Raw genomic sequence first — 57,671 nt, 5'->3', positions numbered from 1 at the left:
GAAGCCCTTGTTCGCACCCTCGGTCCCGGCAATCGACTGGAACACCAGATCCACGGGGGCACCCGCCTCGATCAACCCGATCGTCGTCGTCACATGCGAGAGCACACACGACTGCACCGGGATCTCGTATCGCTGCCGGATGTCGTCGAGCAGATGCAGCAGTTCCGAGGTCGCATGTGGCGAGTCGGTCGCCGGGTTGATCCCGATCACCGCATCACCGCAACCGAGCAACAATCCATCGAGTGTCGCGGCAGCGATCCCGGTCGGGTCATCGGTCGGATGGTTCGGTTGCAGCCGGGTGGTGAGTGTCCCCGGTAGCCCGATCGTCGTCCGAAACGCCGACACCACGCTCACCGCCCGCGACACCGCGATCAGATCCTGATTACGCATCAGCTTGCAGACCGCGGCCACCATCTCGGGCGTCAAGCCACGCGAGACCGCCGCGAATGTCGCCGCAGCGACGTCCGCCGGGCCTGACGCCACCTCGAGAAGCCAGTCCCGCAAACCACCGACCGTCATCGACTTGACCGGCGAAAAGGCGTGCGTGTCATGGGTGTCCATGATCAGCCGGGTGATCTCGTCGGTCTCGTACGGAACCACTGCTTCATTCAAGAACACCGTCAGCGGCACATCCGCCAGCGCCCACTGCGCCGCGGCTCGCTCGGTGTCGGACTCGGCCGCGCAGCCTGCCAACTCATCTCCACTGCGGGCGGGTGTCGCTTTCGCCATCAGCTCGACGAGCCCGTCGAAGACGTAGGTGGTTCCGGCCAGGGTGTGCTGGTAACGACTCATGGTCGGTTCATCCCACATCGCTTTCGGCTGCGGCGAGCATCGCGAACTCTTCGTCCGGCGAGTTCGCGACCAGGTGCTTACGACTGTAGAGGCCGAAGTACGCCATGAAGGCCACAAACGCGACCAGACACCAGAGAGCTGCAGTGGTGTCGACGAGGAAGGTGGCGATGACCGAGATGATCGCGATGACCAGGGCGAAACCGGTGGTCGCGATGCCGCCCGGCGTCCGGTACGGGCGATGCATGTCGGGTTCGCGAACCCGCAGCACGATGTGGCTGACCATCATGAGCACATAGCTCAATGCCGCGCCGAAGACCGCCATGTTCAGCAGGATTGCGCCTTCGCCGGTGAACGTCAGCGCGAACCCGATGATGCCCGGGATGATCAAGGCCCAGGTCGGCGCCTTGCGGCTGTTGGTCACCGACAGCGCACGCGGCAGGTACCCGGCCCGCGACAGCGCGAACAGTTGGCGCGAGTACGCGTACATGATGGAGAAGAAGCTCGCGATCAATCCGGCCAGGCCGACGTAGTTGACGACGGTGGCTGCCGTGCCGTCGATGGCGTCTACCAGCGGGTTCACCGATTCGCCGACGCCCTGCGCACCGAGTGCGCCGGTCGCCATGAACAGCACCAGCGCACCGGTGAGCAACAGGACGCCCATGGCCGCGATGATGCCGCGCGGCACGTTCTTCTCTGGATTTTCTGCTTCCTCGGCCGCCAGCGGTACACCCTCGATGGCGAGGAAGAACCAGATGGCGAACGGGATGGCCGACCAGACGCCGAGGTAGCCGAACGGCAGGAAGTCCGACGAACCCGCAGCATCAGGATCGGGTGCGATATCGGTGAGCAACGAGGCGTCGAAATGGCTGATCGCCGCGATGCCGAAGATCACCAGACCGACGAGGGCGATGGCGGTGATGACGAACATGGCCTTCAGCGCTTCGCCGGCGCCGACGAGGTGGATGCCGATGAAGATGATGTAGACGGCGAGGTACACCCACCAGCCATCGGATATCCCGAACAGATCGAGCGATTCGACATAGCCGCCGATGAAGGTCGCGATGGCGGCCGGGGCGATCGCGTACTCGATGAGAATGGCCGTTCCGGTGGCAAAACCACCCCACGGACCGAGTGCTCGTCGGGCGAACGTGTAACCGCCGCCCGCGGCCGGCAGGGCCGACGACATCTCCGCCATACCCAGGACCATCGCCAGATACATCGCCGCGATGATGATCGCGGCGATGAGCAGACCACCGAAGCCACCTTCGAGCAGTCCCGCGTTCCAGCCTGCGTAATCGCCCGAGATCACATAACTCACACCGAGTCCGGCGAGCAACACCCAGCCGGCGGTGCCTTTGCGGAGTTGTCGTTTCTCCAAGTACTCGCTGGAGGCAGCGGTTTCAGTCATACGCAACGATAGCCAGCAACTGAAACCGTCGTGTTATATCGACTTTTCCTACGTGTTTCGTACTTTTTGTTCGACAATCCACCCGTATTCGCGCCAAACACCCGAATTCTCGACGGATGGCGCAAACGTTGGTGGGTCAGGTCGGGGCCGGTACCGCCATCGAGTGAGGGAACTCCACGGATCGGTCCTGGAACGACAGGATGCTCGGGTTCTGGACCACACCCTCCCGGATCTCGATCGCTCGCAAGATCGTCGGCGTCTGATCCCACTGGTCCGGACCGCCCAGAACCGACGGCAGATGCGGCAGCAGGGCCTCGCTGATCTCCCACGTCGCCGAGTCCCACAGGTACGAGGGACTGTGATCGACCGCGTAGTAGAGCACACCCTTGCCCACGGTGAACGCCGGCTCTTCGAACGTCGTCGGCAGGGCCCAGCTGAAGCCCATGCCTTCGTCGCACGAGACATCGATGATCAGGGTTCCCGCTGGGAACGCCGGCAGGTCCGTCTCGTCGAGGAATGTCAGGGGCGTATCGGTGTTCTGCAGAACGCAGTTCACGATGATGTCGTTACCCGCCAGGAACTCGGCGACCGGGAGTCGCCCCGACGGTGTCTCGGCCCACATGCTGTGCGGGTCACGCGGATCGCCGTACTCGAGTTGCACGATCTGCGTCGAGTGGATGGGTGAACCGACCGCTGCCACGTCGCGGTTCGTCAGCACGTGCACATCGTCTACCCCGTGTGCGTTGAGCGCGGTCACCGCGCCGCGCGCGGTGGCACCGAATCCGATGACGGTGGCCCGCAACCGGCGGCCGTAATCTCCGGTCTTGCCTGCCAACTCGAGGGCGTGCAGCACCGAACAGTATCCGGCGAGCTCATTGTTCTTGTGGAACACGTGGAGCGCGAATCCGCCCTCGTCGGTCCAGTGGTTCATGGCCTCGAAGGCGATGAGAGTCTGGCGCCGGTCGATGGCGATCTGGGTCAGCTCTGTGTCCTGAACGCAGTGCGGCCAGCCCCAAATGGTCTGGCCCACGCGCATTTCGAGGAGGTCTTCGGCCTGCACCTTCGGCAGCAGGATCACGTCGCACTCGGCGATGAGCTCCTCGCGCGTGCCGATACCGGCCACGAGTGGCCGCAGATCGTCGTCGGTGACGCCGAAATGCTCGCCGTAGCCGTGCTCGAGGCGGATCAAAGAGCGCAGTGCGGGCTTGATCTTCTCGAAGTGCCGCGGATGGATGGGCAGGCGCCGTTCGTTCTCCTTCGCGGAGTGAGCCAGTATTCCGATCGAAAGGGTGGGGATTTCAGCAACTTTCGGCAATTCAGCGCTTTTTGTTGCCGGTGAAGATGGTCTCGCCCGGGGCGGCGTCTGCCTTCCCCTTCTTGATCGCACGCTTTTCCTTCAGGGACTTGCCGGATTTCTTGGTCATACCTTGACGTGGCGACTTGTCGGCCATGTGGCGATCCCTTATTTGAGAACCTGATAGGTTCCGATCTCCCCAGGGTACGCCCCTGGCACCTGCCGCCTCCGGGCGCGGCCCACCGGTGCAGGGCCGTGTGGAAAACTCGGGGACATGCTTCGCATCGCCACCTGGAACGTCAACTCCATCCGCGCCCGTAGCGAGAGGGTCGTCGATTGGCTCGAGAGGGCAAACATCGACGTCCTCGCCATGCAGGAAACCAAGTGCAAGAACGAGCAGTTCCCCGAGATGGGGTTCGCCGCCGCCGGCTACGAGCTCGCCACGGTCGGTTTCAGCCAATGGAACGGCGTCGCCATCGCATCCCGCGTCGGCCTCGAGGACGTCGAGTCCAGCTTCGAGAACCAGCCCGGTTTCAGCAAGGACGCCGAGGCGGACCCCGCAATCGAGGCCCGCGCGATCGGTGCCACCTGCGGCGGAGTGCGGGTCTGGAGCCTGTATGTCCCGAATGGCCGCACGCTCACCGACCCCCACTACACTTACAAGCTCGAATGGCTTGCTGCACTGCGTGATACCTCCGCGAAGTGGCTCGCCGACGACCCCACCGCGCAGATCGTCCTCAGCGGCGACTGGAACATCGCTCCCACCGACGACGACGTGTGGGATCCGGCCCTGTTCGCCGACAAGACACACACGTCCGAGCCCGAGCGCGCGGCGTTCAGCGCGATGACCGAGGTGGGCTTCACGGACGTCGTACGGCCCTTCACTCCCGGACCCGGGGTGTACACCTACTGGGACTACACGCAGCTGCGTTTTCCTCGCAAAGAAGGCATGCGCATCGACTTCAGCCTGTGTTCACCGGCGCTCGCGGCCCGCGTCAGCGGCGCCGAGATCGACCGACAGGAACGAAAAGGCAAGGGCGCCAGCGATCACGCGCCGGTCATCATCGACGTGGCGTAGAGCTGGGCTGCTGGGTCTAGGCGTTCTCGGGCCGCTCGGCCAGTTCGTCGGCCACTTTGCGCAGGGTGCGTCCCAGCACTTCGCGTTCGGCCTCGTCGAGACCCTCGAGCGCGGTCTCCAGTGCTTGCACCCGGCGGGACCTGCTGCCCTTGATCAGGTCGGCACCTGCCTCGGTCACCGCCAGGAGACTGGCCCGGCCGTCGTCCGGGTCCGCGGTCCGCGCGATGAGCCCGTCCCGTTCGAGTCCTGTCACGATGCGCGACATCGTCGGCACTGTCACGTTTTCGCGTTCGGCGAGTTCCGACAACCGGATCGGCCGGCCGGCGTCGATCAGGACCCACAGCGCCGACAGCGAGCTGAGCGGCTGGGAGTTCTGGCCGGTCCGCGACCGCAGCGATCGAACGACACGCGCCAGGTCGCGGTACACCGAAGCGGCCGAAGCACCCTGCAGATCCATCACCGTTTTCCCGTCAGTTGCGCAGCCGCGACGGCGCCGTCCTCATCGGTCCGCGCCTGCGACAAGTCGTCGTCCACATAGGTTACCGGCGCCACCGCCGAGGCGACCGCCGCGATCACCATCATCACCGCGGCCGCGACGAACACCACGACCAGGCCGTCGTGGAACGGCTCGGAGATCAGATTCGGGAAGAAGCTCTGGCCGGTGAGGGTGTCGGCGTCGACCGCGGGTGTGGACAATTCGCCGCTGTCGGCGAGCAGTTCTTCGATCGGGTTGTATCCGAGGAACGCCGCGAACAGGCTCCCGACAGGTGGCAGGTCCGCGGCCTGGCCGGCGGCCCCGGCCGAGACGCCGTGCGTCATCAGCCCGTCACGCAGCGCGGACGGCAGATGCTGGGCGAGCCCCACCACCATCAGAGAGAAGAAGACACCGATCGACAACGCGTTGCCCGAGTTCATGAAGGTCGCTCGCACGCCCGATGCGGCCCCGCGCTGCCGGGCCGGGACACTCGACATGATCACTGCGGTGTTCGGGGACGCGAACAGCCCGGACCCGACGCCGTTGAGGAAGATGAGCAGGGCGAACAGCCAGTAGTCGAAATCGACCGGGATCTCCAGCAGCGCAATGAACGTCGCCGCCACGACCAACGATCCGCCGGCGGAGAACCATCGGGCGCCGTATCGGTCGGACAACCACCCCGCGACCGGACCACTCACCAGAAAGCCGACCGTCAAGGGCAGCAGGTAGATCGCCGACCACAACGGTGTCGACTCGAAATCGTAGCCGCGCAACGGGAGCCAGATGCCCTGCAACCAGATGATCAGCATGAACTGCAGTCCACCGCGACCGATCGCGTTCATGAAACCCGCGAGATTGCCCAGGCCGAAGGCCGGGACCTTGAACAGCTTGACGTCGAAGATCGGGTCGGTGACCCTCGTCTCGACCACGCAGAAGGCGACGAGAAGGAGCACTCCGACAGCGACACCACCGAGTATCCACGGGCTCGTCCATCCGGTGGCCTTCTCTCCGTAGGGCTGGATGCCGTACGTGATGGCGGTCAGCAGCACGGTCAGTCCGATTCCGAAGAGGATCGTGCCCGGCCAGTCCAGTTTCCCCGCGTTGCGGCTTCCCACCTCACGCAGCGACCGGATACTCCACAGCGTTCCGGCGATACCCAGCGGAACGCTCACCCAGAAGACCGCGCGCCAGTGCCACTCCGAGAGCAGCCCACCGACGATCAGCCCGATGAACGATCCGGCGACGGCGGCAACCATGTTGATTCCCAACGCCATTCCCCGCTGCCGCGAGGGAAATGCATCGGTGACGATGGCTGCCGAGGTCGCCATCAGCATCGCACCGCCCACACCCTGGATCACCCGGAAGGCTATGAGCCAGATGGCTCCGAGGTCGCCGACGAAGGGGTCGATGGACAGCAGCACCGCACAGACACTGAAGACGACGAACCCGAGGTTGTAGATCTTGACGCGGCCGTACATGTCGCCGAGGCGGCCGAAGGTGACGACCAGCACCGCCGATGCGAGCAGGAACCCCATCAACAGCCAGAGCAGATAGCTGACGTTGGCGGGTTCGAGGGGGTTCAGACCGATCCCGCGGAAGATGGCAGGCAGAGAGATGATGACGATCGAACTGTTGACCGTCACCAGCAACATCCCGAGCGTGGTGTTGGTCAGTGCCACCCACTTGTAGCCGGGGTGCTCGCTGCTCATCCGACCTGTGGTGATGTCTGCCGTCATGAAGGCGCCCCCGGGCACTGGTGGTTAGTTGTACGACTACAACTAAATTACGGCCCAGGCACTGCTCACGCAAGCCGGCGAGAACCTACCGGAGGATCTGCCACATCCTCCGACTGTGGCCACATCCTCCGGCTGCAACGGGAGGGCCTGGCAAAGTCCGGAGGTCAGTGGGTGTGCAACCAGAGGATCACGACGAGCCCGATGGTGACGACAAAGGCGGCGATGATCGCCGATACACCGACGGCGACCAGCACCGTTGCAGAGTTGATGCCGGCGGACGCGGCGTCCTCGTCCTGCGGTTCGCCCGATTCCCAGGGAGCGATCTCCTGGGTGACATCGTCTTCGTCCGACTGCTGCATCGGGCAATTAGAGCATGTCGCGTCCCTCGGAGTGAGTGAACCCTAACTCAGGCCTCTCCGATGATTCTCGAGCCGTAGAGCTTAGGCTAAGCTCACCGTCATGAGCAGGGGACTACAAGGGCTGGTACTCAAGGCACTCGGCGCTGATGACTACGAACTGACCGTGACCGGCAAGCAGCAGGTCACGGACAGTTACGTCCGGATCAGCTTCAAGGCCGGTGGTCTGCTCGGTCACCACGATCGCCACCCGACCCAGTGGATCCGGTTGTGGATACCGAACGGCGACAAGCAACAGCAGCGCGGATACACCCTGGTCGACCCAGACGAAGCCGCCGACACCTTCGACATCGAGTTCGCGCTCCACGACGGGCCGGCCGCGAATTGGGCAGTGGCCGCAGAGGTCGGCGAGACCATCGGCGCCACTGTCATGGGCTCGAAGTTCGCGATCCCCGACCCAGCGCCGTCGGAGTATCTGATCTTCGGTGATCCTGCCGCCGTACCCGCGATCAACTCCCTGCTCGACGCGATCGGCGACGTCCCCGCCCGGGTGTGGCTGGAGTGGCAGCACGAATCGGACAAGAACCTGCCTCTGAAAGCGACGTCCGCGACCACCGTGGAGTGGGTCGAGCGCGGCACCAAAGGACAGGCCCTCCGCGACACTGCCGCACGACTGTCGGTCACCCCCGACGCGTTCGGATGGGTGGCCTGCGAGTTCTACACCACCAGGGACATCACCAAGTCGCTCAAGAGCAAATTGCCCAAGACATCGGTCAAGTCCCAGGCCTACTGGAAATGATCAAGAGAGATGAATCCATGCGAGCCCGCTCGAACCGCCTGACCGCCCTGCTCGCACTCTTTGCGGCACTGACTCTCACCGTCACCGCCTGCAGTTCACCGGAGGAGGACTCCGGCAACGGGGCACCCATCCAGGTGAACACTCCGATGGGCCCGGTCACGATCAACGGCGTCCCCAAGAACATCGTCACCATCGGCACCCAATGGACCGACGTGGCACTGGCTTTCGGCGTCACCCCTGTCGCGTACCTCGACAACGTCGAACTGCTGACCAAGGCCCCGACGCCCTGGGTCGGTGACCGGCTCGAATCCTCGGAGGCCATCGACCCCTCCCGCGACGTCGCCAGCCAGGTCGCGGCCGTCGATCCCGACCTCATCGTCTCGACGGATTTCGGCGACCAGACAGAGACATTCGCCAAGCTGAGCAAGCTGGCCCCCACAATCCCTTCCATCACCGGCAAGCAGGTGGACCCGTGGGAAGAGATGGTCGTCTTCATGGGCACCGTGCTCCGGGAGCCCGAGAAGGCGCAGCAGATCATCGATGGCGTCAACAGCAAGATCGACGGGATCAAACAAGCCAATCCGGGATTGGCCGGCAAGAGCTTCGCGCTTGCCTGGATCCTCACCAACGATCAGATCCAGGTGTTCGGTGATCCCGCCGACGGTGCGGCCGAGGTGTTCACCTCGATGGGCATGACCATGGCACCAGAACTGCAGAAGATCTTCGAGCGCGACGGACAGCCGCGGTTCCCGATCTCCACCGAGAACGTGCCAGAACTACAGTCGGACATGATGATCCTGGCTGCCAACTCACCGGCGCTGAACGAAAAAATGAAGACATTGCCCGGCTACTCGGCTCTCACGTCTGTGAAGAAGAACGCCGTCGCCGAACTCAGTGTCGCCGAGGTCAGCGCCATCAACCAGCCATCACCGCTATCGCTTCCGTTCGTACTCGAGAAGATGACCCCGGCATTCGAGAACGCCGCGAAGTGACGGCTCCACCCGCGACCGGCCGCGAGTTGGCATACGCCTTCCGTGCGGGGGCGTCCGCGATGACCGCACCGGGAGGCGTTGCGGTGCTGCTACCAGCGAAGGAACGACTCACCGCCCTCACGCCGGCGCAGGTGCAGACACTCAAGGTACTGGGCCGGGGACGGGTGGCCCTGGGCGATCTACCGGGCGCCGGGGCCGATCCCACGGTGACGCGGCTACTGGACGACCTGGTCGGCCGAGGACTTCTGTCGGTCACGGTGCGCTGGGCAGGCCGCGACCTGTACACCTTGCGGCCCTTCGACACTCCCCCGCCCCGGCCGCCGGTGTCGCCCGACAGCACTGTGGTGGGGCAGCTCTCGAAGTTCGCGGTGATCCATCGAGTCGATGGTCGGTGCGTGGCCGAGCATCCGTTGTCATGGTGCGACGTCGAGATCCACGACGCGGGCGTGCTGGCGGTACTGGCCGGTCTGCCCGAGGCCGATCCGCCCGCGCCCCACGTCATGGCCGAGCTCGCGCGGGACCTGACGTGGGCGGGTTTCACCGCGCAGGCCGGTGTCGAGGAGTCCGAGTTCGCCACCCGTAGCTGGGGCGCACACGAGTTGTGGTTTCACCGCAACAGCACCTTCGGTGTGCGCGCCAAGGATTGGGGACGGTTCGGCCCGACAAAATGGGCGGCAGGTGCGTATCCACCCCTGCCGGCGCGCAAGCCTGCGTATCCGGGGCCGGCCGTCGCACTGAAGGACGCAGACCTCGACGAACTGCGCGTCACCGGCGACGCCCTCACCAGCGCCATCGAGGATCGCGCATCCTGCCGCGACTTCGACACCACGTCGGCTCCGACCCTCGAGCAGCTCGGCGAGTTTCTCTTTCGCACCCACCGCAACCGAAAGTTGCGGGTGATCGGCGACGAGGAATTCGGTTCCCGGCCCTATCCATCTGGCGGTGGACTGTATGAACTCGAGGTGTATCCCGTTGTGCGCGAATGCCAGGGAGTGACTCCGGGCATGTACCACTACGACTCGTTCGACCACGTCCTGCGCCCGGTGACCGACATCGAGAATCCCGCGATCGCCCGGTTGCTGACGCCGTCGTCACTCACCCTCTCCGGCGGGCAGCTACCGCAGATCCTCTTCGTCTTCGCAGCGCGCGTCGGGCGGGTGATGTGGACCTACGAGCAGATCCCCTACGCGGTGATGCTCAAACACGTGGGAGTGCTCACCCAGACGATGTCCTTGGTCGCCACCGACATGGGACTGGGCACCGTCGCCCAGGGTTACTGCGACACCGCCGCTTTCGCCGAGCTGGCCGGGGTGGACGAACTCACCGAATGCGCACTGGGCAGCCTCGTGCTCGGCACCCCGAAACCCTGAGCTCGCCTGCTTTCACCCACCCGTTTCAGCGTCACCCACCGGAAACTCCAACGGGCCGGCCCGAAAACGGGTGGGTGGACGCAGCCGATATCAGGTCTTCGCGTCTGCACCGGCTTCTGCCTCGTTGGCCGCCTGCGCGGCCCCCGACCAGGCGATGACCATCGCACCGGCCACCGCGACGACAAAACCCAGCACGGCCAGCCAGGTTCGGCCGGGTACCGCGTCGTCGCCGAGCCAGATGATGCCGATGACCGACGGGATGACGGTCTCACCGACCACGACCGCGGCCGTCGCCGAGTTCACCGAACCGAGTTGCAGGGCGACGGTGTTGAGGTAGTAGCCACCGACTCCGGCAAGCGCGATCGCGTAGGCCGCAGGGTCGCTGATGATCTCGACCAGGTCGAAGTCCGAGATGCCGTGCAGGATCCGCACAGACACCGCGACCACACCGAACATCGCTCCGGCGCACAGTCCGGCGGCGATGGCGACGCGGGATCCGAGCCACCGGACAAGTGCCGACGAGGTCGCGAACAACACGACCGCCGCGATGAGCACACCCCAGTGGAACCAGGTGCCGTCGTGTCCATGACCGTCCTGATCGGCGGACAGCCCGATCGCGCACAGGGCTGCGACCACCGCGCCGATGGCGATCCAGTCGCGTGGCAGCAACTTGATGCCGAGGACGAAGATCCCGAGGATCGCCGTGACCACCAGATACGCGCTGACGATGGTCTGCGACAAGAACAGCGGCGCCAGGCGCGAGCCCACGGCGTTGCCCGCGAATCCGACGACGTCGAGGCATGTTCCGGCGATGAAGGCCGTGGTGAGGACCGCAGCCAGCGTCGAGCGCATCGTCGGCCCACCCGTCGCGGTTTCCAGGCCTGCGGTCTCCCCGCGCGAGAGGGCGTCGTCTTTGGACTTGCGGGCACCGTAGGCCTGCAGCACCGATGACGTGCCATATGCGATACACGCGAAAAGTGCTGCCAGAACGCCGTAAACCATGGGTTGAGTATGACCGATCCCGAAGTCGGAGGACGTGATATCTCCTCCGACTCCACTCAGGTCCTCCCGTTGCGGACGGAGGAAGTAGCCGAAGCCGGAGGAAGAACCAGCTCCTCCGATTTCAGCGAAGAGCTAGAGCGCTGCGGCCACGGCCGACACCGCGTGCTGCCAGATCTCGGCCAGCCGGTCGGCGTCCGCCTCGACCATGAGCGCCTCACTCCACCGCCAGCTCGTGACGAGTTGCGGCCCTTCGGGTGTGCCGCGTACGACCGACACCACGTCCAGCGCGTAGCGCAGCGGCAGGTCGGGCTCCGGCGCGGTCGGAAGCCGGCTGTTGAGTTCGAGATCGGTGATCGGTGACCATGGCTCGGGGGTGTCGGATGCACCGGCCGCACTGAGGTCGAACCGGCCGAGATAGTTGAACTCCACCTGCGGGTCGGCCGACGCCACCAGTTCCGGCACGCGCTCGAAATGCCGCAACAGACCGTAGTCGAGTCCTCGGTTGGGGATGGAGCCGACGTGCTCGGCCACCGAATCGACAAGAGCGCGCACCGCATCCGGCCGTTCGGCCGCGGCGTCGAGATCGACGGCATCGGCTCCGGCGCCGAGGCGAACCGGGAAGACACTGGTGAACCAACCCACTGTCTGCGACGTGTCGACACCCGCACCGACGGTCTCGTCCTCGCGCCCATGACCTTCCAAGGCGATGAGGGCGCCCGCCGACTTGTCCTGACCGGTGACGGTGCGCCAGGTGTTGATCGTCAGGGTGAGTGCCGCGAGCAAGAACTCTCGCATACCGATCGGTCCGCCGAGATTCGCGAGAACCGACGCCGTCTGCTCCACGGAGGTGTGCGCATCCGTGGTGCGCAACGACGTCCAGGTGTCGTTGTCCGGATCGACCGGTCGCGCACCGATGGTCGGATCCTGCCCGGCCACCTGTGCGGCCCAGTACGAACGTTGTCCGAGAACATCCGCCGTGCCACTTCGCTCAGCCAGCAGGTGCGAGAACCGCCGGTACGAGGTGTACTCCGGCCCCAGCGTCGGCGTGATCCCCGAGGCCACCTGTCGACCGCACTCGGCAAGGTCTCCGAACAGCACATGCCACGACACCGCATCGGTGGCGAGGTGGTGAATCGCGAGAAGGAGCACATCCCCCTCGTCGGGAGAGTCTTGCACCAACCGCACAGCGGCGACCATGTTCCCGGTCACCGGATCGACGCGGTCCATGGCAATCGGTGCCTCACGCTGGACGCCCGCCCCGAGATCATCACCGACCGACACCGTGACCAGGACGTCGGACGCACGTACCGACCCGACACTCCGGGTGATCAGCTGATATCCATTCTCGTTGTCCTGCAACTGCGATCGCAGCATCGCGTGCGAATCCAGGATCGCCTGGAGTGTCGCTTCGAGCTCGGCGCCGGACAACCCCTTCGGCAGGGCGATGAGGGTCGTCTGCGTGAAGCGCCGGAACCGCCCGAAGTCGTACATCCAGCGAACCACGGGCAACGAGACGACCTCACCCGGGCCGCCCTGTTCGCCTTCGTCGTCGGCTCCGACCGACTCCCCGCTGTCGATCGCGGCAGCCAGCGTCCGCACCGACGGATTGGCCAGCACGAGACGCGGATTCACCTGAATGTCGCTCCGCCGCAACAAGTTGACCAGCGACATCGCCACGATGCTGTCCATACCGAGGTCGAAGAAGTCTTCGTCGACACCAGGAGCCGGACCGTCCACCAGCTCACCGAACACCGTGCACAGCAGACGTTCCGTATCCGTGGCCGGTTGCGCTTGCGGTCCCGACGAGCCGGCCAGAGCCTCCCGCGCCAGTTCGATCAGCACCGTCTCGTCCAATTTGCCGTTGGACGTCATCGGTAGCACAGGCACGGTCAGCACCCGGGCGGGCAGCATATGGGTCGGCAGCTTGTCGGCCAGTGCCGCGCGTACCTGCGCAGCGGGCAGGTCCACTCCGACCACGAACCCCACCAGGGTCGCACCCGTCGGACGCCGCACGACCACCACCGCCGCGGTATCGACTCCGGGCAGTTGCCGCATGGCCGTCTCGATCTCACCGATCTCGATCCGGAATCCGCGGATCTTCACCTGGCTGTCGGCACGTCCCAGGAACGTGAGGTTTCCGTCCGGGAGCCGTCGCACCAGGTCCCCGGTCCGGTACATGCGGCCGCCGCGCGCATAGGGGTCGGCGACGTAGCGGCCCGCGGTCACTCCCGGTTGTCCCACATAGCCTCTGGTGACCTGGGCCCCGGCGAGGTACAGCTCGCCGACGACACCCCGCGGCACCGGACGCAACCGGGAGTCGAGGACGTGGGCGGTCATCCGATCGGCCGGCGTACCGACCGTCGGGACGTCGGAGCTGTTGATCGGGGCGACCAGTGCCTCCACGGTCGCCTCTGTGGGGCCGTAACAGTTGTAGACGTCGACACCCTCGACGTCCTGCAGTTGTTGCCACAGAGCCTGACTGATGGCTTCTCCACCGAGCGCGAGCACCGACAACTGCGTACCACTCGAGCTGTCGGAACCCGTCGTCCGCTCGGTTCCCGCCTGCGGCTCACCGACGATGCCTGCGGCAGCGAGTTGGCCGAACATCGACGGCGACGTGTCGATCATGTCTATCCGGTGGTCGATGAGCCCGGACACCAGCTGCTGCGCATCACGCATCTGCGAACCGTCGAACAGGTGCACGCAGTGCCCGTCGAGCAATCCGATCATCGGCTGCCACGACGCATCGAAACTCAGAGACCAGGCATGGGCGATCCGGAGTCTGCGGCCGAGTCTTGCCGTGGCCGGTGCGTAGACATGATCGCGGTGGTCTGCGAAATAGCTTGCGAGGGCGCCATGCGTACCGATGACACCCTTCGGCTCACCCGTCGAGCCGGATGTGAAGATGAGATATGCGGCAAGGTCGGACGTCGCGGCGAGGTCCGGACGTGATGTCGACTGCACACCGAGAGCCGCAGACGTCGCCGGGTCGTCCAGGACCAGGCACTGACTGCGGCCCGCACCGGCCGCCTCGAGCAGCTCGACGTGTGCGGCGGAGCTGATGATGAGTCTCGGATTCGATTGTCGCAGAATCGAACCGATCCGGGATTCGGGGAGCGACACATCGATCGGCACGTAGGCGACGCCGGCGGACAGCGCCGCGAAGATCGCCACGATCGAATCGGCAGACCTGTCGAGGGCCACCGCCACCACCGACTCCGGGCCGGCACCGCGGTCCGCCATCTCATTGGCCAGCCGCATGACGTCGTCGTGCAACTCGGCATAGGTGTAGTCGCGGTGCGTGCTGGTCAACGCCGGCGCCTCGGGTGTCGCAGCCACCTGGCGGGCGAAGATGTCCGCGATGGTGCCGCTGGGGACCGCATCCGTTGCCGACGCCGGAGGTTCGTCGGCGATGACCTCGTCCGCCAGCCGGACCTCCAGGTGATCGGGACCGGAGTTCGCCGCGTCCGGTAATTGCCGGAGCACCAGTAGGATTCGTTCCGCTATCTCGTCCGGTGGCAGGTGGGGCAACGCGCCGTCGATGGCCTCCGTCATCACCACGAGGTGCTCACCGAGCAGGTATGCGGCAATGGTGAGCGGGTAGTGGGCGAGGCTTTCCATGGCCACCGGCAGGAATCGGGCGCCGTCGCCGGTGCTGATGGGTTCGGTCACCGCCCCGATCGGGGCGTTCTCGAACACGAACAGGGTGTCGAAGAGGCTGCCCCGGCCGCCTGCCCGCTGCACTGCGGACAGACTGAGGAAGCCGAGCTCACGCATGGTCGCCGACTCGCGTTGCAGACCTCGACACAGGCCGAGAACAGTTCCGGCCGGGTCGATGTCGACGACCGACGGCACGGTGTTGATGAACAACCCGATCATCGTCTCGGCACCGGGCAACGAATCCGGGCGACCCGAGATCGTGGTCCCGAAGACCACATCGCGGCGGTCGGTGAGACGGCCCAGCACCACTGCCCAGGCAAACTGTACCGCGGTGTTGATGGTGATCCCGTTGGTGCGCGCCCAGGTGGTCAGCCGAGCGGTGTCGTCCGGATCCAGTTGTACACGAGTGCGTCTCGGTACCGCATCGGCCGGTGTCACCGCCCCTTCGGCAAGCATCAGAGGAGCACTCAACCGGCGGAGGTACGTCGCCCACGCCTCGGTCGCCGCCACCGAGTCCTGCGCAGCGAGCCAGCCGATGTAGTCCCGGTACGGCCGCGGAGCCGGCAACGACGTGGATTCGCCGCCGGCCTCGTACACCGCGAGCAGCTCTTGGAAAAAGATCGCGACAGCCCAGCCGTCCATCAAGATGTGATGCGCCGTGATCAGCAACCGCCTGCGTCCACCGGTGAACTTGACCAGCACGACCCGCAGAGCCGGACCCGACGAGAGATCGAAATTCCTGCGCCGCTCCGACTCTGCGATCGCATCGAATTCGGCGGGGTCGGCGTCTCGCTCAGACCATGGGACGTCCACCCAACTCGGCACGATCTGCACGGGGGTGGGGATGTCGCGGTCGTAGAACGACACCCGCAGGTTCGGATGCCGCTCGAAGATCGCCTCGACGCTGCGGCGTAGCAACGCCACATCCACCGGACCGTTGATCTCGACGATGAACTGCATCGAGTACAGGTCCAGGTCGTCGCCTGCGATCTTCGACAGCGAGAACAGCCCTTCCTGCAAAGGGCTGAGCGCGAGCACATCCTCGATGGCAGGCGGCGCCGACCGATCGACCACGCCTCCGGTCATGACCCGGGTTTCCAGGTGGCCGTGAGAGCAGCCAGCGCGTCATCGCTGAGTCCTGATGTGCTCATCGGCGCATGGGTGCGGGCCACCGTCTCCGCGGGGGTCTCCACCTCGACCGGCGGGTTGGCGAGCGCATCGTCCACGGCAGCCGCGAGTTCGGCGATCGAGTGATGATCGAAGATCATCTGCGGGGTCAGTGGGAGGCCGTCGGCCGCCGCACGCCCGGCCATCTGGATCGAGATCACGCTGTCGCCGCCGAGCGCGAAGAAGTTGTCGTCGCGGCCCACGTCGTCGATCTCGAGAAGTTCCCCCAACAGGTCGGAAAGTGCCTTTTCAGTGGCGGTCTGGGGAGCTTCTCCGCCGCTTCCGACACCGACGACCGCCACGTCGGCGGCGGTGATCTCGAATATCAGGCCGCCGTCGTGGTCCCACTTGGCCCGATCACCGCTACGCAGCAACCGGGAACCGGATGAGTAGGGATTCGACACCCACTCGCCGACTGCTGTCTGCGCTCCCGCCAGGTACACGTCGCCGAAGACACCGATCGGTGCCGGCATCATCGACTGGTCGAGGATCAACACCGACGTCCCAGGCGCAGGACGTCCCGAACGCCTCCCACCCATCTGTCCCACCACGGCAACAGATTCGAAATCTGCAGGCGCATAGTAGTAATGACTGGTCGATCCCGCTGACAGTGCCGAGAGCACCTCGGCCAGGGAAGCCGGGCCGTCCGGTGATGACGCCACCCAACTGCGTACCGACGGCATCACGGAGGTACCGGAATGGGCGAGGAGTGCCAACACCTTCGGTTCCGCGACGACTCGCTCGACCGAATGCCGAGCGATGAGTCGTGCCAGCGCAGCCGGATCATCGCGCTCGGAATCTGTTGCCAGAACCACTGTGGCCGACCGGGCAAGCCCGGCGAGCAGTTCGGACGTGCCCGCAGGCGACGCCGGCGGCGTCGCGATCAGGCGCACGCCCACAGACCCGTCGCCTGCCTCCGGCAAGCCGGCGGAGTCGCGCCCGCCGCCTCCGGCCGCGCGCATGAACGCCTCTCGGACATCAGCGAATCCGGCGGCGTCACCGGATCGCAGTTCCCCGTAGGTCAAGGAGTCCGAACCACGGACGACGGCAACCGAATCCGGATTCTGCAGTCCCGCAGCGCCCAGTCGCGCACCAAGCGCACCCGCCGCGACGTCTGCGCCGCGACTGAAGGTGCCGAGCACCCGCTCCCGTTCGGCCGGCGACTGTACATCCACGCGCCGGACCGGCTGATCGACGTCGTCGGCGAATGCGGCCAGCACACGCACCAACCGGTCGGCGATCAGTTCCGCACCTTCGCGGGTGTACAGGTCGTCGGCGGCGACCAGCCGTGCAGCGAGTTCACCATCGGTACGCGAGGCGAAGATGATGTTCAGATCCAGGAACGAGGTCTCGAACTCGACCGGCAACAACGAGAGCGTCGTGGCACCGGATTCGTTGAAGGCCTGACTGTCCGGGGCACTGTACTCATCCCGGAAGTGCATCATGACCTGGAACAGCGGGTTGCGGGAACGGGAGCGCCGCGGGTTGAGCGCTTCGACCAGGCGCTCGATGGGCACATCCTGATTGCTGTAGGCACCGAGGGCGACGTCGCGCCCCCGCAGCAGGACCTCGCGGAGCGTGAGCTCACCACCGAGGATGTTGCGCAACACGACCATGTTCGCGAAGAGTCCCACGAGGTCCGTGGTCACCTCGTCGGTCCGGCCGGCGATGGGCGTACCGATCGCGATGTCGTCGCCGCCACCGAGCTTGTGCAGCAAGGTGGCGACCGCCGACTGCAGCACCATGAACTCGCTGACGCCGATCGTGTCGGCCATCTCCCGTACGCGGGTACGCAGTTCCACCGGCACCGTGAACGACACCACTTCACCCGTTTTGCCGAGGACCGGCGGCCGGGGGTGATCTGCTGCCACGGTGATCTCGTCGGGTGCCCCCGCCAAGGTCGTTCGCCAGTAGTCGATCTGCCCTGCACCCACCTCGACCGACGATCCATCGGTGCCAATGGTCGAGCTCCGCTGCGCTGCGTCTCCATCGAACAGGTCACGCTGCCACAATGCGTAGTCGGCGTACTCGATCGGGTGCTGCGGCCAGGCCGGCCCGGCCCCATGCGCGAGTCGATGCCGGTAGGCGGTACCGAGATCTGCCAGCAGCACACCGAACGACCAGTGATCGATGACCATGTGGTGCACCAGGATCGACAACACGTGGACGTCGTGACCGAGCACGAAGAGGTGCGCTCGGAGCAGTGGTTCGGATTCGACTGCGAAGTTGTAGTGCGCGATGGCCTCGAGCTGCGCGGTCAGCAACATCTCTGATTCCGCGATCGACTCACCGCCGAGCACCGTGATCGGTAGCGGCACGGAGCCGATCGGACCGATCAGTTGATACGGAATGCCCTGGTGTTCGGGGAACGTGGTGCGCAGGGCCTCGTGGTGCGCCACCACATCGCCCACGGCGGCAGCGAGCGCAGCGGCGTCCAACGGACCGTCGATCCGCACGGCCATGGGGATGTTCCCCATCGCACTCGGGCCCTCGAAACGCCGCGCGAACCACATCGCGAGCTGCGAGTAGGACAGGGGAACACGTTCGGGGCGTTCTCGCTTCACCAATGGTGGTCGTTGCGGTGTCGTTGCGCCGCCCGTTGATTCGTAGTCGTCGTAGTCGTCGTCGGCATCGAGGTCGATACCGAACTCCTCCTGTACCTGTGCGACGAGCCAGGAGGCCAGACCGGCGACCGTGGGGGTGTCGAAGGGCGCGCGTACGTCGATGTCCACCCCGAACTCGGTACGGATCTGCGTCACCAGGCGGGCGGCGAGCAGCGAGTGCCCACCGAGTTCGAAGAACGAATCGTCGGCACCGATGCTGTCGCGGCCGAACAGCTGCGTGAACAGCGCCGCAACCCGGATCTCGGTGGCCGTTGCCGGCGCCCGGAAGACTCGCGGGGCCGCGCCGGCCGGGTCCGGGAGCGCGTCCCTGTCGAGTTTGCCGTGCGCGGTCAGCGGCACCTCATCGATCACGGCGAATGCGCTGGGCACCATGTAGTCCGGCAGGACCGCGGTTGCGTGTTCTCGCACCGAGTCGATGTCCACTTCCGCGCCCCGCTCCCCCACGAGGTAGCCGGCCAGCGCGGGTCCCACGTTGGGATCCCCGGTGACGATCACGAGTGCGCGGGCGACCGCCGGGTGGGTCGACAACGCGGCCTCGACCTCACCGAGTTCGATCCGGAATCCGCGAATCTTGACCTGCTCGTCCGCTCGGCCGACGAACTCGATGTCGCCGTCGACGTTGTGCCGGGCGAGATCTCCTGTGCGGTACAGCCTGCCACCGGGTCGAAACGGATCGGCGACGAACCGTTCCGCGGTCAGCGCCGGACGGCCGTGGTAGCTGCGCGCGAGTTGGTCACCGCCGATATAGATCTCACCGACGACGCCGGCCGGGACGAGTTGCAGGGTCCGATCGAGCAGGTAGACCGCCACGTTGCGGTTGGGCACCCCGATGGGGACCACCCGCACACCCTGCGGTCCGTCGACCGGGTAATGCGTCGCGGCCACCACGGCTTCGGTGGGACCGTAGTTGTTGCGCAGTTGCGCGTCGAACACCGTCCCGAACTTGTCCGCGACCTCTCCGGGCAATGCCTCTCCGCCGACCGGGATCTGCCGCAATGTGGTCCACTCGTTGACACCCGGCAGCAGCAGGAACATGCTCAGCATCGACGGGACCATGTGCATGACCGTCACCCGCTGGCGCACCAGCAGATCAGCCATGTACGGAATGTCCTGCAGAGCATCCGGTTTCGGAACAACCAGGGTGGCGCCGAGGGTCAGGGTGCAGAAGACCTCGAACAACGACGCATCGAAACTCACCGACGACGTCTGCACGAGCCGGTCGTCCGCGGTCATCCCGAACTGAGCATGAAAGCCTGCCAGGTGGTCTGCGATGGCCAGGTGCGGCACGGAGACGCCCTTCGGCCTACCGGTCGACCCCGACGTGTAGATGACGTACGCGAGCGACTGCGGCAGCAGGGGCGTCACCCTGTCCGCGTCCACCGGATCGGTGATCGAGAGGACGCTCGCGGCGCGCTCTGCTGCTGCGAGTTCTGCCGCGCCCAGTATGAGTTTGGGCTCCGCATCCTCGATCATGAAGTCGATGCGGTCACCCGGGTAGGACGGATCGATCGGCAGGTAGGCCGCACCTGCCTTGAGGACCGCCGTTGCGGCGACGACGAACTCCACCGAGGCCGCGATCTCGAGGGCGACGATGTCTTCGGGACCGATGCGGTGCTCACCGATCAACCAGTGCGCCAGTCGGTTCGCGCGAACGTTGAGGTCACGATAGGTCAGCACGACGTGGTCGTCGGTGAGCGCCGGATGGTCCGGATGCGCGGCGACCCTGGCCTCGAACATCGCGGCCAACGTCGTCGCAGCCGCAGGGACCTGCTCGCCCAGCGATCGTTCGATCACCTCGGCCCGTTCGGTACCGAGAACGTCCAGCTGCGCGAGCTGCCGGTCCGGCTCGGCCAGGGCGCCGCGGAGCAGGTCCACGTAACCGGCGAGCATCCGGTCGACGATCCGTCCGTCGAGTACGTCGGCGAAATATTCCGCCTCCACATACGCGTGGTCGTCGCCCAGCACCACTGTCAGCCCCAGCGGCAGTTGGGTCACCGAACTGCTCAGCTCCAGTTGCTCAGCACGCACGTTGTCGAGCGCGAAACCGACCGCACTCTTGCGGGTGGAAAAGCTCAAGCGCACAATTTGTTCGAGGCCGTCGCCGCCGCCGACACGGTCGGGGTTGATCTCCCGGACCACGCGATCGACCCCGATGTGCTGGTGCGCGAACCCGCCGAGTGCCTCGTCACGGGTGGCGGCGACCAGATCGGCGAAGGTCGAGTCCGGATCCACACTCGACCGCAACAGCAGGCTGTTGCCGAAGTAACCGATCAGCGACTGCGCAGGCGCCGAGCGATCCACGACGGGTACGGCGACGAGGAAGTCGTCGCTGCCGGTGTATCGGTTGATCAAGGCGCTGAACGCCGCCAGCAGCACCGCGAACGGCGTGCTCGATTGCTCTCTCGCATGACGGGCGACGGCGTCGATCACCTCGGACGGGATGGCGCGCCTTCCGTGCCCTGCGGTCTTCGCTGCGGGACCCTGATTCTCGGCCGGGAGTTCGAGCCACTCCGGCGGTGGCCGCAACTTCGAGCGCCAGTAGTCGATGCCCTGCGTGTCTTCGACTCCGCCCTGGCGCGGACCGAGTACCGCTACGTCCACGAACTGGGCAGCCAGGCCCTGCGGCACCGGTCCGGCGTTGTAGGCGGCATTCACCTCACCGAAGAACACCTCCCAGGAATCGTCGTCCCAGCAGATGTGATGCACCACGAGGATGAGCGCCCACTCGTCGACATCTGTGCGCACCAGGCTGATCCGGAGGAGCGGGTCAGAGCTCAGGTCGAATGAGCGGGAGAACTGTCGTCGCGCGAGCACCTCGAGGCGGCGGGCCCTGCCCTGCTCGGGAAGGTCGGACACATCGTGTTCGCTCCACGGCACGTCCACGTGCGCAGCGGCGACCTGATAGGGGCTTCCCGAGTCGTCGACGCCGTAGGAGGTGCGCAGGATCTCGTGTCGGTCGACGACCGCACTCACCGCCGCGCGCAGCCTGTCCGGGTCCAGCGCACCCGTGAGGCGGTATGCCACACAGACATTGAGGGTGGTATCGGCGGGATCGCGGTGCTGGACGAACCACAGCCGCTGCTGGCCGGGAGACAACGGAGAGCGTTCGCCCGGCACCCGGACCGGCACCGGCGCGGACTCATCCGCGCTCAGTCCGCGTTCACGCAACCGCCTGCGTAGCAGTTCTTTTCGGCGCGCAATCACATCTTCTGGCATCTGACGGCCTTCACTTGTCTTTCAGCTGGTGTGGGCAGGTCGGGCCGCCACGGAAGATCAACCGATCTGCCGGGTGTTACAGGGAGCAGGGGACCTGCGCGTAGCCCGCGATCTCGCAGGCGCTGGTGTTCGACAACTTCCACTTGCCGTCTTTCCAGACCCAGGTCAGACCCATGGTCGCGTCGTTGAATCCGGGTGAGCGAAGCACCAGGTTGGCGGTCATGGTGTTGCCGCTGACGTTCACGGGGCCCGCGATCCACCACTTGAGTCCAACCGGCTCGAACGCGCGCAGGGTGTTGCCGATACCTTCGCCGACCGTGGCGGCCTTGGCGCCGCCCTCGAGCTCGTCCGCCTTCTGACCACTGGACCCGTTCAGGACGGTCTTGAGCTTGCTGTTCAGTTCGTCCGTCGACAGCGCGGCAGGGGCTTCGACTTGCTGCTGCGCCGCCGGGGCCTGTGTGGCTGCCGGGGCCTGCGACTGCGGCGCCGCGTAGCCGCCGCCTCCCGATGTTCCGCCACCCACGACGGGAGCCGGAGCAGCTGCGGGAGCCTGTGTCGTCGTTGTCGGCGCCGCGGGCGCCGGTGAGGTGGCCTGCGCGTTTCCGGCGACCGGTGCGGTCCCCTGGGGGTTGGCGGCGGAACCGAGATTGACGACGGTCGGTTGCGCGGCGGTCGCACCGGAGTTGTCGGAGTCGACGGCGAAGAGGACTCCGACCACCCCGATCGAGACGATCAGTGCCGAGATGATCGCCGACACGCCTGCGGCAACGAACACCGTCGGCACGTTGACACCTGAACTTGGTTTCCCGGTCACTGCATCTGCCTTCTACTCAATGATCTGATCCGCAACTGTGGACCGGCTCATTCAACCACGGTGGTCGTCGTAATGGTAAGCCTGTCCTTACTCGACCTGACCTGTGCCGGTCCCCAGTCAGCCCACCCGGCTCCGGGACTGTTCGTCCATCAGGGCCACGACCTCGTCCAGCGATGCGCCGCCGAGGATCGCTTCGATCGGCAGATCCCGGTCCAACTCTGCTTTCACCCGCTTCCGGAAGTCGAGGGCCTGCAGGGAGTCCAGTCCGAGCGCCACCAGCGGCATCGAGCGGTCGATGTCGCCTCCCTCGATACCCATCACTTGATTGAGTTCGGCGACAACGAGTTCCGAGAACGTGAGCTCCCGCGACGCGATGACCGGAGTCGTCGGACCCGTGGGGACGACCGGGGTCGCGGCAGCAGGGGTTTGTGGGGCCGGCGATGGCGGGACCAGCCCCGCGATCAGCGATCCATGCCCGAACACCGATACCAGGGCATGCAACTGCACCCAATCCGCCGCAGCGATGATCGAGTCACGCTGCCTCCCCTCGAAGGCGACCGCGAGCGCATCTGCCGGCCTCATCGGGACGACGCCCGCGCCCTCGACCCGGGCGACGGCCGCCTGATCGAGCGGTCCTTGCACACTCCACAGGCCCCACTGCAGCGCGTGGGCATCGATGCCCTGGACCCGCAGCGTGCGGGCCAGGATGTCGAGCAGTCGGTTGGTGACCGCGTACAGGATCTGACCGCGACCGCCCAGTGACGCCGCGATCGACGAGCACAGCAGCACCCGGCAATCGGGAGTGAGCGGGAACGATCGCAGCACGTTGGCGATGCCCAGCACCTTCGACGAGGCGGCTTCCGTGACCATCTCCGGCGTGATGTCGTCCAGACCCGCGTCGACGTAGTTGACGGCGGCGTGGACGAGCACCCCCGCGGGAATGTTCTCGTGTGCCGCAGCGAACTGGAGAACGGACGATTCTTCTCCGACGTCGCAGGAGGCGACGACGATGTCGGTATCTCCGAGCGCCCGGATCGCCCTCAGTCGCGGTTCGATGGCCGCACTCGCGCCGGTGCGGCTCAACAGCGTGATTCGGTCGGCACCCGCCCGCACGTAGTGCTCGCAGAACTCGAGTCCGAGTTTGCCGGTTCCGCCCACGATCACGACGTGACCCAGATTCTCTGTTGCGGGCCGTGAGTCGGCTGCAGACGCATCGGGCTCCGCGTAGACCAGTCGTTTGGCGTAGATCTTGCCCCCACGCAGCGCGAGGTCCGATTCCACTGCCGTGTGCAGCGCACCGACGACTGTGCTCGCGGGCGCATCCGCCGGGAGATCGAGGTGCCGGAACACCGTGGTCGGGAATTCCGCAGCAAGACAGCGAAATCCTGCCGCCGCGCCTGCGCCGAACAGCTGCGGCAGCTCGTCGTCGGGCAGGACGGACTCGCCGCCCACCGTGACGAGCCAGCACTCGGCGGCCCCCCTCGCGACGTCGGGCAGCCACTGCGGGTCTCCGAAGAGCCGCGCCAATTCGGCCACCGCGGTCGGTAGATCAACGCTAGGCAGTGCAGGTAGCACGACGACCACCGAATCGAACGCCCCCTGGGTGACCCCCGATTCGTACACGGTGGCGCTCGCGCCGTGGTCTGCAGCCGCAGCCACCAGGCCCGCGGCGACATCACCACTGCCGCCGCCGTGTTCGACGACGAGAAACGACCGCGGTGGACCCAGCTTGCGCCGCTGCAGTCGCGTCCAGGTCTCGACGACACGACGCGGGTACTCCCGCGCAGTCTCGGGCGACACCGCCGCACCACGTGGCTTCTCGCCGGGAGCGAGGTGAGATGCCCACAGCGACGTCGCCTTCATCTGCACTGCCGGAAAATCCCGCAGGGGCAACGGCGGCGCCCCGTCATCGGCGACCGCGAGTGCCTCCCAGCGGTATCCGGTGTCGTTGACCGCGACCGTGGCGAGGTTCTTCGTGAACTCTGCGAGATCGACGGAGCTGCGGCGCGAGGTGCCGATCACCGGGATCGTCGCATCGGGTGCGGTGACGCTGATGTTCTCGCCGATGGCCAGCATCAGGGTCGGATGTTCGGCGACCTCGATGAAGGTGTCGGCGCCACCGGCGACGGCGGCCCCGACCGCGAGGTCGAACCGGACCGGATTGCGCAGATTCCAGAACCAGTAGTCCGAGAGCAGATAGTCGGTCGTGACCTGCTTGCCGAGCGTGCCACCGACACAACCGATGTCCGTCTCGAGGAACGCCTGGTTCTCGAGCTTGTCGCCGATCGCTTCCCCGAGCTTCGTACGGAACTGGGCGACTATAGACGTGTGCGCCGGATAGTCGACCCGGATCTCCTTGGCGAACTTGCCCCCCGCTGTCAGGGCTTCGACCATCTCGATCACCGTGCCGCGGTCACCCGAGATGCACAGGATGTGGGGTGAGTTCACGACGGAGAGCTCGGCCCATCCGGAGTTCGCTGCCAGCATCGCCTCGCATTCGTCGCGGTCGATCGCGACGACAGCCATCGAATAGCCGGTCGGCGAGAACTCGACCACCAGGTTCGCCCGGCTCGTCACGACGTGGATGGCATCGGCCAGCGACATCGCCCCGGAGATGTATGCCGCGGCGATCTCGCCCTGGCTGTGGCCGACCGTGGTCGCCGGTTCGACCCCCACCGATCGCCACATCTGCGCGAGCGCGACCATCTGCATCAGCAGCGCCGGCTGGACGATCCGGATGTCCTCACGCTCGTCGGATTCTTCCCCGAGCAGGTAATCCAGCGGCGAGATGTCGTACAGCTCCTGGAAGAGTGCGTTACTGCCCTCAACGGATTCGCGGAACACCGGTGAGAGGTCGTAGAAGAGCCTGCCCATCCCCCGCCTCTGGCTGCCCTGGCCCGGGAAGATGAAGCCGGTGGTGCGCTTGGCAGCTGCGCCGCGCCCGGCGATCACATCCGCGTGGTCGACCCCCTCGGCCAGGGCTTCGAGAGCTTCGGTCAGCTGCGCGGAATCGGTGGCCAGGACCATCGCCCGGTGACGCCGGACAACCCTGGTGCGCATCAGCATCGAGGAGACGTCCCCGATCGTCACCTCCGGGTGCCTATGCAGGTAGTCGGCCAAGGCCGCCGCTTCGGTCCGCAACAGCTCCGCCGAGTCGGAAGACACGATCACCGGGACACGGCCGTCGGGCAATCGGTAACTAGGCATGTGAAACCTCCGCGGCAGTGTTCGCTGGACGGGTGGGGCTACGCAGCCCGACGTCGGTCGGCTCAGGCATGCCGATGATCGCGTGGGCATTGGTGCCGGAGACACCGAAGGACGAGATGGCGCCGTATCGAACGCCGTTCGTGGGTTCCCAGTGGTCGAGATCATCGGCCAGACGCAAGGCCGAGGCGTCCCAGTCGATCTTGTCGGTGGGGTCGTCCGCGAAAAGACTCGGCGCCGTCTGACCGTGCTCGCCGCACAGCAGCACCTTGATCAGGCCCAACATGCCGGATGCCGCCTGGGCGTGCCCGGCGTTCGACTTCACCGATCCGAGCTTCACCTCGGACGTGCCGGACTTGCCGTAGGTGTTCTGCAGGGCGGTCAGTTCCATCGGATCACCGAGTGGGGTACCAGTCCCGTGCCCTTCGATCAGACCGACATCGGAGGGATCGATCTGGGCTGCCAGCAACGTCTTTCGGATGAGTTTCTCCTGCGCGGAGGCACTGGGCACCACGATGGGCATGCCTTTGCCGTTGTGGTTGATGCGGGTCGCCTCGACCCTGCCGTACACCCGGTGCCCCATGGCCCGGGCCCGGGATTCTCGCTCGACGATGACAACACCGGCGCCTTCGCCCCACAGCGTGCCGGTGGCGTTCGCGGCGTAGGAACGGCAGTGCCCGTCGGCGGCGAGACCGTTGTTCTTTGAGAACTCGTAAAAGGCTGCCGGGGAACCCATCACGCAGACACCGCCGGCGATCGCCCAGTCGCATTCGTCACCGCGGACCGCGCCCGCGGCCAGGTGCAGGGCCGTCAGCGACGATGCACACGCGGTGTCCACGCTGACGGACGGGCCGATGAGCCCGAGGCTGTGTGAGATCCGGCCGCTCGCTGCGCCGAGGGCGGTACCGGCGATACGGTGTCCGCTGAACTCGTTGACCGCTGCGGCGCGAGGACCGTACTCGCTGATCGAGACCCCCATGTAGCAGCCGACCTCCTCGCCGTCGAGTGCTCCGGGATTGATGCCCGCGTGTTCGAGCGCCCGCCACGCGACCCGCAATGCGACGCGTTGTTGCGGATCCATCGCGGCCGCCTCACGCGGGCTGATGCCGAAGAACAGCGGATCGAATTCGGTTGCAGCGTCCAGGAATCCCCCGGCATCGGCGACAGGCGCCCAGCCGTCGATCCGATCGAGGGCCAGCACCTCCTCGATGTCCCAGTCCCGGTTGCGGGGGAAGGCACCGATCAGCTCGTGTCCACCGCTCAACGCATCCCAGAACGACCCGAGGTCGTCGATACCACCGGGCGCCTCCACGGCCATCCCGGAGATGACGATGGGATCGGTTGTGTCATCGGTCATGTCACGGGTCCTATCGGTACATCGAGGTCTGCGTCACCGAGGTGGGTGTCATCGGCGGCTGGGGCGCCAGGAGTTCAGCGATCGGATCACGGTTGCCGTCCAGGTAGAAGTGGCCGCCATCGAAAACGCTCACCCCGCTCTCCCCCGTGGTGTGCGCGGACCAGCCGTACAGTTCACGAGGTTTGATGAACGGATCCTCGGCCCCGCCCATCGCCTGGATCTCGGCGGCGACGGTGACGTCGGCCGGGCAGGAGTACGCGTCGAATGCGCGGTAGTCCATCTTCATCACCGGCAGCGCCATCCTCATCAGATCGGCACTGGCCAGCACGTCACCACCGGTACCGTTCAGCGCCGAGAGATGGGCGAGCAACTCCTGGTCTTCCTTGGGGTGCGGAGGCAGATTCTCGACCTGCGACGGCGCCACCGCAGCCGACACCCCGAGCAGCCGAACGTCGATACCGGCGGCCTCGGCAAGCCGGACGAACTCGAACGCGACAATCGCACCCATGCTGTGGCCGAAGACGGTAACAGGGACCTGCCGGTTCCAGCGGGACGACACGAACTCGTCGAACGCCCCACGGGCGAGTTCTGGCAGGGTCTGCGCCGGTTCCTCGCGGACGCGGTCCTGGCGACCGGGATACTGGAGCACCGCGACGTCGAAGATCGCGCCGAGCTGCTTGGAGAACGTCCGGTAGGTCGATGCGCCGCTTCCCGCGTGCGGGAAGATCAGCAGCGGTGGGTTGTCAGCCGAGACGGGTTTGTGGAATTGCCTGATCCATCCGAGATCACGTGACATTGGGTGGTACTCCTCATCTTCGGCGGTTGTGCGGAGGCCGCGAGGCCTTGACGTAGGCTTTGCTTCATTGACCGCAGGCACGTGAACGGAGCACCACCGCCATGACATCGCACGTCCTCAAACGTGAAATCGTCGATGTCGGCGACGACATCCTGGCCGCCGGCCCGCCCGTGGTCCCGACGCTCACCACTCCGTATTCTCTGCGGCTGGTCGACCCGGACAGCGCGGATCCCGACATCATCGCGACGTGGATGTCGTTGCCGCATCTGGTCGAATCGTGGGAGCAACCGTGGACGCGTGAGGAGTGGCGTGCCGATTCCGCGGCCAGGTTGGCCGGGGACTACTCGCGACCGTGCATCCTCGGTGTCGACGTCTCCGAGCTCGACGGATTCGACGCGACGCCGGCCGGCGGAGACCTCACGGCCGCGGGTTCCACCGCGATCATCGAGGTCGCCTACGTGGAGCTGTACCGTGCCGCCCGAGACGAGAACGCCCGCGTGTACGACGCCGCTCCGTGCGACATGGGATTCCACATCGCGACCGGGCCAACAGAATTCCTCGATCGTGGAGTCATCTCGGCCGCGATGGCGCAGCTCGCCGACGCCATTTTCGCGGCAGAGATGCGGTGCGACACCATCATCGTCGACCCCGACCACCGCAACACCAGGATGCGGCGGGCGCTGCAGAAGCGGGGTTTCACCGAACTCGGCGAGTTCGATGTACGGCCGGGCCGTCGTATCGCGCTGCACACCATGAGGCGTTCCTGACCCGAGGCCCCGGCCGTTCATCGCCGCCCCGATCGGGCCTGTGAACGCCTGGTGTCCTTGGCTTTTGCGTCCTCTGACCGCAGCACACGGTTGGAGAGCTCACCGAGGCAGCTCAGGTTCGGGAAACCGGGCCCTTGGGCGAACCCGGCAAGGTTCGGCAGATACAACTTGGGCTCGAGACCCGTCACCGCCAGGTCGTATCCGATGGACAGCTCGAGACGTTCGGAGTCCAGTGGCCAGCCGATCGCCAGTTCCAGCAGATCGGTTGTGGCCGAATCGAACAGGTCCATGAACCACAGGGGCTGGCCACCGGTTGCATCGACCACCAGGTCGAAGCTGTGTGCCTGTGCCGTTCGCAGCTCGTTGTGCAGGGTCAGAGCGACCGATCCGTTCTGGTCGGCCACCCGAACAACCCGGCCCTGCAGATGGTGCACCCGGGCGTCGCCGATCAGGGTCTCCTGCACCCGGACCGAGAACACCCCACGGTCCGTTCGGCGGATGACGTCGCGCCGTTCGACAGTGCTGAGCGCGGCCCATTTCGACGGGTCGCTGAACAGTGCGTTCTCGAAGAAACTCTCACCCCGGGTGTAGATCGTCGCCGTCGGCGAGATCACCGAGATCGTCATCGCATCATGACGGATCAGCTCGTCGAGGGCGGACCCTGCCGTCTCGCCGCCGCCGATCACCGCGGCCCGCGAGGAGGGCGGGATCTCTCTGCGTCCGGCCAGGTTCCAGAACTCGGCAATGCTCAGGACCTTCGGGTGAGAGGCCAGTGCCCGGTCGCTGCGGCCGGGACCCGACATCATCAGCCCGTCGGCCTGCAGGGTGCGCGACGTGCCGTCTGTCGATGACACCTGCACTGTCCACCCGGCACCGTCCGACGACACGGTCGTGACCGTGCCCACCACCAATTCGAGGTTGATCTTCTGAGCAACCCACTGGAGATACTTCGCCCAGTTGTGGTGTGGGGGGTTGGGCCTGCCGCGGTCGATCCACTCCGCATAGGTGCCGCGGTCCACCAGGAAAGACGACCAGCTGTACGCCATCATCGCGGCGTTGATCTCGTGATTGTGGCCAGGCGCGATGTTGGAGCGGTAGGGGAACCCGATGTCTTTCTCCGGACTGGTCCCGAGGCGGTGCCGTCCATCCGTCCAACCGCCACCCGCCTCCCAATTACCACCGACCGCATGCGAATCGACGGCGATGACACGTGGTGCGGGCAGGCCCAGGTCGCGCATCACCGCGGCCTTCGCCGCGACCGCCAGCGCCTTGGGGCCGGCGCCGACAACAAGAAGCGTTTCCACCGTGTTCGGGGTCGTCGAGTCTTCGGTCATCATCTACTCCGGAACCAAGTGCGAGAGGTCGTCATCGTCGAGCGCGAGGACATCGAGGTACATTTCCGCGACCTGTTCGAGCCGATCGTGCGAGTTGTCCGACAGCATCAGGCGATCGGCGATTGCCGCGATGGTCCGTCCGGAGAACACGTCGGCGACTCCGGCCCTGGGCGCGTCCAGCCACTCTCGGATGCGGGCGATCAAGGTGGTTGCCAGTACCGAATCTCCGCCGAGAGAGAAGAAGTCGTCGCCTCGTCCCACCTCGTCGAGGTCCAGCAACTCCCCGACGATCTGGGCGAGCGCCCGCTCGAGCGCCGTCCGGGGCGCTTCGAACGTGAGCTCGTCCTCGCCGGTCTCGAGCAGTGTCTGCACTGCCCGCCGGTCGAGTTTGCCGTTGCTCGTGATCGGGAAGGCCTCGATGATCAACAGGTGCCCGGGGATCATGTAGCCGGGCAGCAACTCCCGCAGGCCTTCGAGGACCTCGTCGTGATCTAGTTCGACACCCGCCTCGGGCGAGACCGCGGCGACCAGTTTCGGTGCGGCCGACGTGATCACCGACGCGACAGCGCGGTGCACCCCCGGCAACAGCCGCAGGGCACCCTCGACCTCGCCGAGTTCGACGCGATAGCCGCGGATCTTGACCTGATGGTCTGCGCGGCCGAGGAATTCGAGGCAACCGTCGGGCCAGTACCTGGCCAGATCACCCGTGCGGTACCAGTTCTGCCCGGATCTGCGGACGAACCGGTCGGCCGTGCGTTCGAGATCATTTCGGTAGCCGAGAGCGACACCGGCGCCACCGATCCACAGTTCCCCGGCAACCCAGTCCGGACAGTCGTTGCCCGCCGCGTCGACGACCCGGCACTGGACGTTGTGCAGCGGCACTCCGTAGGGGACGGCCGCCCACTGGGCAGGGGGATCGACGGTTTCACAGATCGTGGCGTGGATGGCGGTTTCCGTCGTGCCGCCCAGTCCGGCGACCCGGACAGCCGGGGAGTGCGCTGCCATCCGCCTGGGCAGGTCCACGCCCACCCAGTCCCCACCGAGGAACACCGCCCGCACCGACGTCAGGGCGGTACTGCCTGTCGGCGTCGCGTTGAGCAACATGTCGAGCAGGCTCGGGACGCAGGCGAGCAGGGTGATCGCGTGCCGATCGATCAGGTCGACCCAGGTGTCGGGATCGGCACGTTCGGCATCGGTGAGGGTGACGACGGCGCCTCCGACACCCCACAGTCCGAAGATGTCGTAGATCGACAGGTCGAACTCGAGATTCGATACGAGCAGCGCGCTGTCGGCGGCCGTGACCCCGAAACGATGATGGAGGTCCTCGATGGTGTTCATCACCGCGCGATGCGGTACCTCCACGCCTTTCGGGACCCCGGTGGAACCGGAGGTGAACAGAACGTAGGCCGGCGTCTCCGGGTCCGGGATCACCGCTTGCGCGAGCGGATTCCGATGGCCGGCGGCATCCGCATACGTCAGCGACACCATCGCCTCCGGTTGCTGCCCCGACGTCGCGTCCACACCGAGCCAGGCCACGACGTCACCGGCGGTGAGGATGTGCGCACGCCGGGCCGCAGGCTGGTCGTGTCCGACCGGGACGTACGTGGCGCCGGCGGCCAGGATCCCGAGGGTCGCGATGATCTGGTCGGGCCCCTTGGGTAGCTGGACGGCGACGGCCTGTCCCTGCCGTACCCCTGCGTCGCGCAACGCCCCCGCCACCGCCAGGGCTCGCGCGCACACCTCGCGATAGGTCAACAGTCCGTCGGCACCGGAACGGATTGCGGGCGCATCCGGGGTTGTCTGTGCCCACCGGAAGAAGCCTTCGTGCAGAACATCATTGCTGGTCGGGAAGTCGGTGGCGTTGACGCTGTCCCGTACCGCCCGCTGGTCGAGCGGTAGGTGTCCGGTGGTGTCGGCCTCCCACGCGGCATCCGACATGGTCAACCGGTCGACCGCGCCTCGGTATTGCGCGAACATCGCGTCGACAACACCGGGGTAGAAGGCTGACTCCCGGACATCCCAGTTCAGCAGCAAGCCGCCACGCAATTCGGTGACCTGCGCGTCGAGCAATACTTGGGGGCCCTGGGACACGATCCATTCGGGTTCGCCGAAGGTGGAGATGACCTCGCCGGAGAAGAGCTCTCCGAGGTTGATGGCACTGGTGTACACGACCGGTGCAAGGACCTGTTCTCCGCGCAGCCTACCGAGGTCCCGGAGCACCTCCAGTCCGCTGTACGACGCATGGGAGCCATTGGCGTGCATGGTCTTCTGGATCTGTCGCGCGCGATCGACGATGGTGGTCGGGACGGAGGCGTCGACGTCGAGCAGGACCGACGTGGTGAAGTCGCCGACGAGGCGGTCGACATCGGGGTGCGCCGGCTCGCGATGGAACAGTGGCAGGTTCAACAGGAACCGCGGGGCGCTGGACCAGCGGGCGATCGACTCCGCGAACACCGAGGCAAGCGCCATCGCCATCGTCACACCGCGTTCTCGGGCGGCGGCTGCGAGCGCGGCCTTGGCCTCCGCGTCGATCCAGTGGTGATGGCGGACGACGTGGCCGGAGTCCGATCGCTGCGACTGGGGCACCAGGGGAAGTGCCGGTGCGGCCGGTAGTTCCGGTAGACGCTCGGTCCACCAGTCCCGGTCGCGATCACGGGCTGGGTCGGGGTTGGCGCTCCGCCACGCCAGATAGTCGCGGTAGGTGAAGTCGACCGCCGAGAGCCGGGCGCCGTGATACAGCGAGGCGAGGTCGGCGAGCATCGTGCGATAGCTCATCGCATCGCCTGCGATCATGTCGACGTCCACGTGCAGCCGGGTCCGGTCCTGCGGCAGCAGCGACAAGGTGATGTCGAAGACCTGGCCGTCCGAGATGGGCAGCACTTGACTAGATTTCGTGTCCCGGATCGAACGCAGCTGCTGGTCGAGCTCATCGTCGGCGAGATCGCGCAGGTCGACGACGGAGAACACCTCCCGCCCAGGGGCGGGAAGGATCCGCTGGGTGCCGTCGGGCAAGATCTGCGCACGCAGCATCGGGTGCGCCGCCGCCAAACCACCGACGGCTGCGCGCAGCACCCCGGGATCGACGCCCGCGCCGTCGAATTCCACATAGAGATGGGCCGCGACCCCGCCCAGGTCTTGTCCCTCCGACCGCCCGATCCAGTAGGCGTGCTGCATCGGCGCCAACCCGAATGCCTCGGTCGGTGCCGAATCGATCACGGGCGCAAGGGTGTCCGCGACGGTGGGTTCTGTTGTCACCCCGATCAGTTCGGCCCAGGCAGAGACAGTGGGAGCCGCGGCCAACTGGGCGAAGTTCACGTCGTGGCCGCGTTTGCGCCACGAGCCGGCGATCTTCATCATCCGGATCGAGTCCAGGCCCAGCCCGATCAGGTCGGCGTTCACCTCGACGTCATCGACCGCGACGCCGAGCTGTGCGGCGACCTGCTCGCGAATCTGATTCATTCCCAATGCATCCGATGCCTGGTGTCCACTCACGACGGTATCCCTCATCTCAGCTGTTCTCCGCTGCATTGCGATAGCCCTTGACTGCCAGTCCCCCGAGCACGGCGGTCATACCGGCGACCCACAACAGCGTCAAGGTCAGGGGCGCAGCGACGGCGCCACCCTCGGTGAGGCCGGACATGGTGTCGATGGCCGGACTCGTCGGCTGGTATCGGACGATCGGTTGCAGCCAGCCCGGATATTCGGTGACCGGAACGAATCCGCTGTTGAAGAACAGCATCAACAGGAACAGCGCGCCGAGGTGGGTGACGATCTGTTTGCCCGAGGAGACCGTGGCCAGTGCGATCACCAGCACCGCCCAGCCGAGCGAACACAGCATCGCAACGCCGATGGCCCCTGCCCCGAAGGCGATTCCCTGCTCGAACCGGAATCCCATGGGGATGGCCACCACGAACAGCACGATGGTGCCGACCCCGGTACGAACGATCTCCGCCACCAGCTCCGGTGATGAAACCGATCCGCGGCACCGGCAGCGTCCACAGCCGTCCGAGCAAACCGCTCTCGCGCTCGGCGGTCAGACTCAGACCGGTCGAGATGGTGCCGAACATCGTCCCGACCAGGGCGACGAGTCCGACGTTGCCGTACACGCTGTCGCCCCCGCCCATCGCCGTGACGGTCTCACCGAGGACGAGCTGGAACATGACCAGCAGGAACGCGGGGAAGACGATGGCCTGCACCACGACCGCAGGATCACGAGACCAGGCTCGCAGTAACGCGGCGGCGTGCACCGTGGTCTGGGTGCCGAGACCGACACGGCGCCGGCTCACCGAACTCGTGGTGGCGGTGTCTGGTTCCGCCTGCGTCTGGCTCATCGACTCGCCGTCCGGCGACCGACCACGCCCGCGGCCGCGCCTCCGGCGACCAGCAGGCCGATCGCCCAGAGGATCGGAGCGGTGGCGTCGAAGTCCGACCCGGTCGACAGTGCCCGCAGCGCGTCGGCGAACTGCGAGACCGGCGAGTTGCGGACCACCGGTTGCACCCACTCCGGGAACGCCCCTGCCGGAACGATGCCGGTGGAGAGCATCACCAGGATCAGCTGCGGGATCATCAGGGCCTGTCCGACGCTCTCGGCGTTGGTGATCACGGATCCGAGCGCGTCGGTGAGCAGGCTCAGCGCCAGGGCGAAGACGACGACCAGGAGTACGAACGCTGCGATCTCGACGGGCGTCGTATCGAAACGGAAGCCGAAGACAGAACCGATGACGAGCCCGCCGGATGTCGAGATCAGCGACATGACGATCACCACCGACATCCGGGCGAAGGTGGGTACCGATCGAGAGATGGGCAACGACGTGAGCCGGTCGCGCACCCCCGCTGCGGCGTCGATGCCGGCGTTCTGCGCGGCCATGATCGCGGTGAACAGCCCTGTCTGCAGCAGGATCACGGGCGCCAGGTATTGCGCGTAGTCGATGCCGGACCGATCGAACTGTCCGTGCAGCGGAACGTAGAAGCACACGAAGAAGATGACCGGGGTGAGTGCCCCGGAGATCAGGTCGCCGTCGCGCCAGGCCGAATTGATCGAACGAACCGAAAGAACCTGCAGTGCAGGCCCGAAGCGAACGCTGGTCCGAACCGCCGGGTTGCTCGTTTGCGCGCGATCGATCTGGGCGGCGAGGCTCACGGCACCGCCGACCCGATGTCGTCGGTGGCGCTGTCGACGGGCCCGGTGCCGATCCCGGTCAGCCGGAAGAACACCTCGTCGAGCGAGGGCCGGCGCAGGCCGATGTCGAACACCTCGATCGAGTGGTCCTGGAGGCGGGCTATGACGTGGGCGACGGTGGCCATCCCATCCGGTGCCGCCACCCCCAGCCGTGGGTGCGGCGTGGCGGCGGTACTGTCGCCGTTCTCGATCAGCGCGAACCCCGCGAGGGCCGTTCGCGCGCCATCCAGGTCGACCGATTCCTGCAGGTTGATCTCACAGATGGCGCCGCCCGCTCGGGCCTTCAACGTTTCGGAGGTGCCCTCGGCCACCACGCGCCCGTGATCGAGCATGACGATCTGATCGGCGAGGCGGTCGGCCTCTTCGAGATACTGGGTGGTGAGCAGCACCGTGATGCCCTGGGCACGCAAGGTGGAGACCGTCTCCCACACCGACTGCCTGCTGCGGGGATCGAGTCCGGTGGTCGGTTCGTCCAAGAACAGCACCTGCGGCCTGGTCACCAGCGCACAAGCGATGTCGACCCGGCGACGCATGCCTCCGGAGAGGGTGCCGATCCGTCGGTCGATGAACTCCTCGAGACCGAAGTCGCGGGCCACCTCGCCGATCCGTTCGCGCGCCCCACGCCTGCTCAACCCCGTCAGCCGGCCGAACATCGTGAGGTTCTCCCTGGCCGTGAGCGATTCGTCCAATGACGCGTATTGGCCGGTCAGCGAGATCAGTTCCCGCACCCGGGCGGGATCGCCGACAACGTCGAATCCACCGACCGTCGCGCGACCACCCGTCGGTCGCGCAAGCGTCGCCAGGATCGACAGCGCGGTGGTCTTGCCACTGCCGTTCGGACCCAGCAATCCGAGCACGGCGCCTTCCGGAACCGCAAAACTCACCTGGTCGAGCGCACGGATCTGCCCGTAGTCCTTGACCAGTTCGTCGATGACGATTGCCGACATGGTTCACCTCACCTAGGAATTCCCGGGACGCTCTCGCGCTCGACCAGATACGGCGCGACACTGCCGAGTTTCTCGCAGGTCTCCTCGAACTCGCGGTCCGGCGACGACTGCCCCACGATCCCCGCGCCTGCCCGAATCCACGAACGCCCGTCCTCGCGGAACACGGTGCGCAGCGCCAGGGTGGCCTCGAGTTCGCCTTCCGACGATGCGGTCAGCACCGCCCCCGAATAGAGGCCACGGCGGCTGGCCTCGAGGCGGTAGATCGCGTCGACCGCCGCGGCTTTCGGGATACCGGACGCCGTGACCGCCGGGAACAGCACCTCGAGTCCGTCCCAGGGTCCGAACTGCGGGGCCAGGGTGCCTTCGACGGTCGACGCCAGGTGCTGAACGCTTCCGCGTTCGCGCACGACCATGAACTCAGTGACCGCGGTGGTGCCGGGGACGGCCACGGACTGGACCTCAGCGAAGGAGGTACGCACCGACACCGCGTGTTCGACGATCTCTTTGGCATCGGAGATCAGCTCGGCACGAGCCGAGCGGTCCATCTCCTCCGACCGGCCGAACGCACGGGTACCCGCAAGCGGTTCGGTGACCAGTGTCCCCGCAGCATCGACGGCGCCGACGAGCTCGGGACTGAACCCGGCGGCCTCGAGACCACCGAGTCTCAACAGGAACGACCTCGCCGGGTTGTTGTTCCGGCGACCTTCGGCGTAGGTGGCCGCGACGTCGACGTCGAACGGGACCTCTACCGCCCGCGAGATGATCACCTTCTCGTAGTCGCCGCGGTGGATCTCGGCGACGGCGGTCGCCACCCGCGCGCGGTAGTCGGAGGTGTCGTCGTGGACCGGGAGAGGCCGCGGCACAACCGGATCGCTGCGGTCGGTGTCCGCTGCGATCTCGCGCAGCCGCGCGTCGGTGGCCGCGTCGGCGCCCTCGATGCGAATCCCGTCGTTGTCGATCCAGGCCTCGAACTCCGGCACGATGAGGTGCGCGAGGACACTGCCCGGAGCGAGATGATGGGCGGCGCCGAGCCCCGGGGCACAGAAGTCGAATCCCACCCAGCCGTAGACGCGCCAATGCGGGAACGGCAACTCCGACAACGTCTTCGAGATCGCGGCCGCCGGCGATCCGGTCCATTCGCCGACAGTCTCCAGATCGCCTGCGACGGTGGTGATCGTCTCGGTGGTGAGTCGCAGCTCGGCGCGGTGGCCTCCGGCGAAGACCCATCGGTTCTCGCGCTCGTAGACCACGTAATCGGACGTGATGCCCGCTGCGGCCCACGCAGCACAGATCTCCGCGGCATCCACGGTGCCGATGCCGCCGGAATGGGCGTGGTCGTCGCTCGCCGTGTCGATGGTCGCTGTCATCGCGACACTCCTGCGGCACATGCTTTGCTCATGACATCCTCTGCTCACCGCATCACGCGACCGTGCTCCACTTAGGCTTGGCTAAGTTCCGCTTGAAGGTTAGCCTAAGCAAAGCGGGGCGCCAAGTCTCTTGTGACGAGGTGACGCCGGTCCGGTATAGAACTCGGTCCCCGGCACCCCCGTAGGCCACCCAACGAGGACTCAACGCATGCCTGATTCCACCACTTTCGGCGATCTCACCAGCGGTTTCGCCGATCACCCCGGTCCCACCGCCGCCCGCTACCGCGACCTCGGTCTGTGGTCGGACCTGCCGCTGTGGCGGGTGTTGTGGGACCAGGCCGATGTTCGTCCACAGGCGGCTGCAATCTCCGATACCGACCGGGCCCTCACCTACGAGGAGTTCGTCGCAGCGGCCCGGTCCCGCGCCGCGGGTTTCCTCGACACCGGACTCCGCCCGGGCGACCGCGTGATCCTGCAGAACCAGAACTCGGTGGAGTTCGCGATCAACCTGTTCGGATTGCTGCGTGCCGGCATCGCCCCCGTGATGGCGCTGCCCGCACACCGGATCAACGAGATCGCCCACCTCGCGCAGACAGCCGGGGCGGTCGGATACATCTGCCACGACGAGAGCAAGGACTTCGACTACCGCGGCCTCGCGCGGGAGTTGGTCGCCCGCCGGCCCGCGGTGCGGAGCATCTTCGTGACGGGCGACCCCGGCGAGTTCTCCCCGCTGCCCGATGGTGACACCGAATCACTGCAGGAGGTACCCGCACCCGACCCCGACGCGCCTGCTCTGTTCCTCGTCTCGGGCGGCACCACCGGTCTACCCAAACTGATCGCGCGCACCCACAACGACTACCGGTTCAATGCACAGCGCAGCGCCGAGATCGCCGCGTTGACCTCGGGCGACACCTACCTCGTCGCCCTCCCCGCCGCCCACAACTTCCCACTCGCCTGCCCAGGTCTGCTGGGCGTCCTGTCGGTGGGCGGGCACACCGTCTTCACCGACAACCCGTCTCCTGACAACACATTCGACCTGATCGAGAAGCATCGCGTCACCGTCGTCGCACTCGTGCCGGCGCTGGCCCAGGTCTGGACCGCTGCCACCGAGTGGGAGCCCGCGGACATCTCGTCCCTGCGCTTGATGCAGGTGGGCGGGGCCAAACTCGCCGGACCGGACGCGATCGCCGCGAACGCCGTGTTCGACGGTGCGGTACAGCAGGTGTTCGGCATGGCCGAAGGGCTCATCTGCTACACCCGGGCCGACGATGACGAGGCTGTGGTCACCCGCACCCAGGGGACACCGATGAGCGACCTCGACGAGCTCCGGATCGTCGACGACAACGGCGCCGACGTACCCGACGGATCCGACGGCGAGCTACTGGTCCGCGGCCCGTACACGATTCGCGGCTACTACCGCGCCGACGAGCACAACGCGCGCTCGTTCACCGGTGATGGTTACTACCGCAGCGGGGACAGGGTGCGGCGGTTGCCTTCTGGGCATCTGATGGTCACCGGCCGCATCAAGGACACGATCGTCCGCGGCGGTGAGAACGTCGCCGCTGACGATGTCGAAGAGAACCTGCTGGCTCACCCGGACATTCGGCAAGCCGCAGTCGTCGGGCTGCCCGATCCCGGCCTCGGTGAGAAGATCTGCGCGGCCATCGTCACCGACGGCCCGGCACCCGATCTACCCACGGTCAGGGCCTTTCTGGCCGACCGTGGGCTCGCGACATTCAAGCAACCCGACCTGCTGCGGGTGGTGCGTTCACTACCCGTCACCGCGGTCGGCAAAATCGACAAACGCACACTCGTGGCACAACTCACCTGACGCTGGCGTAGGCTGCGTTCGGTAACCACACACACACGGGGGCTCTCGCGAACCGAGGGCTGAGATGACGGCAGGCGGCCGTCGACCGGATGAACCTGACCGGGTAATGCCGGCGTAGGGAGAAGCAATGGCCGACGCATCGAATTCTGTCCCCACCACCAGCCCGGAGACGAAGCGGAGCGGAGCTCGACCCGTTTCGACACCCGAGACGACCCCGATCACCACGGGACCGATCCGGGGCAGTTCGAAGACCTACCAGCAGATCGACCACCTGCGGGTGCCGGGACGCCGGGTCCACCTGTCGAACGGTGAGCACCTCGACCTCTACGACACATCCGGGCCGTACACCGACGCCGACCCCCATCTCGACCTCGAGGCAGGTCTGCCGCGTACCCGCGACAACTGGAACCGTCTCGCCCCGATCGACGGCGCCAGCACTCAACTCGCTTGGGCCAGAGCTGGTTTGATCACGGACGAGATGCGTTACATCGCCGCCCGCGAACAGATGTCCCCCGAATTCGTACGGTCAGAGGTGGCGGCGGGCCGCGCGGTCATCCCCGTCAACCACCACCACCCGGAGTCGGAGCCGATGATCATCGGCAAGGCGTTCACGGTGAAGGTCAACGCCAACATCGGCAACTCGGCGGTCTCGTCGTCGATCGCCGAAGAGGTCGAGAAGATGGTCTGGGCCACGCGATGGGGCGCCGACACCATCATGGATCTGTCGACCGGCAAGGACATCCACGTGACCCGGGAATGGATCATGCGTAACTCGCCGGTGCCGGTGGGCACGGTCCCGATCTACCAGGCACTCGAAAAGGTCAATGGCGACCCGGTGAAGCTCACCTGGGAGATGTACCGCGACACAGTGATCGAGCAGGGCGAGCAGGGCGTCGACTACATGACCGTGCATGCCGGGGTGCTGCTGCGATACGTACCGCTCGCCGCAAACCGCGTCACCGGCATCGTCTCCCGCGGGGGTTCGATCATGGCAGCGTGGTGTCTGGCGCACCACGAGGAGTCGTTTCTCTACACGCATTTCGACGAGCTGTGCGAGATCTTCGCCCGCTACGACATCACCTTCTCGCTCGGCGATGGCCTCCGCCCGGGCTCCATCGCCGACGCGAACGACGCAGCGCAATTCGCCGAGCTTCGCACGCTCGGCGAGCTGACGAAACGAGCCAAAGCCTTTGGTGTACAGGTGATGATCGAAGGCCCCGGGCATGTCCCGATGCACAAGATCGTCGAGAACGTACGGCTCGAAGAGGAGCTGTGCGAAGAGGCGCCCTTCTACACGCTCGGGCCGCTGGCCACCGACATCGCGCCGGCCTACGACCACATCACCTCCGCGATCGGGGCTGCGATGATCGCCCAGGCCGGGACCGCGATGCTGTGTTACGTGACGCCGAAGGAGCATCTGGGTCTGCCCGATCGCGACGATGTCAAGGTCGGCGTGATCACCTACAAGATCGCAGCACACGCCGCCGATCTCGCCAAAGCGCATCCCAGGGCACAGGAACGCGACGATGCTCTCTCGAGGGCACGCTTCGAGTTTCGGTGGAACGACCAGTTCAACCTGGCGCTCGATCCGGACACCGCAGTGGAATACCACGACGAGACCATGCCCGCCGAGCCTGCGAAGACGGCGCACTTCTGCTCGATGTGCGGGCCCAAGTTCTGTTCGATGCGGATCTCGGCCGATGTCCGTGAGTACGCACGCGAGCACAACCTCGTCACCCAGGACGACATCGACCGAAAGCTGGCCGCTGACATGGCAGCCAAGTCTGAGGAGTTCAAGGACAAGGGAGCAACGGTGTATCTGCCACTTGCCGAGATCGACACAGCCGCCGCGACATGAGTGACGAAGCCGGAAGCCGAAGCACAGACACGCCTGTGCCGCTCCTGCCACGCGTCCCCCTCGGCCAGACCCCGGTGCGGGTGATGACCATCGCGGGGACCGATTCCGGGGGCGGCGCCGGGATCAACGCCGACTTACGCACCATGGCACTGTGCGGCGTCCACGCCACCGTCGCCGTCGCAGCGGTGACCGTGCAGAACACTCTGGGCGTCAGCGGCTTCCATCCGATCCCGCCCGATGTGGTGGCTGCGCAGATGCGCAGCGTCATCTCCGACATCGGGATCGGTGCGGCGAAGACCGGGATGCTTGCGTCCGGGGCGATCATCGATGCTGTGGTGGACGCCGCGGCGGAGGTCGGCCTCGGGCGTAAACGTACGATCCCGCTGGTCGTCGACCCGGTCTGCGCCTCGATGCACGGCGATCAGTTGCTGGCCGACGAGGCCATGGATTCCCTCAAGACGCGCCTGATCCCCATCTCCACCATCGTCACCCCGAATCTCGACGAGGTCCGGCTGATCACCGGGATCGAGGTGATCGATCGGGCGAGCCAGGAGGCTGCCGCCCACGAACTACACGCGCTCGGGACACAGTGGGCCCTGGTCAAGGGCGGGCATCTGCGAGGGAGCACCAGTAGCCCCGATCTGTTGTTCGACGGAACCGATTTCACCGAATTGAGTGCTCCCCGCATCGATACCGGTCACGACCACGGCGCGGGCGACACCTTGGCCGCGGCCATCACATGCGCGTTGGCGCACGACTACTCGGTACCCGATGCAGTCCGGTTCGCGAAAGCCTGGGTCACCAGATCCCTGTCGGTGGCCTACCCACTCGGGGCGGGGCACGGCCCGGTCAATCCGTTGTGGCGGCTCGAGGTCTGAACACACAACCACCCGCTCCGAGAACACCCAGGTGTTGCAGCTGCTGGGAGTGCCCGGAACGGGTGGGTATGAGTAGGTCGGATCAGGCGTCGCGCCGATCGGTGACGAAGATGGCGGCACCGAAGATGAGCGCCGAGATCACCACGAAGTAGAGCAGCGAGCCGTATTCGTTCCACCACCAGTCGAAGCCGTACTCGCGGCCATCGATGAAGTGATTGGCATTGAGGAAGGGCATCAGTGGGCCGGCGACATCGCTGACCTTCGGGATGGCCGACAGGACGTTCTCCAGCACCAGGCTCCACACCAGCAGGATCACGATCGCACCTGCCGTCTGCCTGATCAGTGCACCGAGTCCGAGCCCGATCAGCACCGCGAAGAACGCGTAGACCGGGACACCCCAGTAGAGCCGCACGGCGTGTGAGCCGAGCAGGTCGACGTCGCTACCCGAGAGCGCCTTGCCCATCGGTAGCGAGATCAACGTCAGCACGAACGTGATCGCCGCCGAGAGGCCTCCGTAGACCACGGCTTTGGCGATGAGGACGTTGTAACGCTGTGGCACGGCTTGAAAAGTGGTCCTGATGGTGCCGAACCTGAACTCGCTCGTCACCGCGAGCACGGCCATGATCATCAAGACCGTGATGCCGAATCCGGTGACACCGATCACGTAGTCGGAGACGTTGGTGTCGGTGCTCGTACTCTCACCGTTCGTCACCAATCCGAAGATGAGGGCGAGCCCGATCCCCAAGACGATGACGATGCCGACACACCAGTAGGGCGACCTGGTGGTGATCAGCTTGATTCGTTCGGCTGCAATGGTATTGGTCAACATCAGGCTTGTCCTCCCCCGAACTGTTTCGGCTGTTGCGGCGACTGATCGGGCGGCGGACCACCGTATTGACCCTGCGGGGGTGGGCCACCGTAGGAGGCCTGCTGCTGCGCGCTGTACGCCATCGACGAGTCGCCGTGGTACTCGACCGCACCCGCGGTCATCGACATGAACACCTCTTCGAGGGAGGCTGTCTTACCCGAGAGTTCGTGCAGACCGATACCGTTGGCGGCCGCGATGTCACCGACCTGATCGGTGGTCACGTTCTCCAGGCTCAACGCCGGTCCGGTGCCGTCGTCCGGCAGCGGCACCGATCGCAGACCCGCCGACGCCAAAGCGGACTGCAGCTCTCCGAGCCGCGGGCTCCGCACCCGCACCGTGACCTGTGCATTGCTGGTGAAGTCCTTGACAGACGAGTTCGCGATGAGCTGGCCACGTCCGATGACGATCAGATGCTCTGCGGTGAGCGACATCTCGGTGAGCAGGTGACTCGAGACCAAGACCGTCCGGCCCTGATCGGCCAAGGCACGCATGAACTTTCGGATCCAGACGATGCCTTCCGGATCGAGACCGTTGACCGGCTCGTCGAACAGCAGGACACCGGGATCACCCAGCAGGGCACCGGCGATCCCGAGCCGCTGCGACATACCGAGTGAGAATCCGCCTGCTTTCTTGCCCGCCACCTCGGTGAGGCCCACATCGCTCAGCACCTGGTCGACGCGATGCGCCGGGATGCCGTTCGCCGCGGCCATCCAGCGCAAATGGCTTCGGGCGCTGCGGTTCGGGTGCACCCATTTGGCGTCGAGCAACGCACCGACCTGCGTCAACGGGTTCTTCAACTTCTGATACGTGACGCCGTTGATGGTCGCCACACCCGAGGTGGGCCGGTCCAGTCCGAGAATCATGCGCATCGTCGTCGATTTCCCGGCGCCATTGGGTCCGAGGAAACCGGTGACGACACCGGGTTTCACGTCGAAGGTCAGATTGCTGACCACCTGATTCTTTCCGTAGACCTTTGTCAATCCCTGAACACTGATCATGAAGGTCAGTGTGCCAGAGCACAGCGCACCCTCGCCTCATCCTTGCGGTTGATCTTCAGCGGGGTCGCTCAGGTGTCGATCGCCGGAGAGGACGCCTGCGCCCAGAACCGTTTGGGTATCCGCCCCGCCCCGTATGCGAGGCGGCCTGCGATCACCGCAGACCTCATCGCCGCAGCCATCTGGGGCGGATTCGCAGCCCTGGTCACCGCCGAGGCCAACAGGACCGCCGAGCAGCCGAGTTCCATCGCGAGCGCGGCGTCGCTGGCGGTGCCGATACCGGCGTCGAGAATGATCGGCACGCCGGCACCCGCGACGATCATTTCGATGTTGTGGGTGTTGATGATGCCCAGACCCGTGCCGATCGGCGACCCCAGCGGCATCACGGCCGCGGCGCCCGCATCCTCGAGCCGGCGCGCCAGGATCGGGTCATCGTTCGAGTAGGGCAGCACCACGAAGCCGTCGTCCACCAGTCTGGTGGTGGCCTCCACCAATTCCACCCCATCGGGCAACAGCGTCCGCTCGTCACCGATGACCTCGACCTTGACCCAGTTCGTCCCGAGCGCCTCACGGGCCAGTTGCGCCGTGAGGACCGCTTCAGCGGCCGATCGGCACCCGGCCGTGTTGGGCAGGACATCGATGTTCAAGCGCCGCAACAGGTCGAGGACACCGGTGCGGCCGGCCGAGTCGACGCGGCGCATCGCCACCGTCGTCAGTTCTGTACCCGAGGCCACCAAGGCCTCCTCCAGAACAGCCAGATTCGCCGCTCCCCCGGTGCCGGTGATCAGCCGCGACGACATCGTCCGGTCACCGATGACAAGCTCGTCCGCCACACCGATCGGGCTCCGCTCCGCTGCCTCAACCACCGATCCAGTCGAGCTCCGCTCCGCTGCGTCAACCACCGATCCAGTCGAGCTCCGCTCCGCTGCGTCAACCACCCTGTACCGCCGTGAGGATCTCGATGCGTTCACACGGGCCGAGCTCGCAATCCCAGGTCGACTGCGGGCGCACCATCTCATCGACGGCGATGGCGATGCCGGTGGCGGGGAGATCGAGCTGCTCGAGCAGCGACCGCACCGTCACATCCTCCGGAATCACGGTGAGCTCTCCGTTCACCATCACGTTCATGACCGCCTTCTCCCTGCATCGATCGACGGATTGTCAATGGTCTTGCCCGCCAGCACCTCTGTGATCAGTTCCGCGGTGATGGCGCTCATGAGGATGCCGTTGCGGCCGTGACCGGTGGCCACCACCGTGCGGTCGTCGAGCCGGCCGATGAGGGGCATGCCGTCCGCGGTCGCCGGGCGCAGGCCCGCTTCCGCCGACAACAATCGGTACTCCCGCAGAGGCGGCATGAGTTCGATGGCGTCGTTGAGCAGATCAGCGACCCCGCCCGCGCCGGGCAACCGATCGTCGCCGCCGTCGTACTGCGTGGCCCCCACCACGACCCCGTCAGGGCGGGGCACGACGTAGACGGCCCGTCCGTTGATACGGCCCCGGACAACATGTCCGGGTGGCGGCAACGCTCCCGCTGCCCAGCCCAACCGCAGGATCTCGCCCTTCGACGGATACACGCCGAGGTCCGGCCACAACATCGCAGAGCCCACGCCCGCGGCCAGCAAGACCTGGTCTCCCGGAACGTCGGCAAGGTCGGCAACCTGCTTCCGGACGATCTGCACACCTGCTTCCGTAGCCCGATCCGAGAGCACCTGCAGAAGTCGCCGATTGTCCACCGCGAGTTCACCGGAGGCGCAGAAGCCGCTACGGATCCTGGCCGACACTGCCGGCTCCAATGCACGAATGTCTTTGCCGGTCAACGGCTCCACCGGATGACCGCGGTCGCGTAGCCAGTCCGCGACCATCGCCAGCTCGCCCACATCCGCACTGTCCACCCCGACCATCAGACTCGACGATGCGGCCACGATGCGGTCGTCACCGAGACGCTCGAGGAATGCGGGCCACCGGGACATCGCCTGCTCGGCGAACGCGAGATACGTGTCTTCTCCGGTGCGGCTCTCCCCTGCGATACCTAGCATGCCCGCCGCGACGCGCGACGCCGCGGAGGTTTCGTCGGCTTCGTAAACCGTTACTTCCCAGCCGTTCTCGGCAGCATAGAGCGCACAGGACAAGCCGATGACAGCTCCGCCGACAATCGTGAGGGTCTTCATCGGCACCTCCTTCCTTCGCCGGCATTACCCGGATCAGGTGTAACGGTCTCGTGGACGGTTCGCGTCCCGATCTCAGCCCGACGTCTCCCTCGAGCACCCGTGTGTGTATTGCCATCAAGGGTACGCCGGTACATTTTGACCTCGTGACTCCCACCGACCGTTCCACCCGCAGCGCCCGTCTGGCCGACGCACGGCTCTACCTCTGCACCGACGCTCGCCGCGAACGTGGAGATCTGATCGCGTTCGCCGAGCAAGCACTCGCCGGTGGCGTCGACATCATCCAGCTCCGGGACAAGGGCTCGGCGGGCGAACGCGAGTTCGGGCCGCTCGAGGCCGCCCAGGAGATCGACCTGCTCGGGGCGCTGGCGGAGGTCGCTGCGCGGCACGGTGCACTGCTGTCGGTCAACGACCGCGCCGACATCGCCGCGCTCACCGGCGCCGACGTGCTGCACCTCGGGCAAGACGATCTGCCTGTCGCCCTCGCCCGTCGGATCGTCGGCGACGACATCATCATCGGACGGTCGACCCACGCGCTCTCCGAGGCCACCGCCGCCGCGACGGCGACCGGGGTCGACTACTTCTGCACCGGACCGTGCTGGCCGACACCGACCAAACCCGGCCGGCCGGCGCCGGGACTCGCACTCGTCCGCGACACCGCGGCTCTTGTCACCGAGCGGCCGTGGTTCGCGATCGGTGGCATCGACGAGGCCCGGCTCCCCGATGTCCTGGCAGCAGGCGCGAGCAGGATCGTGGTGGTCAGGGCCATAACCGCCGCCGCGGATCCACGCTCGGCAGCGCAGAGGTTGCGGCAGAAACTGCTTGCGTCACCGAAAAGCTGAGGTCTATGGTGGAGCGATCATGAAGCGAATTCTCGTAGTACGTACCCGTAGCGGGGTCTGATCCGACCGGCCCCCCGCTGCGGGCCGTCGTGCTATCTGCTGGTCATCCTTTTCTCACCGGAAGACCGCTCTCATGAAAACTCTCACCTCTTCAGGCCCGACCGATCTGGCCGCTCGTTTCGCCACACCGCTGCCTCCGGCCTTGCGCGCCGAAGCGGCCGACATGGACTGGTCCACCTTCACCGACACCTATGCCCCCACGTCAGGTCCGATTCGCCTCGGCACCTGGAACACCTCGCGAGCTCCGCACGACCTGGTCCACTGCCAGGCCACCATCGACACCGGCGCTACGGTCGCACCGATCAGCGCGACCGCCACCGGCGCGATCGCCGGGTTGTCCGACATGCTGTACCAGCTTCATCTGGGCGTCGAGATCATCGGACTACACCAGTACTCGCATGCGGGCGGGAGCACCACGTTCCTGCTCTGCGAGCGAGATGGCCGTCGCAGCTGGTCGATGGGAAGTGGTGCCGGTGGTGAGGAATCGGCACTGAGCGCTCTGATCGCGGCCGCGAACCGGCTCAGCTGAAGGGCTGTCCCGCCGATAAACTCAGGTGCCCGCCAGCGCCAGGAGTTGCGTCCGCAGCTCGGGCCAGCTCGCCGCGAACGCCGGGTGCAGCGAGAGCCCGTCCACTTCCTCCGGGGTCACCCAGCGCAACTCGACCGACTCCATGTTGGCCGTCGTCGCCAGCGGTGCCGCCACCTCGGCGATCACCGTCGTGTAGGTCCAACCGCTGGGCGCGCGGTGGGTCACCAGCTCTGCGTGGACGGTGAGTTCGGCGTCCGCGATGCCGGCCTCCTCGTCGGCTTCCCGCGTGGCGGTGTCGACGGCACTCTCGTGGGAGTCGCGGGCCCCGCCGGGTAGCGCCCACGTGCCGCCCTGATGACTCCAGACCGCGCGGTGCTGTAACAGAATGAGCGCCGCGCTCGTTTCACTAGATGTGAAGAGGAGCAAGCCGGCAGCGCCGTGCCGACCCCAATACCGCGATCCATCCGCGTCGAAAACCCATCCGTCGCCGTCGCCACGCACGCGGCACCTCCTCGCCAGGCCGATCATTCTCGATCCTCACGCTACTTGGGCCGACGTGGTGACACGGTGCCGCACTGTCACTGACCCACCCGTATCCGCAGTAATGTCGGTTACAGCTACAAAAAATCCTCTCAGGCAGAAACCCTGAGCAACCGGCGAACTCCGGGAAGAAGGGATCGTGTGACCGGCGGCAACGCAACCTCTTTGCGTACCCGGCTCATGCGTGCGGACAGGACGCAGGGGTACCGCTTTCGGCGGGCCGCCGACCGCCCGGCCCCGCTGACGCGGCGCGAATTGATGGTGCTGACCCGCGAACGCGCCCAGAATCCCTTCACCAACATCCGGCAACTGGCGTGGACCAGCCCGGGCAAGTTGTTCTTGCTCGCCATCGTGCTGGTCATCTCCTGCGTCACCGTCGGCTGGTACGCCTCGGACACACTCGACGATCGGACCAGCACCCTCGAGGGGATGATCGTCGAGACCGAACCCCTCGCGGAGGCCTCGCAGGTTCTCTACAGCTCGCTGTCCATCGCCGACGCCGCGGCCAACACCGCGTTCATATCCGGCGGGCTCGAACCGCCTGAGCTGCGGGAACGCTATAACGACGCGATCGCAACGTCCGGGCAGGCACTCGTCCAATCGGTCAGCGGCGCGTCCATCGACAACGCCATGATCCGCGAGGACCTCACCATCCTCTCGTCGCAGATCCCGGTCTACACCGGACTCATCGAATCGGCGCGCATCAACAACCGCCTCGGCAACCCGGTCGGCTCCGCATATCTCGGGGAGGCGTCGAACATGATGCAGTCGACGATCCTGCCCGCAGCCGAACGTCTGTACACCGAGCGGGCCGACGCCATCGGTGACGCGCGAACCAACTTCACGAGCCCACCCTGGGGTGTCTACATCGCCCTCGTGCTGGTGCTCGCCGTCATGATCGGCACACACATCTACGTCGCCCGCCGCAGTCGACGCCGGTTCAACGTCGGACTGCTCAGCGGGGTCGGATTCTTGGTCATCGGATTGCTGTGGCTACTGGTCGGCGGACTGCTCTCGGTGAACGCCACCAGCAATGCCGAGAATCGAGGAGCCGCACCCCTGCGCGAGCTGACCTCGGCACGCATCCTGATCCAGCAGGCCCGATCCGACGAGACGCTGTCGCTGGTCCGTCGCGGCGATCAGGAATCCCTGGAGGCGGGTTACGCCGACGCGACCGCCCAGATCGGCGAATTGCTCGACGATTACCGCGACGACGAACGCCGAGATGTCGCCGAGGATTCGGTGGACGAGGCCACCGCGGCACTCGCCATGTGGCGCGAAGCTCACGCAGCGATGCTCGAGCGCACCAACGCCGGTGATTTCAACGGGGCGACCGCCATCGCCGTCGGCGACAATCCGGATGGTGCGGCCGCGGCCTACACCCGCCTGGACACCGCCTTGGTCGAGGGCATCACCAACACGCGGGAGACATTCCGGGACGACATCAACACCGCCCGCGTCGTGATCGGCTACGCCGGGCTGGGCATCATGCTGCTCGGCATCGCGGCGGCTGTCGCGGCACTGGCCGGGCTGTTCCCGCGAATCAGGGAGTACCGATGAGTATTCGGATGCGCGCCCGCGCCGTCGCTCTGGCCGGCGCAGTCGCGCTGACCGCCACCTCCCTTGCCGGTTGCGTCCACGCCGCCGCACCGGACAGCCTCCCGCCCTCGGCCACCGCGAACTGGCCTGCGCCTGCCGGCGTCAACAGCGACGTCCCGGTCGAGCCGACCCCGGCCACCGACGAATGCGATGCGACCGCGTCCCTGACTCCCGGCCCCCTGCCGCCGGTCGGGCAGATGCCCCCGGGCAGCACGATGGAGACCATCGCGCAGCGGGGCTGGCTCAAGGTCGGCCTCGACATCGGTTCGAATCTGCTCTCCTTCCGGGACCCCATCAGTGGCAGCATCGAGGGTTTCGACGTCGACATCGCGAAGGAGTTGGCCAGGGCCATCTTCGGCGACCCCGAGCGTGTCGAGTTCAAGATCCTCAATTCGGGTGACCGGATCGAGGCACTCAAGGACGAGTCCGTGGACGTGGTGGTCAAGACCATGAGCATCACCTGCGAGCGCCTCAAGGAGATCGCCTTCTCGACGGTCTACTACGAAGCCTCGCAACGAATCCTGACGATGCGCAGCTCCAACATCAACGGGGTCGCGGACCTGGCCGGCAAGCGGGTCTGCGCCGCACGCGGCACCACGTCCATCTCCCGCATCCAGCAGCGGGTGCCCGATGCGATCGTCGACACGGTCTCGTCGTGGGCCGATTGCCTGGTCATGCTGCAGCAGGGACAGGTCGACGCGGTGTCCACCGACGACGCCATCCTCGCCGGGATGGCCGCCCAGGATCCCTACGTCCACGTGCTGGGGCAGAGCCTCGGCGAGGAACCGTACGGGATCGGGATCAACAAGGACAACGAGGACCTGGTGCGTTTCACGAACGGCGTGCTGCAGAAGATGCGGGAAGACGGCACCTGGTTCGACATCTACGACCGCTGGCTGTCCATCCTCGGACCGAAATACTATCCGCCGCAGCCGGAATACCGGGAGTGAGGCGGGCACCGTGACCACTGACAAGACACCCGACAACGACCCCGAGGTCGGTACGCAGGCCGCGTCCCTCTCCGACCTCGACGTGGGGACCCAGGCCGTGCGCTGGGACATGGCCTTCACGGAACCGACTGCCGTCACCACCCAGAACAGTCAGCCGGCGATCATGGTCCCCACCAGTCGCAGCTCTCGCAGCCGGCGGCGCATGGGTGGAGGCCTGGTCGACGTACCGCGGGTCCGCGACATCGAACCCGCCGATGCAGTCATGGCCGACCCCGTCATCTCCGAGGGCAAACGGCTGTGCTGGAAATGCGGCAAACCCGTTGCTCGCCGGTCCGGAGAAGGGCGCGGGCCCCTCACCGGCAACTGCGAGAATTGCGGCGCTCGTTACTCCTTCGTCCCAGGGTTGGACAAAGGGACGATGGTCGCGGACCAGTACGAGATCTCCGGAGCCATCGCCTACGGCGGCCTGGGCTGGATCTACCTCGCCATCGACCGAAACGTCTCCGACCGGCCCGTCGTCCTCAAGGGCCTGTTGAACTCGAAAGATGCTCAGGCGCAGGCCGTTGCGCTGGCCGAACGCCAGTTCCTCGCGTCGGTGTCCCATCCTGGCATCGTCAAGATCTACAACTTCGTCGAGCACCACGACCAGAAGGGCAACACCTTCGGCTACATCGTGATGGAGTACGTCGGCGGTAGCACCCTCAAGGACATCGTCTCCGCACAAGACGACGAATCAGGCGTCCGACGTACGCAATTACCGCCTGAGCAAGCGATCGCGTATCTGCTCGAGGTCTTGCCCGCGGTCTCCTATCTGCATTCGGTCGGCCTGGTCTACAACGACATCAAACCCGAGAACATCATGATCGGCAGCGAAGACGTCAAGCTGATCGATCTCGGCGCCGTCTCTCCCATCAACGGTTACGGGCACCTCTACGGGACCCCTGGCTTCCAGGCCCCGGAGATCGTACAGACGGGCCCGCAGATCGCGACGGACATCTACAGTCTCGGAAGAACTCTCGCCGTCCTCACCGTCGACATGCCCATGGAGAAGGGACGTTACCTCGACGGCCTGCCTGATCCCGCCGACGTGAAACTGTTCGCAGACAATCCGTCCTTCTACCGCCTGCTACAGCGGGCCACACATCCCGATCCCGCCAAACGTTTCACGTCGGCAGACGAGATGGCCGGCCAACTACTCAACGTGCTGCGCGAAACAGTCGCGGCCAAGTCCGGGATCCCGCGTCCGGGACTGTCGACCGTGTTCAGTCCGCAGCGTACGACGTTCGGCACCGAGATGATGCTCGCACCGGTGGACGGAATCCTCGAACCCATCCGCGCCCGGATCACCCTCGACACCACCGATGTCGTTGCTGCACTGCCGGTTCCACTGGTCGACCAGTCCGACCCCGCCGCCGGACTGCTGAACTCGACAGCCCTGTCCGAGCCGACCCAGACCCTCGATTCGATCCGTAGCGCACGCGAAGGCGGACTGTCATCGGTGATCGGCACGGACCCATCCGACGATCACCCGTCCCGCGAGATCGACCTGATCGAAGCTCGCGCCTACCTCGAGCTCGGGGAAGCACAGACCGCGCTCAACCTGCTGAACGAGGCCACCGAGCACCACGGGAAGTCGTGGCGCACCGAGTGGTTCCTCGGCCTCGGCGCGCTACTGGTGGACGACGTCGCCGGGGCACATGCACGCTTCAATGATGTGCTCGCCGCCATGCCCGGTGAGGTGGCACCCAAGCTCGCGGTCGCAGCCACCGCCGAGTTGATGGGAAATCACGATGTAGCCCTGCAGCACTATCGGTCGCTGTGGCAGACCGACCGGGCAATCGTCACGGCCGCTTTCGGGCTCGCTCGCATGCGGTACGCCGGCGGTGACGTCGAGGGTGCAGTGAAAGCGCTCGACGATGTGCCGCCGACGAGCCGCCACTTCAACGCCGCGAGTTGCACGTCGATCCTCACGCTGGTCCACGGCCGCGACCCCGGTGAGGTCCACGAAGACCAGCTCCGCGAAGCCGCACACCGTCTCGAGTCGATGCCCGACAGCGAACCCCGCAAGCAGCGACTCGTGATCCTGGTACTCGGCATCGCGCTCGGCTGGATCCACCGCCGCCCTGACCAATCCCCCACCGACGCCTCCGCGCGCGGCGACATCCTCGGCTACAAGTTCAACGACCACGGACTGCGCGTCGGGTGCGAGCGGTCCCTGCGGCAGTTGGCGCGCGGCACCATGAACCGCACCCAGCGATTCCTGCTCGTCGACCTGGCCAATTTCGTCCGGCCGCATACGTTGTTCTAGCCCGGTGATGTGCCCTTTTGGCGATCAAAAGCCCAGGTGGGCACCGCCAAAAGGACACATCATCGGGGTCAGGGGCGGTCGTTCAGCGCCTGCACCGACTGCCGAGCGATGGCCAGTTCTTCGTTGGTCGGGACGACCAACACGGTCACGGCAGAATCGTCCGTCGAGATGATCCTGGCCTCACGGCTTCTGGCGGAGTTGCGCTCGGCGTCGAGCTGGACCCCGAAGTTCTCGAGACCTGCCATCGCGTCGGCGCGTACCTTGGCGGCGTTCTCGCCGACCCCGGCGGTGAACACGATCGCATCGGTCCGACCCAGGGTCACCATGTAGGCACCGACGTACTTGCGCAGGCGATGGATGTACACGTTGTACGCCAACGTCGCGTCGGCGTCACCGGCTTCGACTCGTTCGGTCAACGCGCGGAAGTCGTTCTCGCCGCACAACCCCTTCAACCCGGACTGCCGGTTCAGAACTGCGTCGATCTGGTCGACGTCCATGCCGGCCGCACGGCGGAGGTACATCACGACGCCAGGATCGATGTCGCCGCTGCGGGTTCCCATGACCAGACCCTCGAGCGGGGTCAGACCCATCGAGGTCTCCACCGGCCGGCCGCCTTCGATGGCCGAGGCCGACGCGCCGTTACCGAGATGCAGGACAATCTGATTCAAACTCTCCGGATCGGCGCCGAGGAACTCGGCCGTCTGCTGCGACACGTACTCATGCGACGTCCCGTGAAAGCCGTAGCGCCGGATGTGGTGCGCCTCGGCGAGCTCCTTGTCGATCGCATAGGCCGCCGCGTGCTCCGGCAGATCGTGAAAGAACGCCGTGTCGAAGACCGCCACGGACGGCACGTCCGGCAGCAGTTCCCGGATCGCCTCGATGCCGAGGACGTTGACCGGATTGTGCAGCGGCGCCAGGTCTTCGAGTTCGTTGATGGCCTCGATCACGTCGTCGTCGATGACAGTCGGTTTGTAGAACTTCGGCCCGCCATGGACAACCCGGTGGCCGACGGCGGTGATACCTTCGGACGTCAGATCCCGATCTTGCACCCGCGACAGCTCCAGGGCCTTCGCCAGCCCCGCCCGGTGATCGGCGATCTCCCCGACGAACTCTTTGGTGTCGTCGCCGCGGATGAGTACGACTTTGGCACTGCTTTCCCCGATTCGCTCGACGAGCCCATGCGCGACAACCTCACCCGACGCCGGTCGCACCAACTGGTATTTCAGCGACGACGAGCCGGCGTTCAGGACGAACACGGTGTCGGTCGAGTCGGTGTCACTCATCTGGCTGCCCCTGGGCTTGGATCGCGGTGATCGCGACGGTGTTGACGATGTCGGACACGAGCGCGCCGCGAGACAGGTCGTTGATCGGTTTACGCAGACCCTGCAACACAGGTCCGACGGCCACGGCATCTGCGCTGCGCTGCACCGCTTTGTAGGTGTTGTTGCCGGTGTTGAGGTCCGGGAAGATCAGTACGGTGGCCTGACCGGCCACGGGTGAGTTGGGCATCTTCGTGCTCGCCACCGACGGGTCGACCGCCGCGTCGTACTGGATGGGCCCTTCCATCAACAATTCCGGGGCCCGCTGGCGCACGAGTTTGGCCGCCTCACGCACCTTCTCGACGTCGGCGCCGCTGCCGGATTCTCCGGTCGAGTACGAGAGCAACGCGACCCGTGGCTCGATACCGAAGCGGGCCGAGGTGGCAGCTGACGAGATCGCGATGTCGGCGAGTTGCTCAGCCGTCGGATCGGGGACCACAGCGCAATCCCCGTACGCCAGAACATGATCGGCGAGACACATGAAGAAGACACTCGAAACCGTCGATACCCCTGGCACGGTCTTGATGATCTCGAACGCCGGGCGGATGGTGTGTGCGGTGGTGTGCACCGCTCCCGACACCATGCCGTCGGCGTAACCCAACTGCACCATCAGGGTGCCGAAGTAGGAGACATCCTGCACGATCGTTCGGGCACGCTGTTTGTCCATGCCCTTGTGCTTGCGCAACTCGGTATAGGTGTCGATGAACTCGTCCAGAAGCTCCGAGGTCGCCGGGTCGATGACGGTGGCATCGGACAGGTCGATACCCAGTTCGGCAGCCCGGTCCCGGACGGAGCGCTCGTCGCCGAGGATGGTGAGGTCGGCGACCTGGCGCCGCAGCAACCGTCCCGCTGCGCGCAGGATGCGGTCATCTCCGCCCTCCGGCAACACAATTCGCTTCTTGTTCTTGCGGGCCTGCTCGATCAGCTGGTACTCGAACATCTGCGGCGTGACGACTTCGGGAATGGGCAACTGCAGCTTCTCGAGCAGCCCCACCGAATCGACGTGCTCCTCCATGAGGTTGAGAGCGACATCGATCTTGCGGACAGAGTCGATGTTCATCCGGGCCCGGGCATGTGCTGCCGCCCGTGCTGTCTCGTACGTCCCCTGTTCGCAGGTGATGATCGGGAGCGAGGACTGCAATCCCTCCATCAACGCGGCGATCTTGGGGTGCGGCTTGAGCCCACCGTTGAGGATGATCCCGGAGAGCTTGGGGAACCCCTCCGCCGCATTTGCCGCGACCAGCGAGACCAGCACGTCGGACCGATCGGCCGGGGTGATCACCGCCAGACCTTCGGTGAGCCGCTCCAAGATGTGCTCGACGGTCATCCCGCCGACCATCACGTGCATGGCTTCCCTGCTCAGCAGTTCGGGGTCGCCGCTGTAGATCTCGCCGCCCAGCTCCGCCATCAGTTCGCCGACCGTGGGGGCGATGAGCACCGGATCTTCGGGTAGCGCCCAGGCGGGCAGCCCGGTCGCCGACTCCAGGGCCTCTTTCACCTGGGCCAACCGATCGGGATCGCAGCGGTTCGCGATCAACGCAACCGCCTGGGCGTGGTTGGTGGCCAACTCGGCCAGGCAGAGTTCCGCCAGCCCCACTACCTCGGCCTCGCTGCGTTCCGCCGCCTTGAGGGCCAACAGCATCGGCGTCTGCAGGTTGGCCGCGATCCTGGCGTTGAAGCTGAGCTCGGACGGGCTGGCGATATCGGTGTAATCGGACCCGATCACGAGGACGGCGTCGCATCGCTGCTCGACCGCGTGGAAGCGGGTGACGATCTCGCTCAACGCCGCATCTGGATCAGCATGCACCTGTTCGTAGGTGACACCGATGCAATCCTCGTAACTCAGATCGGTGGAGTCGTGCTCGATCAGGAGTTCCAGGATGTAGTCACGCTGGCCGGAGTTGGTACGCGAGATCGGCCGGAACACCCCCACCCGTCCTCCGGAGGCCGCCAACAGGTGCAACACCCCCAACGCCACCGTCGACTTCCCGGTGTCGCCCTCGGGTGATGCCAGATAGATGCTGCTCGACGATGAAGAGCCCATGCCGCCCACCATAGATGTAGTACCCGATCTTGGTGGCTTCTGGTGGGGCCGAACTGGGCAGATGCTCGCCCGAACCCACCAAGATCGGACTAACGGATGACTGCGCGTACCACCATGTCGGCGATGTCCTCATCGGACATCGCACTACGCGGAATCAGCATGTACGAGTACACAACCCGGACCATCAGCTCGGTCGCCCGACGTGAATCGGGCACCAACGCGGCCTCGAGTTCGGGCTCTCCCTCGAAGTTGCCGACGCTGTTGGCCACGATCAGGTCGACAATGGTGACGTCGGTCCCCCTGTCGGGGCCACGGGCCACCAGGGTGGTGATGATCTCTTCCGGCTCGTTCTGCAGGATGTACTGCAGCGCTTCGTGTTTGCGGATGTAGGCCATCACGTTGATCACAAGGATTCGCACCTTGTCGGCCGGTTCGGACTCGGACGCCGTCCATTCCTTGATCAGATCACCGAGGGTCTTGACCTCCCGCTCGACGATCGCCTGGACCAGTTCGTCCCGACCTCCGAACATCCGGTACGCGGTCGCCCGCCCGACGCCCGCGTGACGGGCGACCGACGTCAGACTCAGCGCCCGCGCGCCGAATCTCTCCACCACTGCGATGGCGACGTCGACCATCCGCTCTCGATCCATACAAGAAGATTAGGAGGTCGGGCTCGCTTCGGGTACCTGGGCATCGACAGCAGCCGATTGTTGCCGCGGTCTGCGCCTGCTGATCGCGACACCGGTCAGCGCCATGGCGCCACCCACGAGTCCGAGTACGGTCGGGACCTCGCCGAGAAAGACCCACGACAGCCCGATGGCGATGGCCGGTACCGCAAGTGTGGTCGCGGCCATCTTCCCCGCGTCCGTCCGCGACAATGCGTACGCCCAGGTCAGGAAAGCGATGGCAGTCGGCCCCACACCCAGGAACACCACGCCCGCGATCGCCCCCGCGGAGGCGTCGGCCAGTTCACCCACCGCCTGCGGCGCGAACGGAGTGGTGGCGAGCAAGCCCGCGACACAACCCACCCACGTAGCGGTCACCGCATCCACGGTGCGAAGGGCGACCTTCTGCATGAGTACTCCCGCCGCATAGAGAACGGCGGTGACCAGTCCGAGCATGATGCCGAGTCGATCGTTGTGGCTGCCGCC

The 57,671-nt window shown here is 66.0% G+C and carries 43 protein-coding genes and 2 riboswitches (2 of these 45 only partly in view); of the genes, 13 read left to right on the top strand and 30 right to left on the bottom strand.

What is annotated here, in order from left to right; translation table 11 throughout:
* The 4 genes from BH683_RS26250 to BH683_RS29190 all read right to left on the bottom strand — a co-directional run.
* Positions 1-792, bottom strand: the 5' portion of a protein-coding gene (locus tag BH683_RS26250; RefSeq protein ID WP_084839277.1) for an ethanolamine ammonia-lyase subunit EutB. 630 nt of this gene lie to the left of the window's left edge; 792 of the gene's 1,422 nt are visible here — the first part of the coding sequence; the start codon lies at positions 790-792; the stop codon falls past the left edge of the window.
* A gap of 7 nt (positions 793-799) precedes the next feature.
* On the bottom strand, positions 800-2,200 hold the full coding sequence (gene eat / locus BH683_RS26245; RefSeq protein ID WP_084839213.1) for an ethanolamine permease: 1,401 nt from the start codon (positions 2,198-2,200) through the stop codon (positions 800-802).
* A 136-nt stretch (positions 2,201-2,336) separates the two neighbouring features.
* Entirely contained in the window at positions 2,337-3,515 is a 1,179-nt protein-coding gene (locus BH683_RS26240) for a N(5)-(carboxyethyl)ornithine synthase (protein WP_084839212.1), read from the bottom strand.
* 1 nt (position 3,516) lies between these two features.
* Complete coding sequence (locus BH683_RS29190; protein ID WP_272874215.1) at positions 3,517-3,651, bottom strand: hypothetical protein; 135 nt, start codon at positions 3,649-3,651, stop codon at positions 3,517-3,519.
* Positions 3,652-3,768: 117 nt separating this feature from the next.
* On the opposite strand from BH683_RS29190, the gene BH683_RS26235 reads away from it, so the two are divergent.
* Positions 3,769-4,572, top strand: a complete 804-nt coding sequence (locus tag BH683_RS26235) for an exodeoxyribonuclease III (RefSeq protein ID WP_084839211.1) — start codon at positions 3,769-3,771, stop codon at positions 4,570-4,572.
* 16 nt (positions 4,573-4,588) lie between these two features.
* Here BH683_RS26235 and BH683_RS26230 read toward each other — a convergent pair whose 3' ends face one another.
* From BH683_RS26230 to BH683_RS26220, 3 genes are all read right to left on the bottom strand, one after another.
* On the bottom strand, positions 4,589-5,029 hold the full coding sequence (locus BH683_RS26230; RefSeq protein WP_084839210.1) for a MarR family transcriptional regulator: 441 nt from the start codon (positions 5,027-5,029) through the stop codon (positions 4,589-4,591).
* Positions 5,029-6,783: an MFS transporter gene (locus tag BH683_RS26225; RefSeq protein ID WP_084839209.1), complete on the bottom strand. Its 1,755-nt coding sequence runs from the start codon at positions 6,781-6,783 to the stop codon at positions 5,029-5,031. Before BH683_RS26225 ends, BH683_RS26230 begins: the two co-directional genes overlap by 1 nt.
* A 164-nt stretch (positions 6,784-6,947) precedes the next feature.
* Complete coding sequence (locus tag BH683_RS26220; RefSeq protein WP_084839208.1) at positions 6,948-7,142, bottom strand: hypothetical protein; 195 nt, start codon at positions 7,140-7,142, stop codon at positions 6,948-6,950.
* Between the two features lie 100 nt (positions 7,143-7,242).
* Here BH683_RS26220 and BH683_RS26215 point away from each other — a divergent pair, with 100 nt between their 5' ends.
* The 3 genes from BH683_RS26215 to BH683_RS26205 are packed head-to-tail and all read left to right on the top strand — an operon-like array spanning position 7,243 to position 10,300.
* A complete protein-coding gene (locus tag BH683_RS26215; protein ID WP_084839207.1) occupies positions 7,243-7,938 on the top strand; it encodes a siderophore-interacting protein in 696 nt (231 codons plus the stop codon).
* A gap of 17 nt (positions 7,939-7,955) precedes the next feature.
* Entirely contained in the window at positions 7,956-8,930 is a 975-nt protein-coding gene (locus BH683_RS26210; RefSeq protein ID WP_084839276.1) for an ABC transporter substrate-binding protein, read from the top strand.
* Positions 8,927-10,300, top strand: a complete 1,374-nt coding sequence (locus BH683_RS26205; RefSeq protein WP_246833600.1) for a SagB family peptide dehydrogenase — start codon at positions 8,927-8,929, stop codon at positions 10,298-10,300. The genes BH683_RS26210 and BH683_RS26205 overlap by 4 nt, the downstream gene beginning before the upstream one ends.
* 90 nt (positions 10,301-10,390) lie before the next feature.
* Here the strand turns inward: BH683_RS26205 and BH683_RS26200 are convergent, their stop codons facing one another.
* The 7 genes from BH683_RS26200 to BH683_RS26170 all read right to left on the bottom strand — a co-directional run bounded on the left by BH683_RS26200 (position 10,391) and on the right by BH683_RS26170 (position 28,140).
* Entirely contained in the window at positions 10,391-11,302 is a 912-nt protein-coding gene (locus tag BH683_RS26200; RefSeq protein ID WP_084839206.1) for a hypothetical protein, read from the bottom strand.
* Positions 11,303-11,434: 132 nt separating this feature from the next.
* Complete coding sequence (locus tag BH683_RS26195) at positions 11,435-16,048, bottom strand: non-ribosomal peptide synthetase (RefSeq protein WP_084839205.1); 4,614 nt, start codon at positions 16,046-16,048, stop codon at positions 11,435-11,437.
* Complete coding sequence (locus BH683_RS26190) at positions 16,045-21,969, bottom strand: non-ribosomal peptide synthetase (protein ID WP_084839204.1); 5,925 nt, start codon at positions 21,967-21,969, stop codon at positions 16,045-16,047. Before BH683_RS26190 ends, BH683_RS26195 begins: the two co-directional genes overlap by 4 nt.
* A 76-nt stretch (positions 21,970-22,045) precedes the next feature.
* Positions 22,046-22,783: a hypothetical protein gene (locus BH683_RS26185; protein WP_094647770.1), complete on the bottom strand. Its 738-nt coding sequence runs from the start codon at positions 22,781-22,783 to the stop codon at positions 22,046-22,048.
* 117 nt (positions 22,784-22,900) lie between these two features.
* The gene (gene nbtC / locus BH683_RS26180) at positions 22,901-25,990 is read right to left on the bottom strand and encodes a nocobactin polyketide synthase NbtC (RefSeq protein ID WP_084839202.1); all 3,090 of its coding nucleotides are present in this window, start codon (positions 25,988-25,990) and stop codon (positions 22,901-22,903) included.
* Entirely contained in the window at positions 25,983-27,344 is a 1,362-nt protein-coding gene (locus BH683_RS26175) for a polyketide synthase (RefSeq protein ID WP_084839201.1), read from the bottom strand. The genes nbtC and BH683_RS26175 overlap by 8 nt, the downstream gene beginning before the upstream one ends.
* A 10-nt stretch (positions 27,345-27,354) precedes the next feature.
* A complete protein-coding gene (locus BH683_RS26170) occupies positions 27,355-28,140 on the bottom strand; it encodes an alpha/beta fold hydrolase (RefSeq protein WP_084839200.1) in 786 nt (261 codons plus the stop codon).
* Positions 28,141-28,241: 101 nt separating this feature from the next.
* Between BH683_RS26170 and BH683_RS26165 the strand changes: the two genes are divergently transcribed.
* Positions 28,242-28,907, top strand: a complete 666-nt coding sequence (locus BH683_RS26165; RefSeq protein WP_084839199.1) for a GNAT family N-acetyltransferase — start codon at positions 28,242-28,244, stop codon at positions 28,905-28,907.
* Positions 28,908-28,924: 17 nt separating this feature from the next.
* Here the strand turns inward: BH683_RS26165 and BH683_RS26160 are convergent, their stop codons facing one another.
* The 6 genes from BH683_RS26160 to BH683_RS26135 form a co-directional block, all read right to left on the bottom strand.
* Positions 28,925-30,241 (bottom strand): SidA/IucD/PvdA family monooxygenase, encoded by a 1,317-nt coding sequence (locus BH683_RS26160; RefSeq protein ID WP_084839274.1) that lies wholly within the window; start codon positions 30,239-30,241, stop codon positions 28,925-28,927.
* A gap of 3 nt (positions 30,242-30,244) precedes the next feature.
* On the bottom strand, positions 30,245-33,700 hold the full coding sequence (locus tag BH683_RS26155; protein WP_246833607.1) for an amino acid adenylation domain-containing protein: 3,456 nt from the start codon (positions 33,698-33,700) through the stop codon (positions 30,245-30,247).
* Positions 33,701-33,749: 49 nt separating this feature from the next.
* Positions 33,750-34,196 (bottom strand): ABC transporter permease, encoded by a 447-nt coding sequence (locus BH683_RS29105; protein ID WP_246833599.1) that lies wholly within the window; start codon positions 34,194-34,196, stop codon positions 33,750-33,752.
* Positions 34,197-34,568: 372 nt separating this feature from the next.
* The gene (locus BH683_RS26145) at positions 34,569-35,381 is read right to left on the bottom strand and encodes an ABC transporter permease (protein WP_084839197.1); all 813 of its coding nucleotides are present in this window, start codon (positions 35,379-35,381) and stop codon (positions 34,569-34,571) included.
* Positions 35,378-36,367 (bottom strand): ATP-binding cassette domain-containing protein, encoded by a 990-nt coding sequence (locus tag BH683_RS26140; RefSeq protein WP_084839196.1) that lies wholly within the window; start codon positions 36,365-36,367, stop codon positions 35,378-35,380. The genes BH683_RS26145 and BH683_RS26140 overlap by 4 nt, the downstream gene beginning before the upstream one ends.
* Positions 36,368-36,375: 8 nt before the next feature.
* The gene (locus tag BH683_RS26135) at positions 36,376-37,734 is read right to left on the bottom strand and encodes a salicylate synthase (RefSeq protein WP_084839195.1); all 1,359 of its coding nucleotides are present in this window, start codon (positions 37,732-37,734) and stop codon (positions 36,376-36,378) included.
* Positions 37,735-37,942: 208 nt separating this feature from the next.
* Here BH683_RS26135 and BH683_RS26130 point away from each other — a divergent pair, with 208 nt between their 5' ends.
* The 3 genes from BH683_RS26130 to thiD all read left to right on the top strand — a co-directional run bounded on the left by BH683_RS26130 (position 37,943) and on the right by thiD (position 42,301).
* Positions 37,943-39,565, top strand: a complete 1,623-nt coding sequence (locus BH683_RS26130; RefSeq protein ID WP_084839194.1) for an AMP-binding protein — start codon at positions 37,943-37,945, stop codon at positions 39,563-39,565.
* Positions 39,566-39,590: 25 nt separating this feature from the next.
* A riboswitch (TPP riboswitch) is annotated at positions 39,591-39,703 on the top strand.
* Positions 39,693-41,423 (top strand): phosphomethylpyrimidine synthase ThiC, encoded by a 1,731-nt coding sequence (gene thiC / locus BH683_RS26125; RefSeq protein WP_246833598.1) that lies wholly within the window; start codon positions 39,693-39,695, stop codon positions 41,421-41,423. (Overlaps the previous riboswitch by 11 nt.)
* 35 nt (positions 41,424-41,458) lie before the next feature.
* Complete coding sequence (thiD, locus tag BH683_RS26120) at positions 41,459-42,301, top strand: bifunctional hydroxymethylpyrimidine kinase/phosphomethylpyrimidine kinase (protein ID WP_084839272.1); 843 nt, start codon at positions 41,459-41,461, stop codon at positions 42,299-42,301.
* An 82-nt stretch (positions 42,302-42,383) separates the two neighbouring features.
* On the opposite strand, the gene BH683_RS26115 is transcribed toward thiD, so the two are convergent.
* The 5 genes from BH683_RS26115 to thiO form a co-directional block, all read right to left on the bottom strand.
* On the bottom strand, positions 42,384-43,130 hold the full coding sequence (locus tag BH683_RS26115; RefSeq protein WP_084839193.1) for an ABC transporter permease: 747 nt from the start codon (positions 43,128-43,130) through the stop codon (positions 42,384-42,386).
* Positions 43,130-44,167, bottom strand: coding sequence for an ABC transporter ATP-binding protein (locus BH683_RS26110; RefSeq protein ID WP_084839192.1), 1,038 nt, complete (start codon positions 44,165-44,167; stop codon positions 43,130-43,132). The genes BH683_RS26115 and BH683_RS26110 overlap by 1 nt, the downstream gene beginning before the upstream one ends.
* A 68-nt stretch (positions 44,168-44,235) precedes the next feature.
* Positions 44,236-44,997, bottom strand: a complete 762-nt coding sequence (locus BH683_RS26105) for a thiazole synthase (RefSeq protein ID WP_084839271.1) — start codon at positions 44,995-44,997, stop codon at positions 44,236-44,238.
* Positions 44,998-45,094: 97 nt separating this feature from the next.
* A complete protein-coding gene (gene thiS, locus BH683_RS26100; protein WP_084839191.1) occupies positions 45,095-45,292 on the bottom strand; it encodes a sulfur carrier protein ThiS in 198 nt (65 codons plus the stop codon).
* Positions 45,289-46,332, bottom strand: a complete 1,044-nt coding sequence (thiO, locus tag BH683_RS26095; protein ID WP_084839270.1) for a glycine oxidase ThiO — start codon at positions 46,330-46,332, stop codon at positions 45,289-45,291. The genes thiS and thiO overlap by 4 nt, the downstream gene beginning before the upstream one ends.
* A riboswitch (TPP riboswitch) is annotated at positions 46,326-46,443 on the bottom strand. It overlaps the preceding gene by 7 nt.
* Positions 46,444-46,475: 32 nt before the next feature.
* On the opposite strand from thiO, the gene thiE reads away from it, so the two are divergent.
* Positions 46,476-47,171: a thiamine phosphate synthase gene (thiE, locus tag BH683_RS26090; RefSeq protein ID WP_084839269.1), complete on the top strand. Its 696-nt coding sequence runs from the start codon at positions 46,476-46,478 to the stop codon at positions 47,169-47,171.
* Between the two features lie 133 nt (positions 47,172-47,304).
* On the top strand, positions 47,305-47,760 hold the full coding sequence (locus BH683_RS26085; RefSeq protein WP_084839190.1) for a hypothetical protein: 456 nt from the start codon (positions 47,305-47,307) through the stop codon (positions 47,758-47,760).
* A gap of 21 nt (positions 47,761-47,781) precedes the next feature.
* Here BH683_RS26085 and BH683_RS26080 read toward each other — a convergent pair whose 3' ends face one another.
* The gene (locus tag BH683_RS26080) at positions 47,782-48,261 is read right to left on the bottom strand and encodes an NUDIX hydrolase (RefSeq protein ID WP_084839189.1); all 480 of its coding nucleotides are present in this window, start codon (positions 48,259-48,261) and stop codon (positions 47,782-47,784) included.
* Between the two features lie 180 nt (positions 48,262-48,441).
* On the opposite strand from BH683_RS26080, the gene BH683_RS26075 reads away from it, so the two are divergent.
* From BH683_RS26075 to BH683_RS26065, 3 genes are read left to right on the top strand one after another with little or no spacing between them, the layout of a single operon-like run.
* The gene (locus tag BH683_RS26075; protein WP_308203584.1) at positions 48,442-49,860 is read left to right on the top strand and encodes a hypothetical protein; all 1,419 of its coding nucleotides are present in this window, start codon (positions 48,442-48,444) and stop codon (positions 49,858-49,860) included.
* Positions 49,857-50,849 carry a glutamate ABC transporter substrate-binding protein gene (locus tag BH683_RS26070; RefSeq protein WP_084839188.1) on the top strand — a complete coding sequence of 331 codons (993 nt, stop codon included), beginning with the start codon at positions 49,857-49,859 and terminating at the stop codon, positions 50,847-50,849. The genes BH683_RS26075 and BH683_RS26070 overlap by 4 nt, the downstream gene beginning before the upstream one ends.
* 10 nt (positions 50,850-50,859) lie before the next feature.
* Positions 50,860-53,157, top strand: coding sequence for a serine/threonine-protein kinase (locus BH683_RS26065; protein ID WP_084839187.1), 2,298 nt, complete (start codon positions 50,860-50,862; stop codon positions 53,155-53,157).
* A gap of 68 nt (positions 53,158-53,225) precedes the next feature.
* On the opposite strand, the gene BH683_RS26060 is transcribed toward BH683_RS26065, so the two are convergent.
* The 4 genes from BH683_RS26060 to BH683_RS26045 form a co-directional block, all read right to left on the bottom strand.
* On the bottom strand, positions 53,226-54,440 hold the full coding sequence (locus tag BH683_RS26060; protein ID WP_084839186.1) for an acetate kinase: 1,215 nt from the start codon (positions 54,438-54,440) through the stop codon (positions 53,226-53,228).
* Positions 54,433-56,520, bottom strand: a complete 2,088-nt coding sequence (gene pta / locus BH683_RS26055; protein ID WP_084839267.1) for a phosphate acetyltransferase — start codon at positions 56,518-56,520, stop codon at positions 54,433-54,435. Before pta ends, BH683_RS26060 begins: the two co-directional genes overlap by 8 nt.
* Positions 56,521-56,609: 89 nt before the next feature.
* The gene (locus tag BH683_RS26050; protein ID WP_084839185.1) at positions 56,610-57,170 is read right to left on the bottom strand and encodes a TetR/AcrR family transcriptional regulator; all 561 of its coding nucleotides are present in this window, start codon (positions 57,168-57,170) and stop codon (positions 56,610-56,612) included.
* Between the two features lie 9 nt (positions 57,171-57,179).
* On the bottom strand, positions 57,180-57,671 hold the 3' portion of the coding sequence (locus BH683_RS26045) for a DMT family transporter (RefSeq protein ID WP_210405274.1). The gene runs 435 nt beyond the window's last position; the window shows 492 of its 927 coding nt (coding positions 436-927); its start codon lies off the right edge, out of view; it ends in the stop codon at positions 57,180-57,182.

This window comes from Williamsia sp. 1138 (genome assembly GCF_002095435.2).
Classification (GTDB): domain Bacteria; phylum Actinomycetota; class Actinomycetes; order Mycobacteriales; family Mycobacteriaceae; genus Williamsia.
The sequence above is the reverse complement of the archived record's forward strand: the minus strand, read 5'-3'. Positions and strand labels throughout refer to the sequence as shown.

What these genes read in the sequence shown, in the direction of transcription:
- BH683_RS26225 (WP_084839209.1), bottom strand. Translation starts at nt 6,783, where the DNA reads ATGACGGCAGACATCACCACAGGTCGGATGAGCAGCGAGCACCCCGGC.
- BH683_RS26115 (WP_084839193.1), bottom strand. Translation starts at nt 43,130, where the DNA reads ATGTTGACCAATACCATTGCAGCCGAACGAATCAAGCTGATCACCACC.
- BH683_RS26110 (WP_084839192.1), bottom strand. Translation starts at nt 44,167, where the DNA reads ATGATCAGTGTTCAGGGATTGACAAAGGTCTACGGAAAGAATCAGGTG.
- BH683_RS26165 (WP_084839199.1), top strand. Translation starts at nt 28,242, where the DNA reads ATGACATCGCACGTCCTCAAACGTGAAATCGTCGATGTCGGCGACGAC.
- BH683_RS26215 (WP_084839207.1), top strand. Translation starts at nt 7,243, where the DNA reads ATGAGCAGGGGACTACAAGGGCTGGTACTCAAGGCACTCGGCGCTGAT.
- BH683_RS26085 (WP_084839190.1), top strand. Translation starts at nt 47,305, where the DNA reads ATGAAAACTCTCACCTCTTCAGGCCCGACCGATCTGGCCGCTCGTTTC.
- thiO (WP_084839270.1), bottom strand. Translation starts at nt 46,332, where the DNA reads ATGAAGACCCTCACGATTGTCGGCGGAGCTGTCATCGGCTTGTCCTGT.
- eat (WP_084839213.1), bottom strand. Translation starts at nt 2,200, where the DNA reads ATGACTGAAACCGCTGCCTCCAGCGAGTACTTGGAGAAACGACAACTC.
- BH683_RS26070 (WP_084839188.1), top strand. Translation starts at nt 49,857, where the DNA reads ATGAGTATTCGGATGCGCGCCCGCGCCGTCGCTCTGGCCGGCGCAGTC.
- BH683_RS26170 (WP_084839200.1), bottom strand. Translation starts at nt 28,140, where the DNA reads ATGTCACGTGATCTCGGATGGATCAGGCAATTCCACAAACCCGTCTCG.
- BH683_RS26135 (WP_084839195.1), bottom strand. Translation starts at nt 37,734, where the DNA reads ATGACAGCGACCATCGACACGGCGAGCGACGACCACGCCCATTCCGGC.
- BH683_RS26140 (WP_084839196.1), bottom strand. Translation starts at nt 36,367, where the DNA reads ATGTCGGCAATCGTCATCGACGAACTGGTCAAGGACTACGGGCAGATC.
- BH683_RS26235 (WP_084839211.1), top strand. Translation starts at nt 3,769, where the DNA reads ATGCTTCGCATCGCCACCTGGAACGTCAACTCCATCCGCGCCCGTAGC.
- thiS (WP_084839191.1), bottom strand. Translation starts at nt 45,292, where the DNA reads ATGAACGTGATGGTGAACGGAGAGCTCACCGTGATTCCGGAGGATGTG.
- BH683_RS26195 (WP_084839205.1), bottom strand. Translation starts at nt 16,048, where the DNA reads ATGACCGGAGGCGTGGTCGATCGGTCGGCGCCGCCTGCCATCGAGGAT.
- BH683_RS26160 (WP_084839274.1), bottom strand. Translation starts at nt 30,241, where the DNA reads ATGACCGAAGACTCGACGACCCCGAACACGGTGGAAACGCTTCTTGTT.
- thiC (WP_246833598.1), top strand. Translation starts at nt 39,693, where the DNA reads ATGGCCGACGCATCGAATTCTGTCCCCACCACCAGCCCGGAGACGAAG.
- pta (WP_084839267.1), bottom strand. Translation starts at nt 56,520, where the DNA reads ATGGGCTCTTCATCGTCGAGCAGCATCTATCTGGCATCACCCGAGGGC.
- BH683_RS26155 (WP_246833607.1), bottom strand. Translation starts at nt 33,700, where the DNA reads ATGAATCAGATTCGCGAGCAGGTCGCCGCACAGCTCGGCGTCGCGGTC.
- nbtC (WP_084839202.1), bottom strand. Translation starts at nt 25,990, where the DNA reads ATGCCTAGTTACCGATTGCCCGACGGCCGTGTCCCGGTGATCGTGTCT.
- BH683_RS26220 (WP_084839208.1), bottom strand. Translation starts at nt 7,142, where the DNA reads ATGCAGCAGTCGGACGAAGACGATGTCACCCAGGAGATCGCTCCCTGG.
- BH683_RS29190 (WP_272874215.1), bottom strand. Translation starts at nt 3,651, where the DNA reads ATGGCCGACAAGTCGCCACGTCAAGGTATGACCAAGAAATCCGGCAAG.
- BH683_RS26210 (WP_084839276.1), top strand. Translation starts at nt 7,956, where the DNA reads ATGCGAGCCCGCTCGAACCGCCTGACCGCCCTGCTCGCACTCTTTGCG.
- BH683_RS26230 (WP_084839210.1), bottom strand. Translation starts at nt 5,029, where the DNA reads ATGGATCTGCAGGGTGCTTCGGCCGCTTCGGTGTACCGCGACCTGGCG.
- BH683_RS26130 (WP_084839194.1), top strand. Translation starts at nt 37,943, where the DNA reads ATGCCTGATTCCACCACTTTCGGCGATCTCACCAGCGGTTTCGCCGAT.
- BH683_RS26175 (WP_084839201.1), bottom strand. Translation starts at nt 27,344, where the DNA reads ATGACCGATGACACAACCGATCCCATCGTCATCTCCGGGATGGCCGTG.
- BH683_RS26190 (WP_084839204.1), bottom strand. Translation starts at nt 21,969, where the DNA reads ATGCCAGAAGATGTGATTGCGCGCCGAAAAGAACTGCTACGCAGGCGG.
- BH683_RS26060 (WP_084839186.1), bottom strand. Translation starts at nt 54,440, where the DNA reads ATGAGTGACACCGACTCGACCGACACCGTGTTCGTCCTGAACGCCGGC.
- BH683_RS26050 (WP_084839185.1), bottom strand. Translation starts at nt 57,170, where the DNA reads ATGGATCGAGAGCGGATGGTCGACGTCGCCATCGCAGTGGTGGAGAGA.
- BH683_RS26200 (WP_084839206.1), bottom strand. Translation starts at nt 11,302, where the DNA reads ATGGTTTACGGCGTTCTGGCAGCACTTTTCGCGTGTATCGCATATGGC.